Raw genomic sequence first — 57,671 nt, 5'->3', positions numbered from 1 at the left:
ACCGAAACTTATGATCACGTTTTTTGTGCCTGTGGTACGGGTACTACAGCTGCGGGGATTATCAATGGATTGAGCAAAAATCAGCTTAAAACCCACTTCCACGCAGTTCCTGTATTTAAAAATGGCTCTTTCATCCGGGATGAGATTAACCGGTTCCTGGTAACTCCTGTAGATTATGATCTGCATACTGATTATCACTTTGGCGGTTATGGCAAGGCCGATGCCGGATTGGTCGGTTTTATAAAAGAGTTTGTAGCTGCTACCGGCATCGTGATCGAGCCCGTATATACCGGTAAAATGATGTACGCGCTTTATGACCTCATTGGTAAAGGTCATTTTGAACCGGGCAGCAAGATCCTGGCCGTTCATAGCGGGGGTATCTGGGGCTTGCTGGGCATGAAAGATAAATTCTGATCACAAAAAAATGCCTGGCTCCGAAACCAGGCATTCAATTTAGAATTAATATGGGATGGTTTAGTTGCCTGCTGTAAAGGCTTCCCATCCCGAGGCTGTAGCACGGTTACAGGTCATGGCCTGGGTTCCGTTTTCGCTGCTGATAAATTTGCCGTTATTGCCGCGCAGGGTTACTTTACCATCGGCTGCAACTATCCAGTCGAATTTTTCCCAGTCGCTGGCAGTTGCACGGTTACAGGTAATGGCCTGGGTTCCGTTTTCTGACGATACATATTTGCCCATGCTGCGTAATGATATTTTGCCTCCACCTGCATCAATCACTGTAAAATGCTCCCAGTCACCAGCAGTGGTGCGGGTACAGGTCATGGCCTGGGCTCCGTTTTCGCCACTTACATAAGCATTATTAAACCCTTTAAGCGATATTACTGAGCCTATTGGCGGATTGCTGCCGGTTGGAGGCGTAGTACCACCCGAAAGCTGGGTATAAATAGCCGAAAGCAACGAATTGGCCCCGGTAGCATCCTGAGATAGCTCCCACATCATGATACCACCACCCTGGCTAAGAGCCAATGAGGTCTTGCTTTTAATAGTTGGAATACCGTTATAGCCAATGCCATTCCAGGTATCTGAATTGGGGCTGCCACCCCCTGCCAGGATATCGGCATAAGAGGTATAGGGCTCCCTGCCATAAAAAGGCACACCTAATATGGCTTTTGCTTTGGGTAAGCCACGGCCAATCCAGTAATTCAAAGAGGTTTGAGCCAACGAATATGGAGAGTGATTAGGTCCGTCGCCATCATAGGCCATCAGGTTCAGAAAATCAACATAACCAAAAACATTAGCGTTGATGGATGAACCATCGCTTGAAATTACAGCCGCGGTTAACAATTTTCCCTGAGCATGCAAAGCATTGCTAAGCGCCAGCATCAGGGCCGAATAATTATTGGCAGAAGCGCCGTCGTTAGGATATTCCCAGTCAATATCCGCCCCATCCAGGTTATACTGATTAACCATATTAACCAGGTTATTCACAAAAGTGGTACGGGAACCGGAGTTAGCGGCCAACGATTCAAAAGCGCTGTCGTCGCCATTATTCCATCCACCAATAGAGATCGATACTTTAACCCCGTTGGCATGAGCGGTGCTTACCAGGCTTTGTAGTTTTGAAACATTATCAATGGCGCCCAGACCACCCGAAGCGGTTGGTATCACAAACGCGTAATTAATATGGGTAAGTTTGGAATATTGAACCTGGTTAACAGCGCCGGCCCAGCTGGGCAAGTAACCCACCACCTTAAAGCCAGCAGGAATGGCCGATGTGCCCATTGGCCTGTTGGGCACATCAGGTGAGGGTGTTGGAGCAGAAGGTGATAGGTTGTTGTCTTTTCGACAAGAAGAAAGTGCGAGAAGCACCACCGCCACACAAAGCAGCAGGAACGAGTTAAACTTTGTTTTCATAAATGAATAGATTAGTGGTTAGTTAGATATAGTTAATTAATACCGGCGGCGAGTCGCCGGTATTAATTATGAGTAGTTTGATTAATTACCTACGGTAAAGGCTTCCCATCCTGAGGCTGTAGCACGGTTACAGGTCATGGCCTGGGTACCGTTTTCGCTGCTGATAAATTTGCCGTTATTGCCGCGCAGCGTTACTTTACCATCGGCCGCAACTACCCAATCAAATTTCTCCCAATCGCTGGCGGTGGTACGGTTACAGGTAATAGCCATAGTTCCATTCTCTGACGATACATATTTACCCATGCTGCGCAAGGAGATTTTGCCTCCACCGGCGTCAATCACGGTAAAGTGTTCCCAGTCGCCGGCTGTGGTGCGGGTGCAGGTCATGGCTTGTGTGCCATTTTCACCGCTTACAAACGCGTTGTTAAACCCTTTGAGGGATATTACGGAACCTATGGGCGGATTGCTGCCGGTTGGAGGCGTAGTACCACCATGAGCCACAATCACATTATGAATGGTTGACAGCAGGGAGTTTGATCCTGTTGCATCACCGGCCAGCTCCCATATCATCATACCGGCTATACCACGGTCAAATGACAGGTTGGTTTTATTGGTAATTGTTGGGATACCGTTATAACCATAGTTTTGAAAAGTATCTGAATTTGGACTGCCGCCAAGGGCCAATACATCATTATAGTTTTTGGTGATGTAATCGCCCCTGTTGTCGCGTGCGTAAAAAGGCACACCCAAAACAGTTTTTTCAAGCGCTAAACCTCTGCCGCTCCAATAGTTCAGGCAATCAACTGCCGATTGATAGGTAGAATGCTGAAAGTTATTATCATCATAATCCATAATATTCAGCCAGTCAACCGAAGTCATGGTGGTGCTGGTTACATAAGTGGCCCCGGTTGAAATAACAGCGGCACTGCATAATTTTCCGATGCCGTGCATAGCATTAGACAGCGACTGCATCATCAAAGCAAAGTTATTGGCTTCGGTGCCGGCAGAAGGGAATTCCCAGTCGATATCCACACCATCCAAATTATTCTGATTTACATAGTTAACCATGGTATTCACAAACGCGGTGCGTAAGCTGGAGCTTGCTACGATGGTATGAAAAGCATCGCCGCCGCCGCCACCGCCAACAGCGATAAGCGCCTTTATACCATTATTATGTGCCAGCGTAACCATACTGGCCAACTTGCCAGGGTTATCGATAGAGGTTAATCCCCCGCTTGTTGTTGGCGAAATAAAGGCGTAAATAATATGAGTTAATTTGGTATACTGAACAGCATTTACATCGCCTTCCCAGCTGGGTAAATAGGCTACTACCTTAAATGTGGCAGCAGTTACCGCGCTTGTATTTTGTTTATTATTTGCCGCCGCATTATTATTATTTGCAGGAGCAAAATCGGCCCGGTTATCCTTTTTACAAGATGATAAGGCAAATAATACCGAGCACACTACGAAAAGGAGAAAAGAGTTAAAATTTAATTTCATAAGTTAAATGTTAATTGGTTAATATGTATTTATGATTGATTTGTTAAGCTATTTCAACAAAAAGGCACCTGTCCCAACAGACATTTGCAGGCTTATAAATATCAAATCATGATATCAATAGTTATAGTAATAAGAAATTCAGGGTATGTTTTATAAAAGTAAAGCTAATGTAATATTTTGTCATAAATAGCTTAAAAACAGCACAATACGCTTTAATAGCAAGTATTGTAGTGCTTTTGTAGGGTATCATTATGATAAGTATATTATGAATATTAATGAAAAATATTTTTCCTGATACGCTTGGCTCACAGTTTACCTATTAGTTAAGTACGAGGATATTGGGAAGGCAATGGTTTCTAAGAGTAATAGCCTATCAAAAAGACATAGACAAAAACTTAGATAGGTAGTTGATTCACCCGACATCCCTTTTCTTCAAACGTCATTGCTGGCACGAAGCAATCTCTACACAGGCAGATCGGAGCTTTTATGGTTGCTCTGTACAGCATAGAGATTGCTTCGTGCCTCGCAATGACGCATTTTTATGATGTGCAAAGTCCCCTCTATGTGCGAAGCGGCGAGAGGGGTGACGTCTCCGCCAGCTGGCGGAGACGTCAGGTGAGTCGACTGTGCCACATGAAAAGCCTTTTCGTTCAGGAGACGAATTGGTTCGGCTAAATCCATAACAACAAAAAAGCCGCTCCCTTTTCAGAGAACGGCCCGCAAGTAAGATCAGTAATAGTTATTTGAATACTTTTACGGAAATTTAACTCCTCTATAACTGGAAACATTAGCCAGCGGTATAGACGCGTTATATTGCTTATTAATAGCTTTAATAAATTCATTGGCCACAACAGCATAACCACGTGGAGTGAGGTGTATCCCGTCCAATGAAAATATACCGCCGCTGATAAAGGCTGAGCTCAGATTCACGCCGTCAACTACCAGGCCATGGGCTTTTACATCGTTCAAAAAGGCATAGGCATCAAAAATGGCCAGGCCTTTTGATGAGGCCACAGACTTAATAGTTGCATTGTAGGCATTCACATAATCCTGGGTCATTGCTACTTCGCCCTGGTCAAGCACATATTTATCCTCAATAGGGGTAAGTGGCGTTAAACCATAAGGCAGGTTCCCGGCCGCGGCAACTGGCTGCCCCATCATACTGGTTGGAAAACTAAGAATGATAAGATCTGCCGCCGTAGCTATCCTTGCCGAATGAGAACCATCCGAATTAAGCGCATTAACATATAAAGCCTTCGCTGCAGGGTTTACCTTTTGTACTCCGGCCAAAATAGCGCCAACCGTTACGGTGTTAAAATAAGGCACTGCGACAACATCCGGAATAGTGGCTACCGCACCTTTTTGACCACTTTTGGTCAGTTGGGTAATAGACAGGTTGTACAGTTGCGAAAATTGTGCTTTATCAGTCAGTCTAAGGTTGGGATCAGCGCCGCCAGTAATGGCATACAGCAGGGCATCATTATTACCCAACCAGTCGGTAAAAAACGTGTAGGGCTTGGCCGTAACAAAATCCAGGTAGGTTGAATTTACATTTGTCGGAAAATCAGTAGGCAGCATTCTTTCAAAATATCCATTCAAGTTTCCCAGTTGCCCAAAAGTTATCTGCTGTAGCTTAATCAACGGTACACCATAGTTATTGATGTCGCCTTTGTATTTGGTATATAACGTTACGGTACCAAAACCTGGCACTGTAGCTTCGCCGCGCTTACCTGTAGCAGGCTGCATTTCGGTAGTGGGCACACCATTGGTGAGGGCTGTTAGTTTTAAATAACCTGATCCATTAGCCTGATCGGTGCTGAACAAGGGTTGGGTAAATGTACCGCCACCCACTTTTTGCATTTGGGCCGCTATAATGCTTGGATAGGAATTTAATTGACCTTCCCGGTATAAGCCGCCATCGGCATAACCTGCGGTAAGTGAATTACCTACTGCAATGTACCTGGTAAAATCGGCCGTTCCGCGCGAAGGCGCTGGTGTATTGATACTTGTTTTACAGGCGCCAAAGCCCAATAAACCCGTTACTAAAAATATATGTAAATATGATCTGTAAGTTTTCATTTGATTAGAATTTTAAATGTTACCAGTGATAAGCAAGCGATAAACCGGGGATATAAACATTGGTTTTAAACGTTCCAGATAACTGCGACTCGATATTTGTTTGCGTGCGCGCATCAAGATGTTCGTACTCAAATGAAACATCCAGGTCCAGATTTTTGGTCACTTTATAACCTAAGCCGGCTGTTAAATAATAACGGTTGGCATCTGGTGCTTCCGGGGTAACATAGCCATCCCTAACCGCGGTAGTTACGTAGCCGCCACCGCCGCGTACAAATATTTTATCAGTGGCTTTATATTCGGCGCCTGCTCTGTAACTCCACCCGTTTTTATAATTACGCGGCGAATAGGTATCCTGCAATGTCGGGGTGTTTTTGGCATAATCAAACCCAAGTGTTTTGTACACATCCCACTTGGTAAAGTTCACATCTACAGCCACTGTCCATTTGTTTGATGGCTTGTAGCCTAAACCAATAGATGATGTGGAAGGCAAAGGAAGCGTAGTGGTAAAGGTATTGGGTTGCGGAAAATTAGGTTGTATAGAGCTTGCCACTTTAAAAATAGCATCGCCATTTTTCACGGTAGTATTTACCTGCGAGCGGTAATCAAGCCCGATGGTTAAACCTACATTTGTTTTTATAAAAGCACCCGCGTTCCAGCCAAATCCGTGACCGTTGCCCTTCAATTGAGCCTGCCCATCCTGACCAGACGCATTCGTCACCGGAATGGCCCTTGTCAGATCGACTGTACCATGGTTGTAAACAAAACCGGCACCCAGGCTCAGGAAATCGGTTACTCTATAACTCAGCGTTGGTTGAAAATAAATGGCCTTGAGGTTAAGGCTTTCGAGCGAATACTTTCCTGCCCAGTCTTGTCCCCAGTCGGTTAAACCACCATACGGGGTATAAACGCCTAAACCAATCTTCCATCGGGCGCCTTTTGGCCCCCAAACACCATAAGCCGTAAATGGCGTAGCTATTTTGTTTTTGGTACGATACTGATCTGTGGAACCACTTGGGTTAAAGTCCGACTTAAACAACAGCGGACTCATGCCGGCCTGTACATAATTTTGCGGCAGCATAGCAACAGCGCCAGGGTTAAATAATACGGAGGCACCATCCTGCAGCAAGCCGGTTCCGGTATGGCCCATACCGATCTGTTTCTGTCCGTGAAGATTAACCTGGAAACCCTGGCCAAATGCAATAGCGGGCATTATTGCAAGTAGCAATAGTATAAGTTTTCTCATGAGTAAAATATAATTGGTTTATAATATGCCAGCTGCTTTGAGAGAGCAAGAAGACAGTATTTATTTAAAAAATAAAATTAGGAGGCTTTGAAAGGAAAAAAAGGGCTATAATGCGGAGGTATTGGTCAAAAAGTCGGAGAAAGCTTAATTGATAGTATAATTAATACCGATACTATTAAATATTATTACCGTTTAATTAACAGTTTTCATCAATTATTAGACAATAAAATTATATCTTTCCGTACATGAATAAGAATGCCAGATACGTGAGCAAGAAGATCGCTCAGCTTAGCCTTTCCAAATTTGCCGACCTCTATGCAGATAAACTGGTAAGCCCTGAATTTTTTATTGCCGACGAAAAGCAGTTACTCAGTTTAAGTGAATATCCCTACCGTTCCGACGGTTATATTATAGGCATCTGTACCCGCGGCCATGCCCTTGTTGAGGCCAATTTACAAGTTTATGAAGCCAAGCCTGATGCCATGCTACTGGCCACCCCATTTCATATCTTAAGGATCTATAACAGCAGCGACGATTTTTTATGCCGGTTCATCGTTTTTTCCAAAGCTTTTTTAACCGAAAACAATGTGAGCAGCCATTTCCTGGAGTCGTTCAGTTATTTTAAAAGCGCCTCGCTCCCGGTGATCTATCCAGACCATGAAGACGCTAAAATGTTGCTGGATATTTACCTGCTTATGCAGCAAAAGCTGGAACGGGAGCATCATCCTTACCGGATGGAAATATCCCGGAGCATGCTTACCACTATGCTGTATGAGGTGGAGTCGATCTACGAAAAACAGCACGTGATGATCAAGGGAAAGCAAACCCGCAAGCAGGAACTAAACATGCTGTTCCAGGACCTGGTTTTTCATCATTATAAAGAACACCGCAACGTTCAGTATTATGCCGATTCGCTGTATGTATCGCCCAAGCATCTTACGGAAACCATCAAAGAAGTAACCGGTCGTACCGCCGGCGAATGGATAGACGATGCCGTAGTACTCGAAGCCAAAGTACTGCTCCGCAATCACGATATCAGCATTGCCCGTGTAGCCGAAGACATCCATTTCCCCGATCAATCATCCTTTGGCAAATACTTTAAAAAACATACCGGGATGTCCCCTTCTGATTACAGGGTGGTTACAGGGCATTGATTTAATTAAGAGCGAGTGTGGAGTGTGAGTGCGGGAGTGTGTAGCCCAATTTCAAAGATCTGACACCGCTCTCACACCCGCCACCTACCCCGAACCTCGTCCAATACACCGCTTTTAGCGCAAGTCTTGTGCGGCTGCTGGTGGGTTGATGACTTGTGCTTGTGTACAATGCGTCGAGATCACAAGTCAGCCTTTACCCTCAACCGCTTTTAGCGCAAGTCTTGTGTGGCTGCTGGTGGGTTGATGACTTGTGCTTGTGTACAATGCGTCGAGATCACAAGTCAGCCTTTACCCTCAACCTATCACGCAAGACTTGCGCCAATAAAGGTAGCCCAATTCCAAAGATCTGACACCGGCTCTCACACCCGTCACCTATCCCGAACCCCGATCCCAACACCTTTCCGACTTTTTGACCAATACCTCCGCATTGCTGCCCTTTTTTTCGGCGGCTAACGCTTCTAATTTTACTCCTGATTATAAAACCAATAAAAACGAGTATCTATTATAGTATCAAGTAGCGAGTATCAAGTATCACGATTTTTAAAAGCAGCATAAACAAATGCAGCAGTCTTGATACTTGATACTAACTACTTGATACCAACACTGTAAAACTTCATAACTATGAGTGAGACCGAATCAATAAAAGCCTTAAAAGGAGGTGAATTCCTGATCAGGGAAACACAGGCTGATAGTGTTTTTATTCCGGAAGAATGGAACGAAGAGCAATTGATGATCGCGGAAACCTGCACCAATTTTCTGGCCCAAAACGTAGCACCCAATTTAACTCGTATTGACGATCAGGAAGAAGGTTTGATGCCACATCTGATGGAAGAAGCCGGCGCTTTAGGTTTGCTGAGCATTTCCATTCCCGAAGAATATGGCGGCTTTGGTAAAGACTTTAAAACATCTATGCTGGTTACCGAAAAACTGGGTGCGGGCAATTCATTTTCCGTAGCTTTTTCGGCCCATACCGGCATTGGTACCCTGCCCATTTTATATTACGGTACCGATGCCCAGAAAGAAAAATATATCCCCAAACTGGCCAGCGGCGAATGGAAAGGCGCCTATTGCCTTACCGAACCGGGCGCAGGCTCCGATGCCAACTCGGGCAAGGCACGTGCAAAACTTTCTGCCGATGGCAAATATTACCTGCTTACCGGTCAAAAAATGTGGATCACCAACGCTGGTTTTGCCGATATTTTTACCGTGTTCGCCAAGATCGATAATGACGAAAACCTGAGCGCTTTTATTGTAGAGAAAGGCTTTGAAGGGCTATCCCTCAATACCGAAGAACATAAAATGGGAATCAAAGGCAGCTCAACCCGCCAGGTGTTCTTTAATGATTGTAAGGTACCGGTTGAAAACCTGCTATCAGAAAGGCAGAATGGCTTTAAAATAGCGGTTAATATCCTCAACCTTGGTCGTATTAAACTGGGCGGCGCCACTGTAGGGGCCAGTAAAGAAGTAATTACCTCGGCTATCCGTTATGCCAATGAGCGTGAGCAATTTGGCCGGCCGATCTCTAAATATGGCGCTATTCGTTATAAACTGGCACAACAGGCCATCCGCACTTATGCTTCTGAATCGGCTATATATCGTGCCAGTCAGAATATGGAAGAGGCTACCGAAATGTACGAAGCATCGGGTATGGACGCCATCCAGGCTAAACTGAAGGGCACCGAGCAATTCGCCATTGAAGCAGCCATCATCAAAGTGCATGCTTCAGAAACACTGGATTATGTGGTTGACGAAGGTGTACAGATCTACGGCGGCATGGGTTACAGCGCCGAAGCACCAATGGACCGTGCTTACCGCGACTCGCGCATCAACCGCATATTTGAGGGCACCAACGAAATTAACCGGATGCTTACCGTGGATATGATGTTGAAACGCGCCATGAAAGGCGAGCTCGACCTGATGGGCCCTGCCCAGAAAGTAGCCGGCGAGTTGATGAGCGTGCCCGATTTTGGTGGCTCGGATGATGACGGTTTGTTCACCCATGAGAAAAAATATATTGCCAATTTCAAGAAAGCCATTTTAATGGTTGCCGGCGCGGCAGTACAAAAACTAATGACCCAACTGGGTAAAGAGCAGGAAGTGCTGATGTACCTGGCCGATATGCTGATTGAACTTTACGTAAGCGAATCACTACAGCTACGTGTTGAAAAACTGGTAAGCCTAAAAGGTGAAGATGCGGTTAAAGAGCAACTGGACATCATGCGGGTTTACATCAACGATGCAGCCGGTAACATAGCCAAAGCGGGTCGCGAAGCTATCAATTCATTTGCCGATGGCGACGAACGCCGTATGATGCTGATGGGGCTTAAACGCTTCACCAAAACCGAAGATATCAATACCACCCAGGCCCGCAGAAACATAGCGGCCAAACTGATCGAAGAAAATAAATATTGCTATTAACGAAAACCCCGACCTCTCCAGAGGAAAGGGAGTGCTCTGCACTCGACGCTTCCCGACAAGAGGGTTCAGGAGTCTCCCCCACCAGGCCGGTGGGGAGACTCGCAGGGGCTTTTTAAGAGAGACAGGAATATAAGAGTCAGGAATCAAGAAAAACTTTGAATAACTTTTGTGACCTTCTTGATTCTTGACTCTTATCTCTTGATTCCAAACCCACATAACCTAAAATAAAAACATGAAGATATTAGTGTGCATAAGCCAGGTGCCGGATACCAGCACCAAAATTGTACTGAAAGATAATAATACAGCTATCAATAACCAGGGTGTTACCTATGTAATAAATCCTTACGACGAATGGTATGCCCTGGTGCGTGCACTGGAACTGAAAGAAGCAGGAATAGCCAGCGACATACACCTGATAACCGTTGGCAAGGCCGATACCGAGCCGGTGATCCGCAAAGCATTGGCCTTAGGTGGTGACGAAGCTATCCGCATTGATGCCGACAGTCACGACCCTTACGAAACCGCCAATTACATAGCCGAATATGCCAAAACCGCAGGATACGACCTGATCCTTTGTGGTAAAGAATCCATAGATTATAACAACGGCGCCGTAGGCGCCATGCTGGCCGAACTGCTGGATACCGATTACATCGGCTTTGCTACCGATATCCAGGTAGATGGAAATACCGCTACTGTGAAACGTGAGATAGAAGGCGGCGAAGAAACAGACACCTGCAGCCTGCCGATAGTGATTGCCTGTCAGAAAGGTGTTGCAGAAGCCCGGATACCCAATATGCGTGGCATTATGGCCGCACGCACGCGTCCGCTTAAAGTGGTTGCACCAGCGGCTGTTGGTTCTGTAACCGAAATTTTATCCTACGAACTGCCACCCGCTAAAGCAGGTATAAAAATGGTTAGTCCGGATAATATGGATGAACTGGTAGAACTGCTTCATGCTGAGGCCAAGGTTATTTAATTAATTATTAATCGCCTCACCTAAATCCTCTCCAAAGGAGAGGACTTTAAAAACAAATTTCATAGAACCCTCTCCTTTGGAGAGGGCAGGGTGAGGCTTAAAACCTATAAAAATGTCTGTAATCGTATTGGTAGAACATACCGAAGGAAATATAAAAAAGAAAAGTCTGGAAGCCGTACAGTATGCTGCCGGCATCGCCCAAAAAACAGGCACAACGGTAAGTGCCGTGGTATTAGGCACTCTTGCTGATAGTGAGATGGAAAGTCTGGGTCAGTACGGCGCCCAAAAAGTGCTGCATGTTGCCGACGCCCGCCTGGATGAACTGCACGCCCGGGCATATACCAGCGCATTGCTGACTGCCGCACAAAAAGAGGGAAGCAAGATCATCATCGCTTTGCATGATATTAATGGTCGTGCTGTTGCACCACGTTTATCTGCCAAATTAAAGGCGGGCTTGGTCGCAGGCGCACTCTCCTATCCCGATCTGGACAAAGGCTTTGTGATCAAGAAGGCAGTATTCTCGGGCAAGGCGTTTGCCTTTGTGGATATCACCAGCGATTTAAAAGTGATCACCTTGATGCCCAACACTTTTCAGTTAAACAAAGGTGAAGGTAAAGCCACTATCGAAAAACTGGATGTAAACTTTGGCGATAAAGATTTCGGGGTAAAGGTTAAGGAAGTGAACAAGATCAAAGGCGAGATTCCGCTGGCCGACGCGCAGCTGGTAGTATCTGGTGGTCGTGGCATGAAAGGCCCTGAAAACTGGGGACTGATTGAGGATTTGGCTAAAGAACTGGGCGCGGGTACCGCTTGCTCCCGCCCTGTGGCCGACGCGCACTGGCGTCCGCATCATGAGCATGTTGGCCAAACCGGTGGCACCGTAAGGCCCAATCTGTATATAGCCGTAGGTATTTCTGGCGCGATACAGCATCTGGCGGGAGTAAACGGTTCCAAAACCATCGTGGTGATTAACAAAGATCCCGAAGCGCCATTTTTTAAGGCGGCTAACTATGGCGTAGTAGGCGACGCGCTGGAAATTTTACCGCGCCTTACCGAAGCGGTGAAAAAGCTGAAAGCTAAAAGCTGAAATAAGAGCTAAAAGCCGAAAGCTATTAGCTTTCAAAGGAGAAAAACGCTTTAAGCTTTGTGCTTTAAGCCTTAAGCTAAAAAACGATGAATGTTTATTATGAAGGTCAGGTAATATGGGCGCAGTTGGATGCTAATCAGCACATGCGACATTCGGCTTATGCCGATGTGGCGGCGCAAGCCAGGTTAAATTTATTGGAGAGTCTGGGATCGATGCCCACCAAACTTTTTGAACTTAAAATAGGTCCGGTACTGTTTAAGGAAGAGCTCAATTACCTGCGGGAGATCACTATCAATGATTATGTCAAGGTTACCTGCGAGGTGATCAGCTCCCGGGCTGATAGTTCGCGCTGGACGTTCAGACAGGAAGTGTATCGTGGTGACGGTGTTAAAGCCGCCGTGATCATTGTACAGGGTGCCTGGATCGATACGGTAAAACGCAAACTAACCCCATTACCTGCTGAATTAAGCGAACTGTTCATCAAAGCCCCCAAAAGCGACGATTATGTGGAAGAGCTTCCAAAATCACAAAATCAAAACAAATAAATATGGATCAGAAAGAAGTTTTTGAAAAAGCAGTAGCGGATAGTAAAACTTTGCCCACCAAACCCGATAATGAAACGCTGCTGCGTTTATACAGCCTATACAAACAAGCCACCGAAGGCGATATCAACACGGATAACCCACCGGGCATGTTCGACTTTGTGGCCAAGGCTAAATATGATGCCTGGTTAAATTTAAAAGGTGTTACGGCCGATGCTGCCCGCCAGCAATATATCGATCTGGTAAAGGAATTGTCAGGAAAGTAAAGGGGCGTAAAAAAATCGCAAAAAACATCTATCTTTAAATAAACCAATTTATAGCAAAACAAATAGAATTTCCGAAATTTTGACAAATGTTTCCGCCATTTGGCCCTTTGTTAAGCTTCGCTAAAAAGGATATTTGTTTACTGTAAATGAGAGCCAGGAATTAAGAACCAGGAATCAAGAGAAGGACATAATCAGCAAATTACTGTTTGTCTTAATTCTTGATTCTAATATCTTGATTCTTTAATAAACCAATACTAAATTATTTTTTTAACCCTGTCGCTTAATTCTGTTTGTCTCCTGCAAAAGAGATGCTGATTCATCGTTGTTTACATCGTGATTTGGCAGCTTTATAAAGACATATTTAATTAGTCGGCAATAGCATCAAAAAAAGCCATGTCATCACCTAAAAAGTATTTCGCCCGTTTTGTACTTATCCTGCTTACTGTAGTATCCGTGAATATTGCGGCCAAAGCCCAGACCGATAAAATTGAGGGACTTTGGTACAATGATATCAAAAGCGCCAAAATACAGATCAGTAAAGGTACCGACGGCAAATTTAATGGTAAAATAGTATGGCTTAAGGAGCCGCTTAAAAATGGCAAGCCTAAAGTAGACGAAGAAAACAAGGACGAGAAGCTGCGTACCAGGCCTATTATAGGCTTGCACATATTGGAAGGCTTTGTACCCGATGGTGACAACAAATATACCGATGGCAAGATCTATGATCCTAAAAACGGAAAAACCTACTCCTGCAATATCACTTACAAAGGCAAAACATTATCAATCCGCGGCTACATCGGCGTATCGCTGTTTGGCCGCACAACCGTTTGGGAACGAGCGGAATAAATTTTTCAGGGTATCAAGTAGCTAGTATCAAGTATCACGACTTCTAAAAAATGATGCTTATGACCTGCAAAAATCTTGATACTTGATACTAATTACTTGATACTAATCTTATGAAACGAACTATAAAAAAGGTAGCCGTTCTGGGCTCGGGTGTAATGGGCAGCCGTATTGCTTGTCATTTCGCCAATATCGGGGTACAGGTGCTGCTATTGGATATTGTACCAAAAGATGCCCCTGCAGGCGATAAAAAAGCCCGCAATAAAATTGTTAACGACGCGCTTGATTTTGCTTTAAAGTCAAACCCCTCGCCTATCTACCTCAAATCATTTGCCCGGCGCATCAGCACCGGTAATTTTGAGGATGATATGGCAAAAATTGCCGATTACGATTGGGTGATCGAAGTGGTGGTAGAACGACTGGATATCAAACAACAGGTATTTGAAACGGTCGAAAAACACCGCAAACTGGGTACGCTCATTACCTCCAATACTTCTGGTATCCCCATCCATTTGATGACCGAAGGCCGAAGCGATGATTTCAAGAAGCATTTCTGCGGTACTCACTTTTTTAATCCGCCGAGGTATTTAAAATTATTGGAGATCATCCCCACAAAAGATACTTCACCAGAAGTGGTCGATTTCCTGATGGAATACGGGGAAAAATTTCTGGGTAAAACAACCGTACTGGCTAAAGACACGCCAGCTTTCATCGGCAACCGTATTGGCGTGTTCGCCATCATGAGTATACTACATTATGTAGAAAAAACCGGCATGACGGTAGAAGAGATCGACAAGCTGACGGGCCCGGTGATCGGTCACCCCAAATCAGCTACCTTCCGTACCAACGATGTGGTAGGTTTGGATACCATGGTGCATGTAGCCAATGGCCTCAGCAAAAACGCCCCCGATGATGAAGCGAAGGAATTATTCGCTATTCCAGAGTTTGTGAACGGTATGCTCAAAAACAACTGGCTGGGCAGCAAAACCGGGCAGGGTTTTTATAAAAAGGAAAAGGTAGATGGAGCCAATCAGTTCTTCGCGCTCGATCTCAAGACCCTGGAATACAAACCATCGCAAAAAGTAAAATTCCCGGTTTTAGATATTACCAAAAATATAGATAGCTTAAAAGAACGTTTAAAGGTCCTGATTGCGGCAAAAGATAAGGCCGGCGATTTTTATCGCTCCACTTTTTATCAGCTTTTTGCCTACGCCAGCAACCGCATCCCAGAAATTGCCGACGAGTTTTACAAAATAGATGCGGCCGTTACCGCCGGTTTCGGCTGGGAAATAGGCCCCTTTGAAAAATGGGATGCTCTTGGCGTGGCCGATACCGTGAAAGCGATGGAAGCAGCGGGCAGCAAACCTGCCCAATGGGTATATGATATGCTGGCCTCTGGGGCCGATAGCTTCTATAAAATAGCCGATGGGAAACGTCAGTATTATGATATCGCCTCCAAAACTTATAAGGTAATTCCGGGTACCGAGAATTTTATACTGCTGAGCAATATCCGCGAAGCCAATACCATCTGGAAAAACACCGGTACTACCATTACCGATATTGGCGATGGCATCATCAACCTGGAGTTCCATACTAAAATGAACACCATTGGCGGCGATGTGATAGAAGGTATCAACAAAGCCATTACCCTGGCCGAAAAAAGCTATAAAGGTCTGGTGATCTCTAACGAAGGCGCCAATTTCAGCGCCGGTGCCAACGTAGGTATGATATTTATGATGGCCGTTGAGCAGGAGTTTGACGAACTGAATATGGTGATCAAAGCCTTCCAAACCGCTATGATGCGCATCCGCTATTCATCCATTCCGGTTGTAGCTGCACCTCACCAGATGGCATTGGGCGGCGGCTGTGAGCTTTGCCTGCATGCCGATAAAGTAGTTGCCCATGCCGAATTATATATGGGCCTGGTGGAATTTGGCGTTGGCCTGATCCCCGGCGGCGGCGGTACTAAAGAATTTGCCCTTCGCCTGTCTGACGAGCTGCAGGATGGTGATGTGGAACTCAACAATTTCCGTGACAGGTTCCTCACCATTGGCCAGGCTAAAGTATCTACTTCAGCATACGAGGCTTTTGAATTTGGATACCTGAAAAAAGGTCGCGACGTAGTGGTAGTATCACAAAACCGCCTGCTGGCTGAGGCTAAACAACATTGCCTGCAACTGGCTAACGAAGGTTATGTACAGCCCGTGCAGCGCACCGATATCCGGGTGCTGGGCAAACAGGCTTTGGGTTTGGGTTATGTAGGCGCCAACACTATGTACAGCGGCAATTATATAAGCGAGCACGATGTGAAAATTTCGCAAAAACTGGCCTACGTACTGGCTGGTGGCGATCTGTCGCAGCCCTCACTCGTAAGTGAAGAATATTTGCTGGGCTTAGAGCGGGAGGCCTTTGTTTCCCTCTGCACCGAGCGCAAAACGCTGGAACGCATCCAGTCGATTATAACAGGTGGTAAAGTGTTAAGGAATTAAATGGGGGCGGGGTTCGCGTTGCGTGGCTCCGGGTACGAGAGATTAAAATACCCGAAACCCGACCCTCGAAACCCGAACCATAACAAACTAAACAGAAAAGAAATGGACGCATACATAGTGGCTGCAAGCCGCAGCGCAGTTGGAAAAGCTACCCGGGGAGGCTTTAGGTTTACCCGGCCGGATACCCTTGCCGCAGATGTGATCAAACATCTCATGGCATCGGTACCCAATGTGGATAAGGATCAGATAGAAGATGTAATTGTGGGTAATGCTACCCCAGAAGCTGAGCAAGGCTTAAACGTGGGCAGACTGATATCGCTCATGGCTCTTGATACCGATAAAGTACCCGGCATGACCGTGAACCGTTATTGCGCCTCGGGCTTGGAAACCATCGCCATTGCATCGGCAAAAGTACACAGCGGCATTGCCGATTGTATTATTGCCGGCGGTGTAGAGAGCATGAGTCTGCTGCCTATGGGTGGCTGGCGTGTGGTACCCAATGCCGATATAGCCCTGGCCCATCCCGATTATTACTGGGGCATGGGTTTAACCGCCGAAGCCGTAGCCAAAGAATACAAAGTTGGTCGCGAAGAGCAAGACCAGTTTGCCTATAACTCGCACCAGAAAGCCATCAACGCTATCAAAGAAGGAAAATTTAAGGACGAGATAGTGGCCGTAAATGTTACCGAAACCTACGTTGACGAAACCGGCAAAAAGAAAAACCGCGACTTTAAAGTAGATACCGACGAAGGCCCGCGTGCGGATACCTCATTAGAGGCTTTAGCCAAATTGAAACCCGTATTTGATGCCAGGGGTGTAGTAACCGCGGGCAATTCATCCCAAACAAGCGATGGTGCGGCCTTTGTGATGGTAGTAAGTGAGCGCTTTTTAAAGGCCAATAACCTGAAGCCGATTGCCCGGCTGGTAAACTATGCCGTTGCCGGTGTGCCGCCGCGTATTATGGGTATCGGTCCGCTGGTGGCTATTCCCAAAGCTTTAAAACAGGCTGGGATGAAACAGCAGGACATTGATCTGATTGAGCTGAACGAAGCCTTTGCATCGCAATCACTGGCGGTTATCAAAGGTTTGGATCTTGATATCGATCGTATCAACGTTAATGGCGGCGCTATTGCATTGGGTCACCCACTGGGTTGTACCGGCGCAAAGCTATCTGTACAGTTGTTTAACGAGTTGAAACGCAGGGATAAAAAATACGGTATGGTTACCATGTGCGTAGGTACCGGACAAGGTGCCGCGGGCATTTTTGAATTATTATAATTTGGGTATCAAGTAGCTAGTATCAAGTATCACGACTTTTAAACGCGGTACTTACAAGCAAAGAAAAATCTTAATATCTGCATTAGCTACTTAATACTATAAAAATCTGATACTAAAAAGGCGAGTGTCTTGATACTTGATACTAGCTACTTGATACTAACTAAAAAAAGATGGAAAAAGTGGCAAGATTGTTTGATTGCATGGAGATTCAGGCCCGGGAACCCCGGCCCGATCTGTTAAATGCCAAGGAGAATGGTGTATGGCGGGCATATAGCACGCAGGAAACGCATACTCTCATCTACCAGTTAGCCATGGCCCTGTTGGATCTGGGTGTTTCTGGCGGCGACGGCACAACCGAGGGCCGCGACAAAATAGGGCTCATCAGCAATGGCCGGCCCGAATGGCTTATTACCGATCTGGCTGTACAGCAAACCGGCGCTATCCTGGTACCCCTGTATCCCAACAGCAACCCCAAAGAGCTGGAACAGATCCTGAACGAGGCCGAAGTAAAATACCTGTTTGTAAGCAGCCAGGACTTGTATGATAAGGTAAATGCCGTATATGCTAATATACCAACATTAAAAGCTATTTATACTTTTGACCACCTGGACAACTGCCCCCACTGGTCGGTATTGTTAAAACCCCTGCCAGATGGCTTTCGCGACAGGCTATCAGCCATTAGCAAAACCATTAACGAGGATGATGTAACCACCATTATTTACACATCGGGCACCACCGGCAGACCTAAAGGCGTAATGCTCACCCACAAAAATATCGTGAGCAATGTGGTTGCCTCCGGCGAAGTGCTCGGGCAGATCCCTATTGAACAAAAACGAGCCCTGAGCTTTTTGCCGCTTAATCACATTTTCGAAAAAATGTGTACTTATATTTATCTCTTCTATGGTTTCTCCATTTCCTATGCCGAAAGCATGGATACTATAGGCGCCAATATGAAAGAGGCCAAACCTTACATTTTTACCGCTGTGCCGCGCCTGCTGGAAAAAGTGTTCGAAAAGATCATGGCGGCCGGACAGCAGCTCACCGGTATTAAAAAGAAAATTTTTACCTGGTCTATCAAGGTGGCCGAAGAGTTCGAGATCGAAAATCAAAGCCTGTGGTATAAAATAAAACGGGCCATTGCCGATAAGCTGGTGTACAGCAAATGGCGTGAAGCGGTAGGCGGTAATGTAAAGGCCATCGTTATTGGCAGCTCCGCCTGCCCCATCAAGCTCGAAAAAATATTTACTGCCGCCGGCATGACGGTGATGGAAGGTTATGGCCTTACAGAAACATCACCGGTAATTGCGGTTAACTGTTATAATACCGGCCGTAAATTTGGCACCGTAGGCAAGCTGATCAGCGGTGTACAGGTTAAAATTGCCGAGGATGGCGAGATCCTTTGCAAAGGACCAAACATTACCGTGGGCTATTATAAAAACCCCGAAATGACTGCCGAAGTGATTAAAGACGGCTGGTTTTACACCGGTGATATAGGTGAGCTGGATAAGGATGGTTTCCTGAAAATAACCGACCGTAAAAAGGAGATCTTCAAAACATCAGGTGGTAAGTATGTAGCGCCGATGCCTATTGAAAATAAGATGAAGGAAAATCATTTTATTGAGCAGATGATGGTAGTTGGCCCCGAACGGAAATTCACAGCGGCGCTTATCGTTCCGTCATACACCAACTTAAAACCATGGTGCGAAAAAAACGATATCCCCTTTACCTCACATCGGGATGTAATCAGTAATCCCCGGGTTATTGAACTTTACCAATCCATCATTGATGGCTTTAACCCCGAGTTTAACCATGTGGAGCAGGTAAAAAAGCTAACTCTCCTGCCCGAAGAATGGTCGATAGACAGCGGCGAACTTACCCCCACCGGCAAAATGAAACGCAAAGTGATCATGGAAAAATATAAAACCGAAATTGATAAGATCTATTCAGGCGAAGAACATGAAAATCCTTCGTTAGTACACTAGAAAATAGTATCAAGTAGCTAGTATCAAGTATCACGACTTTTAGTACTTGGTATCTTATACAATAGGAGTGTCTTGCTACTTGATACTAGCTACTTGATACTAAAATCAAAAACATGACAACATTCCAATTAACCATAAACAACGGCCTGGCTATTTTAACACTGGATCGTGGCCGGTCAAATGCTATTAACCACCAGATGGTTAAGGAGCTGATCACCGCCGTACAAACGCTGGAAAATGATACCAGTGTAAGCGGACTCATTATCACCGGCAAACCTGGTTTCTTTTCATCTGGCATCGACCTGATTGAGGCTTACGAATATAATGAGGAGCAAAGTCGTGGTTTGTGGACCGATTTCCTGTCGCTGCAGCGATCATTAGTGGCTTTCAGAAAACCGATGGTAGCAGCTATCAGCGGTCATAGTCCAGCAGGTGGTTGCGTACTGGCCATTTGTGCCGACTATCGTGTCATGACCGAAGGCTCCTTTATTATCGGTTTAAATGAGATCCCCGTAGGCATTATTGTGCCCGATAGCGTGGCCACCCTGTATTCCTTTTGGCTGGGGCAACGCAGGGCTTATCAATACCTCATGGAAGGTAAGCTCCTGAAAGTTAATGAAGCGTTGGAAGTTGGTTTGATAGATGAGGTCAGTGCGCCCGAAAGCTTGCTCACCACTGCCGAAAAAAAGATCAAGACCTATATGCAGCTTAACCAGGTAACCTGGAGCCAAAGCAAACTAAACCTGCGCCATGAACTTATAACCAAGCTCAGCGCCGACCAAAGCACAGCCCTAAATCATATGCTGGCACAATGGTGGGCCCCCGAAGTACGCAAAGGCCTGCAAATGCTTATCCAGAATTTAAAATCAAAAACAACAACCGCTTAAAAAGAATCAAGAGATAAGAGTCAAGAATCAAGAGAATAATTAATCGCATATTTAAGTGTAGACGCTTAAACTGACATAAGAAAAAAGTAGTCGATGTGGTGGCTGGATTGTGCGATTCCCCTCTTGAGAGGGGCTGAGGGGTGTGTTTATTAAGCGTAATAACACACCCCTGCCGCTACTCAGCCAGACGCGCCCCCTCTCAAAAGGGGATTTAAAAAATAGAAGAATGCTTTATCTTACAAATAAAATTCAATCGCTAAACAAGTTATGGATATCAAGTATTTGATACAATTAAAGAACCATCCCACAATAAAAGAAAAGAGCACTGATTATGTAAACAAGCTTAAACCTTTAACCGAAGCAGAAATTGTTAGTCTGGAAGTCAGATACAATGATGAAAAAACCTTCCCTGCCGCGTTACGGGAGCTGTTGTATTTGGCTGGTAATGATTGTTACGTATTAGACTATGGACTAAGCGATTCCCAAGAAGAAATGCAGGAAGATGGTAGAAAATGGTTAGTAAAGCATAATAAAACTATTAACAGACCATTTTTTGTAATAGATGTTTATAATGGAAGTAACCAGTTTCTTTTTGTTTATCTGGATGAAGGAGATGATCCCTTAGTGTATGAAGCGGTTTTGTATGATAAAACAACAGGATGGATTCACTGCTTGAATAATAATGTACAATTATCCGAATTTATAGATAACCAATTATTACGACTCTTAAGTGACCAAAACCCATTTTAAATAATACTCTCAAAAAAACATCATGAGTAATAGCACAGCAGTAACCACAGGTATGTTAAGGGATGATGCCCTGAAAGGAAAAACCATTATTGTAACCGGTGGCGGTACCGGTTTGGGGAAAGCCATGGGCACCTACTTTTTAAAACTGGGCGCTAATCTGGTAATTACCAGTCGTAAGTTGGATGTGCTGCAAAAAACCGCCGCCGAAATGGAAGCAGAAACCGGCGGCAAAGTTTTAGCCATTTCCTGCGATGTACGCAATTATGATGATGTACAAAAAATGCTGGAGCAATCCATTGCCACATTTGGCCGGGTTGATGCCCTGCTAAACAACGCGGCGGGTAATTTTATTTCTCCAACAGAACGGCTCTCTGCAAACGCGTTTTCGGCGGTTATTGATATTGTGCTGAAAGGCTCGGTCAACTGCTCGCTCGCCCTGGGCAAATACTGGATAGCCGAAAAAATGCCCGGCAGTATCCTTAATATTATTACCACGTATGCCTTTACGGGCTCGGCCTATGTAGTACCGTCGGCTTGTGCCAAAGGCGGCGTACTGGCCATGACCCGCTCATTGGCGGTGGAATGGGGGCGTCACGGTATCCGTACCAATGCCATAGCCCCGGGCCCCTTCCCTACCAAAGGTGCTTGGGAACGTTTACTACCCGGCGACATGGCGCAAAAGTTTGATTTCAAAAACCGAGTGCCCCTGAAACGGGTAGGCGAACACCAGGAACTGGCTAACCTGGCCGCGTTCCTGGTATCCGACTTCTCGGGCTACATCAACGGCGAAGTGATTACCATAGATGGCGGCGAATGGCTGCAGGGCGCAGGCCAATTCAGCGGACTTGAAATGGTTCCCGATCAAATGTGGGATAGTATCGAACAGGCAACCCGCAAAGCGCAGTAGGTTATTTAAACTCTAAAAACTAAATTCTAAACTCTAAAAAAACTAAGCTGTCCTTTCTAAGGAGGTGCGAGAAGAAATCCCCTCCTCTCCTTCCCGCAATGTCATTATTTAATCGATAACGAATGCGCCGTAGGTGCAAAATGTCGGTAGAAAAGATAGGTACAAGAATTATAGCGTGCCGTCAGGTACGCAATTCGACAAGTTTCGTACCTGATGGCACGAATTTTTGGTTTATTTTTCTGCTACCGACCTTTAACACCTACGGCGTTTACTTAAATAATGACATTGCCCTTCCCGCAATGTCATTTAAGGATACTCCGTAGGAGTAAAAGCTTTGTAGAAAGCAAAAATAAGTGTTCAGCATGCCGTAGGTATGCAACCTGAGTGCAGTACCTACGGCACTGAATTGGAAATTGCCTTTTTTCTACAAAGCTTTACCCCCCTGAGGTTTGCAAAATTCCTTAACTTAATGACATTGGCCCTTCCCGAGGGAAGGAATCACATTGTCTCTGGCTTTTTTTTAAATTTGGTTCAAGATCAATTAAATTTCAATTCCCTCCCCACGGGATGGGTGCGGCCGGCTGTGCGCAAAAGCAGGGAGGAGTTTATACGACAGGTATCACGAATGAACCCCTATCTGCCAAATGATAACCAGGTCTTCATTCCAAACCATCAATTCCCATCTGCGGCCGATAACCAGAACGAAACGCGTTAACAACCGATCTTGGCGTGAGCACCGTAACCTTTGCCGATGCGGTCAGCGGAGCGCCCTGCTCATACCCAAAGGGTGTCCAATGCCTGATCATATTGTTGGCTAAAAGATAGGGCTCACCACTCACCTGTATAAATACACCATCCGGCAGTTCTTCAATAGCAGCTTCAGACGTTACCTTGTTACCCTTTTTATCTATCCGTTCCTCGTGTATGATCTCATCTATTTTTCCGATGAGTACTTTATGGTCAAAGCCATATTCGGGGTTGCCTTTAAGCCAGGCTGCTTTAAAACGGTTGGCATCGTCCCGGCGGCATTCAAAACAGGGCCGGTGCCCTGCCGAAAACGCGGTGGCTTCATCATAAAAAAATAATTCGGTATATAAATTGGGCGCCATCACTTGCCTGTGCCTGTCTTTAAATTGCAGCACACAAATTAACCAGGCTTTCAGCTTAAAAGGGCGCAATATGGTTTGGGTATCACCATGCAATTGCCCCCGGTTACCCAGCCAGGCGCCGCGGGCACTCGTTTTGATGATGTTTCCTTGCGGGTCTACACGGTTTTGCAGCATAGCGTATTTTTAATCGCAATTGGTATTCAATTTTCATACCATAGCGTTTACGCTAATTTACGATATATCTTATCATCCAAAAACACATCATGTGTTGTTTCGTCCCCTCAGGGTCTCCTGAAAAGCCCCTCAGAGGTTGCCTGGAATCAATATATAACGCAGGGTCCTCTACGAGAGACCCTGCGTGGACAAAATTTGAAAATATATTTATAATTTATAGCCATAATCTAATTTCAAAAATATTATGGCAAAGATTAAAGCACCTACCAAAGACAAGGGTAAAAACATTTTGTATAGTGTTCGTCCCCTCAGGGTCTCCTGGAAGGGACCCTGAGGTTGCCTGGAGTCAATAATATAACGCAGGGTCCTCTACGAGAGACCCTGCGTGGACAAATTATTACTATCCATAAGAGGATGTACGGTCGCTATCTCATCAAGCGCAAATGCACGTCCAATAATCTACTTGCCCATACGCTTAACGTGTTCCCTATTCGCTCCTCAAACTTTTCACCGGGTTGGCCAGCGCTGCTTTGACAGATTGGAAGCTGATGGTAACAAATGCGATAACGATAGCTATACCTGCGGCCAGTACAAAAACCGTCCAGTGGATGGATATGCGGTAAGCAAAGGCACCCAACCAGCTGGTCATGGCGTACCATGCTATAGGGGTGGCTACAATAATGCCCATGAGTACCAGTTTAATAAAATCCTTAGCCAACAGACCAATAACGCCTGTAACCGATGCCCCCAATACCTTGCGCACACCAATTTCGCGGGTGCGTACCTGGGCGGTGTAGGTTGCCAGGCCTAACAGCCCCAGGCATGAGATGAGTATGGCCATGCCTGCAAAATAGTTAAACAAGGTACTTTCGCGCTGTTCGCCCTGGTAAAGGTTGTTGAATATCTCGTCAAGGAAGTTATAAGAAAAAGGGAACTCCCCGTTGTATTGTTTAAACTGCCTACCCGCCGCGGCTATCACTGCGGCCGCATTATTAGTGCTGGTTTTAACATATAAAGTTTGGTAAACAGCCGGGCGATAAAAGTAAATAGCAGGTGCAATTTTTTCGCGCAGACTGTTATAATGAAAGTCTTTAACCACACCTATGATGGTGCCATTTGTTTTTTGGAAACGGAAATGCTTACCAATGGGATTTTTCATCCCGATCTCCCTTACGGCGGCTTCGTTAAGTATAAAATGGGTCGAATCGGCTACGGCGCCGCTAAAGCTGCTGCCTTGCTGCATTTTGAGTTTAAAAAACCGGATGAAATCCTTATCTATCCCCATTGGATGCAGGATAAAGGTTTGGCCCGGCGCTTTGCCATCCCATGAATTATCGCCCGAGATCATGCCGCTTCTAATGATGTTGCCGGTTGCCCGGGTTACGCCCTCTACACCAGGTTGCTTCAAAAGTTCGGCCCTTACGGCATCATAATGTTTAGCGGCATCGCGCATCCAGACACCGAAAACGCGGCTTTTATCGTACCCTAAATTTTTTGATTGGATATATTTGAGTTGCTGGGTAATAACCAAAGTGCTCACAATAAGCACTACCGAAAAGGTAAACTGTACCACCACCAGTATTTTACGGAAAAGGGCATCGCCAATGCTGCTGTTTATTTTACCCTTCAGTGCTTTTAAAGGCTCGAAAGATGATAGCAGCATGGCCGGATAAATGCTGGATAAAGCCAGTGTAGCTGTTACCGTGATGGCTATAATGAGCCAGATGTGCGGATTAAGCAGGCTAAACACCAGTTGCTTGCCGGCCAGCTGGTTAAATACCGGCATCAGCAGGTAAATGGCGAACAATGCCAATATCGTGGCGAAAAAGAACAGTAAGGCTGTCTCCACCAGGAACTGCATAAACAGCTGCATTTTGGCCGCCCCTATAATTTTACGCATGCTGATCTCTTTGGCGCGCAGCAACGCGCGTGCTGTTGAAAGGTTTACATAATTGATACAGGCTATTAATAAAATAACCAGGGCTATAATGATAAAAATGCGCACCGTTTGGATACCGCGATCGGTACCATCGGCATTGTACAGGTGCATTTTATGGATGGGCAGCAGCAGGTAATCGGCATCGGTGTCTTCGGCTTTGTGCTTAATGTGGATCTTAAACAAATCGGCCGAGAGCTTTTTTAACGATGTGCCCGGTTTTACTTTAAAATAGGTTTGATAATTGTAGCTACCGAAATCGGTATTCGCATCCACCTTGCTATTTACCAGCATTGATTTAACCTGGTAACTCATGGGCATGATCATATCAAAGTTGATGCTGGAGTTAAGCGGAAAATCATTGATAACCCCGCTTACCGTAAAGTTTTCCTTACCGTCGGCTACAAGCACTTTACCAATGGCATTATCGGTGCCAAAATATTTTCGCGCCGTTTTTTTGGTGATAACAACAGAGTTATCATTTGTAAAAGGCTTTGCAGTATTGCCTTCCACCAGGGGAAAATCAAAGATTTTGAACAGGGATGGATCGGCAAAGGCTACGTTTTGCTCGCCAAAAACTTTTTCCTTGTATTTATATAACGAGAAATACCAGTTGCCAGTTATGCGTACCTGGTCCTGCACCTCAGGGAGCTCCTGCTTAGCCAGCGGACCGATGGGGGCCACCGTACTTTCCCAGATCTGTTTACTGGCACCTGTGCCGCCAAAAAGTTCTACGCGGTAAATGTTATCGCCGTTTTTATGGAAGCTATCAAAACTTAATTCATCCTGTACCCAAAGCAAAATCAATATACCAATGGCCAGCCCGGCAGTAAGCCCGGCAATATTAATAAATGAATAGAATTTGTTGCGAAATAAATTTCGCCAGGCGGTTTTAAAGTAGTTTTTAAGCATGGCAACAGTATGTTATTGAATTGATCATAGTATAAAATCATGCCATTTTTATAATTAATTGATTAACAATATCTTACTAACTTTATTGTTTCGCTGGCCGTTCATAAGCGGACAGTTGCGTGCGGTTGTATTACAAAGATAATCTGGCTGGCAAAATAAGCGTAACCTAACTTTCATTGCAAACACAACTCCGGAGGAATAACATATTTATAGGCAGAACACATTAGTTCAAAGGCTCCGGGGTACGCCTCCTATCGGTTGTTTAAAAGCGATTTCCCTGTTAGCTGCAGATGCTCATTTGATTGTTCCAATAAATTTTCGTATATTGTAAGGTAAGCGGCCCGGCTATCTTTTAAAAGATAGCCGGGCTGTTTGGTTAAGGAGAATTAAATTCCAAAAACCCAACCGTTTGGTATGTTGCTATTTGATAGTCAATTACCTAATACTTTTTAAAGTTTTAAAAACTGTTTAAAACCGGGTTAAAATTTGTTAAAAAGTGTTAAAACGAGACTTTTTTGAACATTTTTCACGTGTTTTTTCCTCGGTTCGGAACGAAAAGTGTTAAAATTTAAGGTTTAAAAAGTTTTTGGGAGCGGATAATGAATAAGACAGGGCGTGATCAAGGCTTATCATATTGTTCATTTTGTCATAAATTATTTTGCGCTTACCTCCCCCAATTATGTCGGTTTTAGGAATAATTCGGAGGTGCCGATAACAAAATCGGCGGAGCATTCCGGTATACTACTTTTGGCTTTGGTACAAAAAGTAACTTTAAACAATTTAAAGTTACTTTTTTGCCAATCGGTTCAAAAACCGCCTAATTTTTATTTTTAGGCACATTTTAGTAAATTTGTTTAAACCAAATTTATATGTACAACCTACTTGTTTCTCCCGAAAATGTCCAGGCTTCCCTACAGAAGCATGTGCTTGCCGATGGCTTTGATCTTACGTTTGATATGGAAAAAAGTAAGGGTGTTTATATTTACGATGCTAAATATAACCGGACACTGCTTGATTTTTTTACCTGCTTCGCTTCCGTTCCTTTGGGCTATAACCACCCTAAAATGATCAACGACGAAGAGTTCAAAAAAAACCTGATGCTGGCCGCGTTAACTAACCCCTCAAATTCCGATATCTATACCACGCAGTACGCGCAGTTTGTTGAAACATTTTCCCGGGTGGGCATACCTGATTATCTCCCTCATGCATTTTTTATTGCCGGGGGCTCACTGGCTATCGAGAACGCGCTTAAGGTTGCCATGGACTGGAAAGTACAAAAAAACTTCGCGAAGGGCTACACGAAAGAAAAAGGGCACAAAATACTGCATTTTGAGCAGGCCTTTCACGGTCGCTCCGGCTATACTTTAAGCTTAACCAATACTCAGCCCAACAAAACAAAATGGTTTGCCAAATTCGATTGGCCGCGGGTATCAGTACCACAAATAAATTTTCCGTACAGCGATGCCAATCATGATGACCTGGTACAAAGAGAGCAATTCAGCATTTCCCAGATCCGGACCGCCTTTGCCGAGAATAAGGATGATATATGCGCCATTATTATTGAGCCCATACAATCAGAAGGCGGCGACAACCATGTGCGCAGGGAGTTTCTGGAAAAACTAAGGGAACTGGCTGATGAATACGAAGCCATGCTGATATATGACGAAGTGCAAACAGGTGTTGGCCTTACCGGCAAATTCTGGTGTCATGAGCATTTTGGCGAAAAGGCGCGTCCGGATATTTTAGCCTTTGGCAAAAAGATGCAGGTATGCGGCATACTGGCCAGTACCCGGGTTGATGAGGTGGAAAATAATGTTTTCCGGGTATCGTCCCGCATCAACTCCACCTGGGGCGGCAGCCTGGTTGATATGGTACGGTCATCAAAGATCATGGAGATCATGGAAGAAGATAACCTTTGCGATAATGCCGCCAAAATGGGTGAGTATTTACAGGAGCAGTTGAGTGATATCGCCTCACGTACTTCAATTATCAGTAACGTACGCGGCAAAGGATTATTAACCGCTTTTGATTTTCCAGATAAAAACAAGCGGGATACTTTTATACAGCAAGGACTGCAAAATAATATCATGTACCTGGGATGCGGTGAAAAAAGTATACGTTTCAGGCCGGCGCTGATCATTGAAAAAGAACACATTGACCTTGGATTGGATATGCTCGAAAAAATATCGCGTACCTTATAATACTGCAATAATATCGTTACAGGCAAATTAGTTATTCTATAGAATAAAGGCTTTTTGTATTTAATATGTGGTCAACCATGCACCTAAAAGGGTGAAATGATACTTTTGGAGGGTAAAGAAGAGTGATATATTAATATATACTATTTTTTAGACAAAATACGCTATATTTTTAATTATTATTTCCGTTACTTTTGTAATATCCCCCTATTAAAAGAGTACAGATCAATCCTTTTTACGTCATGAGCAAACACATAGAGAAATTAAAAAAACAACTTGTTGAAGTAGCGGAAGTTGTTAATTCATTCCAATCAGAATCTGTACAGGTTCGGATTATCGATCGGTTATTAGATGTAATGATTGAATCTGACAGAGTGGATACGGACGGAGCCGAACTATTCCTTAAAAAAGGGCGCAGAATACGTTCAGATGATGAAAATTTTGGTATACCAGGCCGTAAAAAGCCAGGAGCCACCAAAATACTCAACCAGTTATTGGGTACTGACTTTTTTGATGTTTCGCGTTCTATATCAGCTATCGCGAGCTATTGCAAAGAACAGTTTGACTCTGATTTTAAAACATCCGAACTTTCGGGCATCTTGTTAAAACTGGCTAATGAAAATAAGCTGAGAAGAGAAAGAAGCCATGAGAACAATCGCTTCGAATACATAAAAGCCTAATAATTAAACTACTTACATATTATTAGTAAGCCGCGGTGTTATATAACCCGCGGCTTATTTATTATAGATTAATAAAGATATTATTTCAACGAAAATAAATTATCTACACCTAAAATTTTTCTACTGGTAAAGCCTTCAGCATATTTAACAGAGATGCTTTTGCCAAATTCCATAGCCCGGGCCGCCACAACGTTAATAAACTCAGGCGAAGATATATAGGTTTGGGGTTCACCTTCCCATTCGGGGTTAAAGAATTGCGACCCGAAAGCATGAATACTTTCAATCTTTTTATCCCAGTAATCGGTTACATCAATCAAAATATCGGGTTTTATATAATTGTCCTGTATAAAATGCAAAACAAGCTTAGGCCTCCAGGCTTCCTGCAAAACTCCATCTGCTGTAGTTTCAATCTTTCGTAAGCCCGATAAAAAAGCGGCTGTTTCCACCAGTTCACCAGCGCGCTTATGATCAGGGTGACGGTCATGATAAGCATTGGTTATTACTATAGAAGGCTGATATTTACGTATGGCTGATATTACCTGTAACTGGTATTCCTTTGTGTTTTCAAAAAACCCATCGGGTAAACCCAGGTTTTCTCTTACAGCTAAACCCAATATTTTTGCCGATGCTGCTGCTTCCTGGTCTCGGATCTCGGCTGAACCACGGGTACCTAATTCGCCACGCGTAAGGTCAACAATGCCTACCTTTTTACCCAGGGCAATGTGTTTTAAAATAGTACCGGAACATCCAAGTTCGGCATCGTCGGGATGAACCGATAAAACTAATATATCTAATTTAAGCATAAATATGTATTGAATTATAAAGAGGCCTGTAAAAGGCGTTCGATCTTTTTCCTGATCTTTGAAGATGTGGGCTTGGTAAACGGATAATAAAAATCGGTTACATGACCAGTACGATCTACCAAAAATTTATGAAAGTTCCACCGCGGAACAGATTTCAGGTTACCGTTATCTTTTTTATTAGCAAAAAACTGGTATAGAGGATGAGCGTAGGGGCCCCGTACTCTTATCTTTTCAAATACGGGATAATTGGCTCCTGCATTTTCGCAAAAAGTGGCTATCGCCTCGCCTTCCAATGGTTCTTGTCCGCCAAAGTCGTTTGAGGGGAAAGCAAGTATTTCGAAATCCGTATTCTTAAACTGGTCCTTTAGGTTGGCCAGGTCCTTAAGCTGAGGGGTAAAACCACATTGAGAGGCGGTGTTAACTACTAAAAGAACTTTATTTTTATAAGCCGACAGGCTAATCTCTTCCCCGTTTAATGTTTGCACATTAAACTTGTAGATACTATTGTTATCCATTATTAATTGTTAGTGGAATTATATCCGGCCTGTTTCAATATAGCCTCGATATCTTTCTGCTCCTCCGGGTCGTAGGTTTCCTTTAGGTTATGGCCGAATATGCTGGCTACTGATTGAAACATAAAGGCCTTAAAACCACCCTTAAGCTCTTTAACCATCGTATAGCTGGTGGTTCCGGTTTCACGGTCAATCAGTTTAATCAATACCTCACCCTGACTAATTGTCAGATTTTTTATTTCCTTGTTAAACAATGTTTTTATTTCGGTTTCACAAGCGGCTACCAATTCTTTCTGTTTGTGCTTATCGCCTGTAAGTGCCAGGTCGCGTTGCAACTGGCGGTACCGCTGCCCCGCAAAACGCGCGTAAGGCAACACTTTGAACACATTATACCGTAACCTGTTATAAGCCATACGGTCGGCTTCACTGGCAAATATACGTGTATCAACAATTTTCACTTCGGGCGTAACTATCCAGGGTACCAGTTCTCCGTCAAGATCGGTCATGGCCGTTTTGATGGTATCATTTTTGCCTAAAGTTACGGGTGCTGGTTTATCTGTCTGGGCTTTTAGCGCGCCCACGATGCCGAAACAAAACAAGAACAGAAAACCAATAAATTTCATAATTTTACTTAAAACAAAATTAAAGCAATTTTTTGTGGTATTTCAATATAATCTGTAATAATAATTTATAATTACAAGTTTATCAAGTAATGCCATCAATATCAGCATATGAAAGAGTTAGTGATTGACCTGGAAGCGGAAAAAAATGAGATATTAAAAAGATATCGGGCTTTGCTGCGCGCCTGTAAGTCGACCCTGCAAAAGGGCGATAAGCGCATGATCCGTAAAGCATTTGATATGGCCCTGGAAAGCCATAAAGACATGCGCCGTAAAAGCGGCGAACCCTATATATACCATCCTATTGCCGTAGCACAAATAGCGGCCGAAGAAATAGGCCTGGGTACCACCTCCATTGTGTGTGCCCTGCTGCATGATGTGGTTGAAGATACCAACATGACGCTGGATGATATCGAAATGGAGTTTGGCAAAAAGGTAGCCAAAATCATTGATGGGCTTACCAAAATATCGGGCGTATTTGACACCAACAGCTCATTACAGGCCGAGAATTTTCGCAAGATGCTGCTTACCCTGGCCGATGATGTGCGGGTGATTTTGATCAAACTGGCCGATCGCTTGCACAACATGCGGACTATGGAGTTTATGCCGCGCGATAAGCAGCTTAAACTATCGTCAGAAACCGTTTATTTATATGCCCCATTGGCACACAGGCTGGGTTTATACACCATAAAATCTGAGCTGGAAGACCTCTCTATGAAATACATGGAGCGGGAAACCTATCAGTTTTTAAAAGTTAAGCTCAACGAGAAAAAGACAGAACGTGAAAAGTTTATCCGCGATTTTATTGAGCCGGTAAAAAAGGTGTTGCTGGGCCAGGGCCTGGAGGCTGATATTTTTGGCCGCCCCAAATCCATCCACTCCATATGGAACAAGATGAAGAAAAAATCGATACCTTTTGAAGAGGTATATGATCTTTTTGCCATCAGGGTGATATTGGATAGTACGCCTGAAAATGAAAAGGCTGATTGCTGGAAAGCCTATTCGATAGTTACCGATCTCTACCGTCCTAATCCCGACAGGCTGCGTGATTGGATCTCATCGCCCAAGGCCAATGGTTACGAATCATTACATACCACGGTAATGGGGCCCCGCGGTCAATGGGTTGAAGTGCAAATTCGTACCAAACGGATGAATGAGATAGCTGAAAAAGGTTTTGCCGCGCACTGGAAGTACAAAGAATCGACTACCGACAGCGGCCTTGATCAATGGGTACAAAAGGTGAGGGATATGCTTAAAAATCCCGACTCCAACGCGCTCGATTTTCTGGATGATTTTAAAATGAACCTTTTCAGCGATGAGATCTTCATTTTTACACCTAAAGGCGCCTTGATCCAATTGCCTTTAAACGCTACAGCGCTCGATTTTGCCTTCGAGATACATACCGATGTGGGCGCCAGTTGTATTGGCGCCAAAGTAAATCACAAACTGGTACCGCTGAGCTATAAACTGCAAAATGGCGACCAGGTAGAGATCATTACTTCGGGCAAACAAACGCCTAAGGAAGACTGGCTGAACTTTGTGGTTACCGCTAAGGCAAAAGCCAAAATAAAATCGGCATTAAAAGAAGAAAAACGGAAAATTGCCGAAGATGGCAAGGAGATACTGGAGCGCAAGTTAAAATCGCTCAAGATCACTTACAACTCTGAAAACATACATAAGCTGAGTTACTTTTTTAAACTGCAAACAACCCAGGACCTGTTTTACAATATTGCCAAAGGCATCATTGACATGAAGGATCTGAAGGAGTACCAGGCCTCAGAAAAAGTAATTGAAAATAAACCACAGGATAAAATTGAGCAGGAGCAGGTACATAGCCTGCTGCGCAACATCAAAGCTAAAGATAGCGACATATTGCTCATTGGCGAGGATATGCAAAAGATTGACTATAAACTGGCCAATTGCTGCAACCCTATCCCTGGTGATGATGTGTTTGGTTTTGTTACCGTAAGCGATGGCATCAAGATACACCGTACCAACTGCCCTAATGCTGCCAAACTGATGGCCAACTATGGCTACCGGATTGTAAAGGCCCGCTGGACAAACCAACAGGAATTGGCATTTTTAACCGGTTTGCGCATTACCGGTATCGACGACGTGGGATTGATCAATAAACTGACTACGGTAATATCACAGGATTTTAAGGTAAATATCCGCTCTATTACGGTTGATAGCGACAATGGCATTTTTGAAGGTTCGCTCATGGTATATGTAAATGATACCGAGCATCTGGATAACCTGATCAAAAACCTGAAAATGGTTAAGGGTATCACCGCCGTAAACCGTTTCGATTCGGCAATTGAAAAAGCATCTTAGTACAGAGGCAAGAATCAAGAGACAAGAATCAAGAAAAACTGGATGCATCTTCTTTCTTGATTCTTGACTCTCCCTTCTTGATTCTTATCCTCTTGATTCTTATTTCCTGATTCTATCTTTTATTAATAACTTTGACTCTTTAATAGATAATTATGCCTCAGCAGGATACAATAGCGTTGGTTAAAAAAATTTTTGAGGCTTACCTCGAAAACAAAAACCTGCGTAAAACGCCCGAGCGTTTTGCTATACTTGAAGAAATTTATTCGCGTACCGATCACTTTGATGTGGAGTCATTATACATCCACATGAAAAATAAAAAATACCGTGTAAGCCGCGCCACCGTTTATAATACCCTGGAATTACTGGTATCATGTGATCTGGTTACCAAACATCAGTTTGGTAAAAACATGGCCCAATTTGAAAAATCATACGGCTATAAGCAGCATGATCATATTATTTGCATTGACTGCGGCAAAGTGGTTGAGTTTTGCGACCCGCGCATACAGCAGATACAAAGCATGATGGGCGACATCCTGAAATTTGATATCAAACACCACTCCCTTAATCTTTATGGTAATTGCACCAAATTAAGAGACGGTAATTGTGACAGAAAAGCATAACTTTGCCCCCCTTAATATCATACTCTGAATTTACATAAATGGCTGTTGACGTATTATTAGGCCTCCAATGGGGCGATGAAGGTAAAGGAAAAATTGTTGATGTGCTTAGTGCAGGTTATGACCTGATAGCACGTTTCCAGGGCGGCCCCAATGCCGGGCATACTTTGGAATTTGACGGTAAAAAATTCGTTTTAAATACCATTCCTTCAGGTATATTTTTTGAGAACACCATGAACCTGATCGGTAATGGTGTAGTGATCGATCCGATCACACTGAAAAAAGAATTAGAAAAACTAAAAGATGCCGGGCATGACCTGTTAGCGAAAAAGAATTTGCTGATAGCTAAAAAAGCCCACCTCATATTACCGACGCACCAGTTGCTTGATGCCGCTAACGAAAAAAAGATGGGCGATGGCAAAATTGGTTCAACCTTAAAAGGTATCGGTCCAACTTATATGGATAAAACCGGTCGTAACGGCTTACGTATAGGTGATATCACCCTGCCCGATTTTAAAGAACGTTACCAGAAACTGGTTGATAAGCATGTATCCATGCTACAATCATTATACGGCGAAGTAGCTGATTTTTCTGAGCGTGAAACCGCGTTTTTTGAAGCGCTTGAATTGTTGCGCCAGTTTCCATTGGTTGACTCTGAGCATTTAGTTAACAATTATATAAAACAAGGTAAAAAAGTACTGGCAGAAGGCGCACAAGGCGCTATGCTGGATATTGATTTTGGCTCATACCCTTTTGTTACTTCCTCAAACACCACTGCTGCCGGAGCCTGTACAGGTTTAGGTATAGCACCGCAACAAATTGGCGAGGTAATAGGCATTTTTAAAGCTTATTGTACCCGTGTTGGCGGAGGACCATTCCCAACCGAACTCGAGAACGAAACAGGCGAGGAATTACGCCAAACGGGCCATGAATTTGGCGCGACCACCGGAAGGCCACGCCGTACCGGATGGATCGACCTGCCTGCTTTAAAATACGCTATAATGCTTAACGGCGTTACCCAACTGGTAATGACCAAAGCCGATGTATTAAGCGGCTTTGATAAAATATATGCCTGTACCCACTACAACTACCTGGGCGAAAAGATCGATTACATGCCTTACGATATTTGCTCGGTAAGCCCTGAGCCCATTTTGAAAGAAATTGATGGATGGAAAGAAGATCTTACCGGTATTACCGAATTAAACCAGATCCCTGCCAGATTACAATCATACATTGATTATTTAGAGGCAGAGCTTGGCGTTCCTGTTAAATACCTATCCGTAGGGCCAGACAGGAAACAAACGCTGGTAATGCACTAAATGCATCGGCTATTCAAAAGCCCTGCATCTTATAGATGCAGGGCTTTTTTTGTTATTTATGGTTAAAGATATCTGGCTAAAACAGCATAAAGGTTATATAAGGCGTGCAACAACACAACATATAAAAATGCCTGACGGCCGTTCTTTATCCGCTTGCAATAAATGTAAAGAAAACTCATGATCACTCCGCTAAAAAACATAGCGATCATGTAAAGCGGATTATAATAATGGTTTGCTCCAAATAATAATGCGGGGATAATGATCAGCAGATATAAATTTTTTATCCCGAATTTATTCATCAATTGATTGGGCAAACTGATAAACAACCAGGTTTCCAATAGTGGCGCAAAAATGCAGGTTACCAACAACTGTTCTGGAACTGACTCTTTATCGATAGGGTTATTGAGCAAGTCAGACTCGGGAAAATAATGGTCTGCAATAAAGGCAAAGAAAAGACTATTCAGAAAAGATAAAATCAAACAACCCAAAAAAACATAGTAAAATTTAATCCTACCTGAGATCAGCCCTTCTTTAAAATGATATGCCAGTAATTGCATTGAATAAGCTTTGCATTTATTCACCCAATATAGGATAACAAAAAGACACTTCATGCAGCCTTTTTACTTTACTTGCTTATTTTTGCCGGGTGATTATTCCCGTTCAAGATCTTCCCCTGTTTAAACAAAAAGCGCTGCAATGGGCCTCATCATTTGATGCCGTCTGCTACCTGGAATCCAACGGATTTAATGACCCCTATGGTACATTCGATACACTAATAGCTATTGGGGTAAAAGATGAAGTGACAGCACAGGTTGGGAGCGCCTTTGATCAACTGGAAGCTTTTCGTCAAAATAATCCAGGGTGGATAACCGGTTTTTTAGGATACGATTTGAAGAACGAAACAGAACAGCTATCATCTGTCAATCCGGATGGCTTACAATTCCCGGATCTTTATTTTTTTGCGCCTCTACACTTAATTATCATTAAGGGTGGTAAAGTGGAGATCATCAGCGATGAGCCTGAACATGTTTTCGATCTGATTGCTCAACAGGAATTAATTATCCCCAGGGAACAGCCAGCTATCGTGTTAAAATCCCGCTTTAGCCGGAAAGAATATATTGATGCTGTAAAGGGCATTCAGGAGCACATCAACCGCGGCGATATTTACGTGACCAATTTTTGCCAGGAGTTTTTTGCGGAGCAAGCCGCGATAGATCCGCTGGCCATATTTACACAGTTAAATACAATCTCACCTAATCCTTTCAGCACTTTTTTTAAATGGAAGGACAATTATATACTGGGAGCATCGCCCGAACGTTTCCTGGCCAAACGTGGCACTAAGCTGATATCGCAGCCCATAAAAGGTACTGCTAAAAGGGGTACAGATGAAAAGACCGATGAGTTGATCAAACAACAATTACGCAATCACCCCAAAGAGCTCCAGGAAAACGTAATGATAGTTGACCTGGTGCGGAATGACCTGACCCGCTCTGCCAGACAAGGCACTGTTAAAACCGAAGAGCTATTTGGCATACACAGTTTCCAGTATGTACACCAAATGATATCAACCGTGGTATGTGAGCTTCAGGAAGGCTTGTCGGCCATACAGGCCATCAAAAACACCTTTCCTATGGGCAGCATGACCGGTGCACCCAAGATCAGCGCTATGCGACTGATGGAGCAATATGAGCGCAATAGGCGGGGGGTATATTCTGGTGCAATCGGCTATTTAAGTCCGGATAATGATTTTGATCTGAATGTGGTTATCCGTACCCTCCTGTACAACTCAGCAAAACAATACCTCTCGTTCCACGCAGGGAGCGCGATCACTTACCATGCTGATCCGGAAAAAGAGTATGAAGAATGCCTGCTCAAAGCACAAGCGGTTATGGAAGTTCTGGGGAAAATTGGCAGTCGTAAGTCGTAAGTCGACAGTCTCACGTCATTATTTTCTTTACTTAGAACTAAAGACTTTAGACTTCGGACTTACTTTTCACCACTATCTTATCCCCCATCCTCACCTTAATATCAGAACTGGCAGCAAAAAATACCGATACCGGCTCTTTTTTCAGATAAGGTTCAAAAGCTTCTCCATAAAGCCCGGCGACGTCAGCTTCAAAAACATAATCTTTAACTGTACCCGTTTGCCAGGAAATATGCTCAACCTGATACTCCATCGTACTAAAATGAGATAGCTTATTATAGCCCCAGTAATGTTCAAGGATAAATTCTTCGGCACTGCCAGGTTCAATATTCATTAATTGGTTATTCGCCGTGGCGCCCAATTTGTTCCATTTGCCTTTGAATTTCCATTCATATAAAAATTGGGTATGCCCGTCTCCGGTCAAAGTAACAGAACTGCGCATAGGCATTGCGCTGTAATGTTCTTTATATAGGTTGTTGGCGATAAGTGCTATCATGCTTTTGGGCACTATCTCACTTACAAAAACAGCACCGCGTTTCCATTCCTTACCTTCAAAATATTTTACATAAAAGCGCAGGTTTACTTCCTCAAAGTTTACATGCCCGGGCCATTTGATGCCCAGCATACGGGTATTGGCAAATACAAAACCAACCATGCTTACCAGAGCTTTTCCTTGCCATAAGTCAAGTACCGTTCCGGGCGGCAAATAAGCATCCAGTATTTGCGGATCAACCTCGTAATTCAGCATCACAAGGTTTTTCCACTGTGCCCGTAAAAATTGACGCTTAGCCATGGTGAGGTGGGGAGTAGTGAAGGGTGAATGGGGAATAGTGAGTTATGAGTAAAAATGAATATTAGCCTATTTCCTAAGCGGATTTGCCCACGCTAAAAAAACTCACTATTCACCACTCACTATTCACTACTTTATTTCTTGTAATACTTCATAGCCTCGGGTATAAGGCGTTGGATATTCGCAATACGGGTGGCATCAGAAGGGTGAGTACTGAGCAGTTCAGGCGGAGCCCCGCCTTTATTTTGAGCCGCCATACGCTGCCAAAAACCTACAGCCTCATGCGGATCATAACCTGCCATGGCCATAAAAGTAAGCCCTAAACGATCAGCTTCCGATTCCTGGTCACGGGAGTATTTTAGTAAAACTACTTGAGTACCCACGCCGTATGCCTGGCTAAAAAGCCCCTGCATTACCTGCGATTGCTTGGATACAGCAATACCGGCCAGTGAGCCGCCAAATTGCGCTAATGTTTGCTGAGATATGCGCTCGGCAGAGTGTCTGGCTATAGCATGACCAATCTCATGCCCCATTACAACGGCCAAATAAGCATCGGTATTAGCAACCGGTAACAGGCCGCTGTATACAGCCACCTTTCCTCCCGGCATACACCAGGCATTTACTTCGCTGCTTTGTATCAGGTTAAATTCCCATTGAAAATTATACTGATTGGCATAACCATTCTGTTGCAGATATTGCTCAATGGCTGCAGCCAGTTTACTGCCTATCCTCTTAACCCGTTGCGCATCGGTTCCATTGCTAACAACTTTGGTTTTAGGGTCTGTTAATAATTGTTTGTAGCTGGCAGCGGCCGATTGGTTTACTTCGGCATCGCCTACCAGGCTTAATTGACGGCGACCTGTTAACGGTACTGTTGAACAGGAATACAATGCAATGATAAAGATCAGAGCAAGGGCAGGTCTGAATTTTTTCATGATGATCAGGTAGTTTTCTTCTTTAAAAAATTAACTTTTGACTCCGTACCTTTTAGTAAGCGTTCGATGTTTTTTTGGTGCGTTACCAGTATGAGCAAGCAGATGCACATACCATATATAACTACCGACCGGATAGACGTTGGAAAAATAAACGAAACTCCGATAGGATATGTAAATGCTGCAGCGATAGAGCTAAGCGATACATAACGTGTAGTTAAAAGCACTATTACAAATACCAGGACACATAATAAAGCGGCATGTAAATGAATAGCCAAAATCATTCCAAATAAGGTAGCTACACCTTTCCCTCCACGAAAACCCGCAAAAATTGGGAACAGGTGACCCATTACCGCAGCAATACCCAAAGCAAGCGCGTAATTAGTATAAGCTATAGAGTTAGACGGCCCGGTGGTTGATACACCAATAAAATAAGCCAGATTGGTGGCTGTCCATCCTTTTAAAATATCCAGCAGCATTACTGGGATGCCTGCCTTTTTACCCAACACCCTGAAAGTATTGGTTGCGCCTGCATTTCCGCTGCCGTACTCACGAACATCAATATCATAAAAAGCCAGCCCTATCCAAACGGCCGTAGGTATAGACCCGCAGAGATAAGCCAGAATGAGCGCTGAAACTGAATAAACGGTTATCATTTCCCTGCAATATTACGAAATTGATATGGTACTAAGGGTTAAATTCTAAACTCTAAATCCGAAACTTTAAACTCTAAATCCGAAATCGAAAACGGCGAAGCTCTCAACGAAGTTAATCCCAATTCCAAATCAGATAGCTTTAAGACTCAGGTCAAGACTTTTAACAGAGTGAGTTAATGCACCAACCGATATGTAATCAACCCCGCACTCGGCATAACCGCGTATATTATCAATGGTTATCCCTCCCGATGCCTCGGTAATAAAGCGGCCCTGAATAATATCAACAGCCTGTTTTAGGTCGGCAAAGTTAAAGTTATCTAATAATATACGGTTCACATGGCCGGTTTGCAAAACTTGGTCAAGCTCTTCCAGGTTACGCACCTCTATTTCGATGGCCAGTTTTTTGTTGTTATCAATAAGATATTGATTGGCCCTCTCAATGGCTTGTCTTATACCCCCTGCGTAATCAACATGATTATCTTTGATCAGAATCATATCATACAAACCAAAACGATGGTTAACACCACCTCCGATCCTTACTGCCCATTTTTCAAGATATCGCAAACCCGGGGTGGTTTTACGGGTATCCAAAACTTTGGTATTGGTATCCTTTAACAGATCAACTATCTGCCTTGTTTTAGTAGCAATGCCAGACATGCGCTGCATACAATTCAATACCAAACGTTCGGCTTTTAAAATACTTTGCGAATTGCCTTCTACCTCAAAGGCCACGTCTTTAGGTTTTATAACAGCGCCATCGGTTAAAAACACATTTACCTTCAGGTTGGCATCAACAATTTTAAAAATCTCCAATGACAGCTCAACTCCGGCCAATATGCCTTCGTCTTTTACCAATAGTTTTGCTTTACCGGTGCTATCGGCAGGAATAGTTGATAAAGAGGTATGGTCGCCATCACCAACATCTTCCTTTAAAGCCTCAATTATAAAATGGTGTATTAGTTCCTTATCCAAGAGTATTCAATTTAAACCTCAAAAGTAATGAAAAAAAGATGTGCAGATGAAAATTGATGTGCAGATTTCAAATGTGCAGATATGCAAATGAAAATTGTTTAACGATGGGTATCGATAAAGCTTGGAAAGCAGTTTCTCATTTGCACATTTGAAATCTGCATATTTGCACATCAATGTTCATTCGCACATCTACTATTTCACTTTCTCGTTTTCAATCCGGAGTTCAATAACTGACATTTTACCACCGGCATCCTTCAGGGTAAGGGCAACCCGGTATAATCCGGTGTCGGTAGTTAAAATAAATACACCAAAACGGTAATTGGCGCTGGAGTTTACCTTATGTAATAATTTGATGCTTTTGGGCTTATTCTTTGAGAAAAATTTATCCAGTATTAATGTAGCCTGTGCCCGGGAGTAAATATTTTCCTCATTCATCAACGTGATCTCAACACTGGAGGCAAATGATTTAGCCAATTCCTTGGTATTGCCCTGTTTGATGAGATTGGCTGCATCATCTATCGGGTCGGCCGGTGTAAAACCTGGCAAAAGAAATAGCATAATAAAAGACGACAGACACACCAGTTTCATATATTTATTTAATAAACAGAATTTTTAATAACACGGATTATTAATAAAATCAACGGGGCTATTGATCTTCAAATAAGATATAACTGTTTTTATCCGCAATTATTATCAAATCATGATATAGTATATTCCGCAAATCGAAATTAAAAAAATAATCATATAAAGTACAGCGTTGCCGTTATATTTGCGATGTGGAAAATCAAAAAAAACTCGCATTAATTATTCTTGATGGCTGGGGTTATGGCCGTAACGACCAGTCGAACGCTATACTTGCTGCAAATACACCCTTTGTTGATAGTTTGCTGCAACAATATCCAAATTCCAAACTCGAAGCATCCGGAACCGCGGTAGGTTTACCTGCCGGGCAAATGGGCAACTCAGAAGTAGGGCACATAAACCTGGGCGCAGGCCGTATAGTTTACCAGGAATTGGGGCGCATTCATAAAGCTGTTGACGATAATGAACTGCCAACCATCCCGGTGTTGAAAGATGCTTTTGAATATGCCAAACAAAATAACCGCGATGTACATTTCATCGGCCTGGTATCTGATGGCGGGGTTCACTCCCACATCAGGCATGTAAAAGGTTTGTGCGATGCTGCAAAGCAATTGGAGGTTAAAAATGTATACATCCATGCTTTTTTAGACGGACGCGACACCGATCCTAAATCGGGATTAGGTTTTGTTACCGATCTGGAACAATATATCGAAGGATCTGATGCAAAAATCGCCTCGGCTATCGGCAGGTATTATGCCATGGATCGTGATAATCGTTGGGAGCGTGTAAAACTGGCTTACGACCTTTTGGTTAACGGCGAAGGAGAAGCAACCCAGCACATTACAGATGCGATTAAAAAATCATATGACGAAGGTGTAACCGACGAATTCATAAAACCAGTTGTTCGGGTTGATGTTGATGGCAAACCATTAGCCGTTATTAAAGATGGCGATGTGGTGATCTGCTTCAATTTCCGTACAGACAGGGGCCGTGAGATCAGTATAGCTTTAACACAGAAATCATTCCCTGAATATAATTTGCATCCACTGGCTATCCGCTATATCACCATGACCCCGTACGACGAAACGTTTAAAAACGTACAGGTGGTGTTTAACAAAGAGGACCTGACCAAAACTTTGGGCGAAATTTTGCAGAATGCGGGCAAAACACAGATCAGGATTGCTGAAACCGAGAAATACCCACACGTAACCTTCTTCTTTTCGGGTGGCCGCGAAAAAGAGTTTGATAATGAGAAACGCTTATTGGCGCCATCGCCCAAAGTAGCTACTTATGATCTGCAGCCCGAAATGAACGCGGCAGGTATCCGTGATGCTATCATTCCGGAACTGGAAAGCGGCTGGCCTGATTTTGTTTGCCTTAACTTTGCTAATACCGACATGGTGGGCCATACAGGTGTTTTTAGCGCGGTGGTTAAGGCTGCTGAAACTGCCGATGCCTGTACCAAAGCGGTGGTTGAAGCTGGTTTGGCCAATGGCTATTCCTTCATCATCCTGGCCGACCACGGCAATGCCGATTATATGATCAACGAAGACGGTTCGCCTAATACAGCGCATACCACCAACCTGGTGCCTTGTATTATTATTGATAAAGATGTAAAACAGGTAAAAGATGGTAAACTGGGCGACATAGCGCCTACCATTTTAAGTATACTGGGCGTAGCTATCCCTGCGGAAATGACCGGGAATGTATTGGTATAAATTGAAATTATTACCCATAATCGCTTTTTTAGGCGGCATCATGCTCATATCCGGCTTGCCATCATGCAGGCCGGATATCAAGCAAAGCGGCGCTGTACTTAAATATGCCGATATCAGCGGCTTTTTCAAGACAGATACTGCAAAACTCACCAAACTTAATCCGTTGGTTAATAAAACCGTAACCCATAACGGTGTAACAGAAAATAAAACCTTACATATCACCAACTGGGGGCAGGAATTAAACCTGTTCATACAATCAGATATTAACCGGCCCGCCTGGAAAAACAGCTATAAGGTTCAAACTACTGATAGTTTAATAGTGTACCAGGCCAAATACCCCGACTTGCGCACCACCCGCATCGTGATCAAAAAGAACGGCGATAAAATAAAGTGGGTACTTATTTTTAACCACACCAAAAACCTGCTGTATGAAACCAGGGAGAAGCTAAGTTACTTTCCGGATTCGGCTTATCTTATCGAGAAATGGCAGCACGTTAGGTTAATGGGCCAAAATAATTACAGGATCGAAGGGGTTTTGGTCAAGGGTATCAAGTAGTTAGTATCAAGTATCACGACTAATGAACATCACATATTTAAGCGTCGACGCTTACCTAAAGTAAAGTTCAAATGCAGGCCCTTAAACTGCATAATAAGAATCAAAAAATAAAGAGTCAAGGAATCGGGCTACATCAAAAAACGCGGAATCATCAAGGTGCTTTTGGTCTTGATACTTGATACTAACTACTTGATACTAAAATTATTAATGGCGGGCTACTGCAGGGCCGATAGCCTGTGTGAGTTTATCTTTTGACTGATCGATCAGATTAGCAATATCCATTCTTCCGGGATTATCGTTCAGTACCTTTTCAAGATCGGTTATAGATGCTTTCAGAGAATTGATCCCCCTTGCACGATCATAAAAGTGTGAATTGTTCTGTAGTTTAAACAAGCCGTAATCGCGGTAAGCAATCCCCCTGTTCTGATAAAATTTACTGTCGTTAGGATCACTGTTGATAGATATGGCCTTGGTCAAGTCGACAATCGCGCCTAACAGGTACAATTCTTTATCCGCCGGCGACGTCTGGTTATCCTTCCCCAGGTAGCTTTTTGCCCGGGCCCGGTAATAATAGGCAGAAGCATCTGCCGGTTTTATGGCGATAACACGGGTATAAGCAGCAATTGATTTTTTATAATTATCGCTATGGTAATAAGAGTAGCCCAGCATCCACAGCGCGTTGGCATTGGTTGAATCTGTGATACAAGCCTTCTCCAGGTGTGATACCGCCGATCTGAAATCGCCATCCATCAAGGCCTGCTGCCCCATTTTTACATAGGCGCTTTGTGCCACAGCCGATTCAAGCGAGGACATAATCAGAAAAGATACAATGACCGATAACTTCATTAGTGATTAATAGTGAAACAGAAACGGTATTATAATAACTACCATTATATCGAATTATTATGCCAAACGGCACTTTTCTTCAAAAAGATATCGTTTTCAAAAAAATTCCAAAAGGCTATAGTATGACTTTTTTTCATATTTATCAATTAATTCTTATTTAATTGTTAAGCTTATAAGTGGCTTCTAATAAACAAATAACCAAACCATTGTACTGCCATATTGCTTGTTAAGCATTATAACCATAACTTGGCACAGCTCTTGAAACATAGGTTGCAACAAGTAACAACCGCGGTTTTACCTGTAATTAAAGGCCTTGGAGACTATGCAGGCTGACAACATGACGGTTTTATCTATATATAAAATATAATTAATGACTTTTGATCCATTCGATTTTAAAAATACACTACCGGTTATAAACGAAGACTCAGAGTTTTTTCCCTTAATGTCTACCGAAGACGAGGAAGAAATGAACAATGAAGAAATGCCGGAGGTATTATCCATATTGCCTTTGCGTAACACCGTTCTATTTCCGGGTGTGGTAATACCGATAACGGTTGGCAGAGACAAATCAATTAAACTGATACGCGATGCCAACAAGGGCAATCGTATGATTGGGGTAGTTGCGCAACAGGATGTGGGGATAGAAGACCCTAATTTTAACCAGTTGAACAAAATTGGCACCATTGCTCTTATCATAAAAATGCTGCAAATGCCCGATGGCAACACCACCGTTATTATTCAGGGTAAAAAGCGTTTTGTTTTAAAAGATGAGGTACAAAGCGAGCCCTATATAAAAGCTACTGTTGAACCTTTCAAAGAAATAAAGGCTAAAGAGGATAAAGAATTTAAAGCCATGGTATCGTCTATTAAAGACATGGCCATGAACATTATCCAATTATCGCCCAATATTCCGAGTGAGGCCGGCATAGCTATCCGTAATATTGAGAGCACTTCGTTTTTGATCAATTTTATATCATCAAATATGAATGCTGATATGGCGGCTAAACAACGCCTGCTGGAGGTTGCTAACCTGCGCGAACGGGCCAACATGGTATTAGAACACCTGACGCTTGATCTGCAGATGCTGGAGCTTAAAAACCAGATCCAAACCAAGGTACGTGTTGATCTGGATAAACAGCAGCGCGATTATTTTTTAAATCAGCAGCTAAAAACCATCCAGGAAGAATTAGGTGGTAACTCACCCGACCTGGAGATCGACGACCTGCGTCAGCGTGCCCTTAAAAAGAAATGGGCCAAAGAAGTAAAAGATCATTTTGCTAAGGAGCTTGAAAAGCTGGCCAGAACCAATCCGGCAGCGGCTGATTACTCCGTACAGATCAATTATCTTGAATTACTGCTTGATCTGCCCTGGAACGAGTTCACCAAAGATAATTTTGACCTTAAACGGGCTCAAAAAGTTCTGGATAAAGATCATTTTGGCCTGGATAAAGTAAAACAGCGCATTATTGAATACCTGGCCGTGCTTAAATTAAAGCACGATATGAAAGCCCCCATCCTTTGCCTGGTGGGCCCTCCGGGGGTTGGTAAAACATCCTTAGGGAAATCAATTGCTAAAGCACTTGGCCGTAAATATGTACGTATGGCCTTAGGCGGTATCCGTGACGAGGCCGAAATAAGGGGGCATCGTAAAACCTATATTGGCGCCATGCCGGGTCGTATCATACAATCGGTTAAAAAAGCTGGTGCGGCTAACCCTGTATTCATCTTAGATGAAATTGATAAAGTAGGAAACGATTTCCGCGGAGATCCGTCATCTGCTTTATTGGAAGTACTCGACCCTGAACAGAACAGTACTTTTTATGACCATTATGTAGAAATGGATTTTGATCTGTCAAACGTGATGTTCATAGCAACAGCTAATTCACTAAGTACTATTCAACCTGCCCTTTTAGACAGGATGGAGATCATCGAAGTGAATGGTTATACCATTGAAGAAAAGATAGAGATAGCCAAGCAGCACCTGTTACCTAAACAGCGTGAAGCCCACGGCTTAAAATTGAAAGATGTAAGTCTTAAAACCGACGTATTGGAGAAACTCATCGTTGATTACACCCGTGAATCGGGCGTGCGCGCACTGGAGAAAAAAATAGGCTCAGTAGTGCGTGGGGTAGCCAAAAATATTGCCATGGAAGAGGAATACAATCCTGTGGTGAATAAAAAAGATATCGAAAAAATACTGGGCGCCCCCATTTATGATAAGGACCTTTATGAAGGTAACGATGTTGCCGGCGTAGTTACAGGCCTGGCCTGGACATCGGTTGGCGGCGATATTCTGTTTATTGAAGCCAGTTTAAGTCCGGGTAAAGGACGTTTAACCCTAACCGGTAGCCTGGGTGATGTGATGAAGGAATCGGTAACTATTGCATTGGCCTATCTGCGGGCACACGCCGATTACTTTAACATCAACCCAAAATTGTTTGATCAATGGGATGTGCATGTGCATGTACCCGCAGGCGCTACTCCAAAGGACGGCCCTTCAGCTGGTATAACCATGCTTACTGCCTTAGTTTCTGCATTTACACAACGTAAGGTAAAACCAAACCTGGCCATGACCGGCGAGATTACCCTTCGTGGACGGGTATTGGCAGTAGGCGGTATCAAAGAAAAAATACTGGCCGCCAAACGTGCCAACATCAAAGAGATCATCTTATGCAAATCCAACCAGAAAGATATACTGGAGATCAAAGAAGATTATATCAAGGATCTGAAGTTCCATTATGTGGCGGATATGCGCGATGTAATTGCGCTTGCTCTTTTGGATGAAAAGGTAAGTAACCCGATCGACCTTACCGTTAAGGAGGACGAGAAAGCGATAGCAAATTAAAAAAGAGGGGCTAAATTATTTTTAGCCCCTCTTTTTTTGTACATATATAAATCAGCTCAATTTTTCTATATTAGACGCTGATATATTTTACAACCTAATGCTTAATAAACTATTCCTCACACTGTTGTGCCTGTTTGGTTCCATCAATCTATTTGCGCAAACCCGCGGTCACGAAATCGCCATACAAACTGATAATGATGGGTACCTGGGTCAGGGCTCAGACAGGTATTACACCAATGGTATCTTCTTTTATTACCGTAAAGCTTTAAAAGCCGACGGTGATCTCCAGAATAAGGTTTTAGGTTTTGAGTTTGGCCAGAAAATGTACAATCCGCAATCGGGCTACGTACCTAATGCCTCATATATCGACAGGCCTTTTGCAGCCTACTCCTACATTGGTTCAACACTCAACTTTTTATATAAAAACGAAAGCAACATTAAGCTGAGCGCACAGTTAGGCATAGTGGGCCCGGCCGCACAAGGCGAACCCATACAGAAATTTATTCATAACACTTTCGGGTTTTATTCTTTAAATGGCTGGCAATACCAGATAAAAAACAATGTAGAACTCAATTTAGGCGCCGAGTATAATAAACTATTGGCAAGAGCTTCGTGGATAGATGTGAGTTTGACCTCGTACGCCAACCTGGGTAATGGGTTCACCGGCGCAGGCGTAGGGCCTTTGATCCGTCTGGGTAATTTTAACCAGCTTTTCAATTCAGTAAGTACACAAAGTACCGTATCCGCTGCTGATCAAACCGGCTTATTGCATGCCCACGAGATCTTTTTTTACTATAAACCGCAGATCAATGGTGTACTTTATGACGCCACTATACAAGGCCCCCTGTTTAACAAAAACAATGATCCTAACAATCTGGAGATTACCTTAAACAAAAAGCCTTTTATATTGAGCAACCAGGTGGGAGTAGCCTTTACAACCAGTCGTTTCACTTTTGATATAGCAGCCATTTTCCACACCAAAGATGTGGAGCAGATGCTAAGGTCGCATCAATGGGCCAGTATTACTGGAGTTTACCGGTTTAAATAATTTGTCAGAATCAGAATTTACAGAATTTATAAATTTTCAGAATTAATTTTCATTCTGTTAATTCTTGAATTCTGAGAATTCTGATTCAGACAAACTAATCAAAATCAATCTTCCGGTTTTCCTTTTTGGCGGAGTGTTTCTTTTTGTCATCCAGGCGGGCGGCTTTCGCTGCCTTACTTACTTTGGTGGGTTTCCGTGCTTTAGGTTTCTGCAATGCACGGGTTAGTAATAATATCAATCGTTCAATAGCCTTCTCCTTGTTAAGGTATTGGCTACGCTCTTCATCACAGATCACTTGTACTAAACCATCCTTATTTAAGCGGTTTTGCAGTTTATCGTTCAGTAATAGTTTCTCCTCTTCGGTAAACAGTTCAGAGCTATCTACATTAAATAAAAGTTCCACCTTGCTCGATACTTTATTTACATTCTGGCCGCCCTTACCCCCACTACGCGAGGTTTTATAAGTAATTTCTTTTTGCAGTGCTGATTTAGTAAGGTTCATTGGGCAAAGGTAATTGATTGGTTCATTAGTTCAATTGTTCATTAGTTCATTTGTAAACAATGTACAAATCAATTAGCGAGATAAACATCCGATCCCAATAAACCAGTGAACTAATGAACAATTGAACCAACGAACTAATGAACATATTTTGTACTTTAGCTACGCTTATGAGTAAAAACATAGTAGTGGCCATTGACGGCTATTCATCATGCGGTAAAAGCACACTGGCCAAAGCTTTAGCTAAAAAACTTCATTTTATTTATGTGGATAGCGGCGCAATGTATCGTGCCGTTGCCTTGTATTTTTTGCGCAACAATATCGACGTGACCAATCACGATCAAATTGACGAGGCCTTAAAAAACATCCATCTTAATTTTCACTCGCGCGATTATCAGACACATATTACCCTAAACGGAGAAGAGGTATCTGACGAGATCCGCCTGATGCCTGTATCTGATAAAGTAAGTGAAGTATCGGCCATTCGCGAAGTACGTAAAGAAATGGTTAAGCAGCAACAGCGCATGGGACATTCTAAAAATATTGTGATGGACGGGCGCGACATAGGTACTACCGTTTTCCCGGATGCCGATATAAAGATCTTTATGACCGCTGATCCTAAAGTACGCGCCGAAAGGCGCTATAAGGAGATCAAGGATAAGAACCCTGAAATTACCTTAGAAGAAGTATTTGAGAATATAGCTCATCGCGATTACCAGGACACCACTCGTGAGGAAAGTCCGCTTGTAAGGGCCGATGATGCCATTATATTGGATAATACCAACCTCACTCCACAACAACAGCTGGACTTTGCTTTGGAAAGGGTAAAACCACTTATTGTTTAGGTTTTCGAGTCAGGTCTGTTCAGGGTTTTAAAAAGTCTCCATCTATAATTAACAGCTTTACACCATCGGTGGATACCGACCGGTGCGAGCTCAGATCGTCCGATACGATATAGGTCATGCCTTTGGCTAAGGTAAAGGCTTCGCCGTTCTGTAATTCACTGACGAACTCACCTTCCAAACAATGTACGATATGGCCCTTCTGACACCAATGATCGGCCAGGTAACCAGCAGAATATTCCACCAAGCGCAGCCTAAGACCATCAAGCAGTAATGTTTGCCAGAATGCGGTGCCGGTTTCGCCCCGATGTTCTGTTTTCTCTACTGATGACCAATCAATAGTTTGAAAAGGTATATTGTACATGTTTGAGAATTGAGCGATTTAGCCTGCAAACTTTTCTGCCTTAACGCCAAAGTGGTTTAAAAAATCAACCCCTTCATCGCTGGCTAAACCTTTGTATTCGGCGTATGATTTATCAAAATATACGTGCTTAATACCGGCCGAAAATATAAGGCGGGCACATGGCAGACAGGGCGACAAGGTGGTATACAATGTAGCTCCTTCAAGTTTAGCGCCATTTTTTACAGCATATAATATAGCGTTTTCTTCGGCGTGCAGTGCCAGAGAACAGCTCCCTTTTGAATCACGGGGGCAGCCCTCGCCGGGCCATTCCTCGTCGCAATTATGGGTATGTGCAGGCGGCCCGTTATAGCCAATGGATATAATACGGGTATCACGGGTTAAAACAGCGCCTACCTGGGCTTTAACGCAGTGTGAACGCTTGGCCAGATCAGTGGCCAGGTTCATAAAAATATGATCGAAACTTGGTTTCATGTAGTTTATTGGTTCACTCGTTCATTGGTTCATTAGGATTGGCAAATTTGGCACCAATAAACTAATGAACCATTGAACTAATGAACTAAATATTAATGTCCGCCCGAAACTTCCACATGGTCAAGGTCGATACCCTGGCTGCGAAGTTCACGGCTCACTTTCCAGGCAAAATATGCCAGGTAGGCAAAACCTATTACCGGTACAATGTACGAGAAATGGATACCGCTCATGCCTGGTACAACGTTACCTGCACCATCAGCAATTTTACCTTGCAGTGGCGGAATGATCGAACCACCCAGGATCATCATGATTAAAAATGCCGAACCCTGACTGGTGTATTTACCCAAACCGGTAATGGCCAGCGAGAATATGGATGGCCACATGATAGAGCAGCATAAACCACCGCTGATGAAAGCGAAAGTGGCTACCCTGCCGGTAGTGAACAAACCTATCAGCATAAATATAACGCCCAGTATACCCAATACAGATAAGGTACGTGTTGGCTTTTGCCGACCAATAAAGAAAGCCACAATAAGTACGGCCACACAAACCGCGTAAACATACAGGTTACTTACGTTTACACCGGTAACCGCATTTACCAGTAATACCAGGCCAAACGCTACAAACGGAACAAGAACGTATAAAACGTATTTGGTTGATGTTGAAAGATTGAACGCCCCAATTGAACCTGCAAAACGACCAATCATTAAGCTACCCCAGTATAAAGATATATATGGCGCAATGTCCGACTCGTTAAACGATCCAAACTCAGGCGTTTTCAATAAAGAACCCATGTTACTTTGAATAGTAACCTCGGTACCTACATAGGTAAAAATAGCCAGCATACCCAAAATCAATTGCGGATATTGCATAGCGCCCCAGCCTTCTTTACTTTGTTTAGCGGCAAAAATAGTCCCTACAAGGGTGAATACGATAATAGCTAATGAAGCGTAAACAAAATACTGGCTTTTAATTATGTCGACTACGTGTTCTGGATTAGATGACAATAGTTTATTAATAGCAGCACTTAACGGATCGGCAGCAAGTATCAATAAAAACGCTAAAAACATTACGAAAAGCGGAGTATTCGCTTTTTTACTTGACTCAATTTTCTCATCGCTGGTAACCTTTGGCAGGTTTGAAAACCAAAAGAATACAGCTACAGCTATAAATAAAGCCGCCAGCATATAGTAAAGGTTATTAATAGACGATATTTTAACTTCTGGCTTAACCTCAGAATTTGCAGTACCAAACAAAACAACGCTCACTACAATCGGGCCTAATAAGGCGCCTATATTATTGATACTGCCGGCAAAATTCAAACGGTTGGAACCTGTTTCGGCAGGGCCTAAGGCTACCACAAAAGGGTTCGCGGCAGTTTGCTGCAAGGAGAAACCAACAGCAATGATAAAAAACACGGCTAATATAAACCCAAATGCACCGCTGGCAACAGCGGGTATCATACCTAATGCACCTACTGCCGATATAACTAAACCTAAGATAATACCATTTTTATAACCCAACTTATTCATGATATCAACCTTACTGGCTTGCGAAGCAAAATAAAGTATCAATGAGCCTATAAAGTATCCGCCATAAAAAGTAAAATCGATCAACTGTGATTCGAATTGAGTGAGATGAAAATGCGTTTTACAAAATGGTATAAAGATACCGTTAGATGCGGCTAAAAAGCCCCAGAAGAAAAACACAGTAATCAGCGTATATAATGCCGAACTGTAATTTTTATTGTCTTTTTGTTCCATTTTTAAGTTTAGTTATACAGAATGTATTTTGAATCGCTAAACATAATTCAATTTTTGTAAATGTTATTATTCTTTTTCAAATTAAATAAATCACAATTTTAAGTTTCGTTGTTTAAGAGATAAAATTGCATATTCGCATGGTTCAAAATTTTGGAACATAAGCCTAAATAATGATAGAAGCTGTTATTTCGGGATTGGGGATAGGATTAGTGTTAACGTTTTTGACTGGCCCGGTCTTTTTTGCTCTTATTAAAACCAGCATCGAAAAAGGTTTTCATGCCGGTGTGGCATTAGCACTCGGCGTAGTTAGCAGTGATGTGGTTTTCGTGGGAGCAATTTTATTTGGCTCTCAATATTTTGATATATCTAACCATACCAAAACCGTAGCGGGTGTTGTAGGCAGCATCATATTATTTAGTGTGGGTATACGCTACCTGTTTAAAAAAGGCGAGGTAAACTATGAAAACAAAGTCCCCTCGGGTATTAACCGCGCAGGCTACTTTTTGAAAGGGTTTTTGATGTGCATTTTTAACCCTACCCTCCTATTCCACTGGATCACGGTGATCGGCACCGCGAGTACTGTTTTTCATGAAGGTGTAGCACATCGCTCCTTTAAAATCGCGGTAATGTTTGCTACCGTACTCATCGTACAGTTCGGGATGGATGTTACCAAAGCTTTTTATGCCAATAAACTGCGCGACAAGATCTCCGTTAAGCTGGTTCACCGCCTTAATGAAGTAGCAGGTATCGCACTGATCATAGCTTCATTAATATTGGTGGATAAACTGGTAACCCACTTTGTATTTTCTGCTCCGGCGGGGAGTTAACCCCCTTCTTTAATTATTGAATTAGTGATTTAGTGAATTATTGAGTTTGTTATTTTTCTTCTCAGTTAGCAGTTAAGTTTCAGCTGAAATCGGGTATAAACAAAAAAGGCGATAAGTTTTTCAACTCACCGCCTTGAATATCGTATTCCCGCTTCAGAGGGATAGGGGTTACATATAAGCCCTTTGGTTTTTACCTTCCATCCAGTTTACAAAGGCGCGATTAACTACTTTGTTACCGCCTGGGGTTGGATAATCACCGCTGAAATACCAGTCGCCGGTATGATCCGGACAGGCTATGTGCAGGTTATCTAAGGTTTGGTATAAGACCTCAACCTTACATTTAATATCTTTTGGCGTGATGATCTGTGCTATCCGATCGGAGATCTGCTGATCGGTAAATAAAGAATAGATATCTTTCACGTAGTTCTTAACCTCTTCTTTTGGCAATTTGGCGCTATCCTTACATTTCTGATATACATCCAGAATGATGTCTTCACGATCCATTTCTTTCAGCAGGCTGATCGCTGCTTCGAAAGCCACGAACTCACCCATTCTTGACATATCGATACCATAACAGTCAGGGTAACGGATCTGCGGAGCAGATGAAACTACCACCACTTTCTTAGGACCTAATCTGTCTAATATTTTCAGGATACTTTGCTTGAGCGTAGTACCGCGTACAATCGAATCATCCAGTACTACCAGTGTATCGGTATTCTTTTTGATCAAGCCGTAAGTGGTATCATATACGTGAGCAACCATCTCGCTGCGGTCGGCATCCTGGGTAATAAAGGTTCGAAGCTTTACGTCCTTAATGGCTATTTTCTCCACCCTTGGCGCAATCTTCAATACTTCGGTTAGCTCCTCTTCACTTATCTTGTCGTCACGGTTCAGTAACCTATCGCGCTGGTATTTCTTTACATATTTATGTATCCCCTCAACCATGCCATAAAAAGCAACCTCAGCGGTATTTGGTATATAGGAGAATACGGTATTCTGGATATCGTTATCAACCGCGTCCAATATCTGCGGACAAAGTAATCTGCCCAATTGTTTACGCTCGCGGTAGATAGATGAATCGCTGCCGCGTGAAAAATAGATCCGCTCAAAGGAACAGGCTTTCTTTTCCAATGGTTCGCTGAACATATCCTCGGTTATTTTGCCGTTCTTTTTAACGATAAGCGCATGACCAGGACGGATCTCTTTAATTTCTTCAACAGGGATGTTAAAGGCTGTCTGGATAGCAGGGCGCTCTGAAGCGGCAACAACTATTTCATCATTATAATAGTAATATGCCGGACGAATACCTACCGGGTCGCGCATCACAAAGGCATCACCATGGCCGATGATACCGGCAATGGTATAACCACCATCCCAGTTTTTAGCCGACTTACGAAGGATCTTGGCTACGTCCATATCATTGGCTATCAGCTTACTGATCTCCATGTTATCGTCCAAACCTTCGCGTTTGTACTGATCAAACAGGCCCTGGTTCTCAGTATCCAGGAAATGGCCTATTTTTTCAAGAACGGTAATGGTATCGGCTTTTTCTTTAGGATGCTGGCCCAGGTCATACAACTGCTGCAATAACTCATCAACATTGGTCATGTTAAAGTTACCGGCGATAACCAGGTTACGAGTCATCCAGTTGTTTTGCCTTAAAAACGGGTGGCAGCTTTCAATGCTGTTTTTACCGTGGGTACCATATCGCAGGTGCCCCAGTAAAACTTCGCCCGTAAAGCTTACATTTTCTTTCAGCCATTCGGTATCAGCCAGTTTTTCAGGACTTTCTTTCTGAATATCAGCGAATTTCTTCTGGATGTATTCAAAAATATCAGCAACAGCATTTGATGCCATTGACCGGTGCCTGCTGATGTACCGCTTGCCAGGCTCTATGTCAAGTTTAATGGTAGCAACTCCCGCACCATCCTGGCCGCGGTTATGTTGTTTCTCCATTAAAAGGTAAAGCTTGTTCAGGCCGTACAGAGCTGTTCCGTACTTTTTCTGATAATAAGACAGTGGCTTTAAGAGGCGGATAAATGCCACACCGCATTCATGTTTAATCTGATCGCTCATGATTTGGAATGAGGCTGCAAAGGTATCATTTTATAATGAACTATCCCCATATCAATTGTCATTAAACAGTAGTTTGTGGATAAGTTACCAAAACGTTAATTTCTTTGTCGGAATTTGTCTGAACCATGATTTATCAGATTAAAAGATTACCATGATGTTAAATAAGAATCCATTAATCCCAAAATCAGGTAAATCATGGTTCAGACAAAATTTAACTTTATTCTCCTCTATTTTGCAAAGCCGACCATCTGGTGCAATTTTACCGGATCATAAACCCGGCCGCCTTTTATAACAACCGAAACATTACGTATATCCCTGATATTTTTTACCGGGTCGCCATCAATAATGATCAGATCGGCTTGTTTGCCTGCTTCAACAGATCCGGTTTGCTTATCCATCTTCATCACGGTGGCCGGCACAATAGTAGCCGTTTTTATAGCCTGCGCTGGTGTAAGTCCGGCTTCCACATAAAGCTCTAACTCCCTATCAAGACTATAACCTGGGAAACCCATATCCGTACCGGCTACAATAGGTACACCTGCATCATACAGTTTCTTTACCGCCTGCTTCATACTTGCCATTAATGGCTTGGCTTTAATGGCTTGCTCCGGCTCCTCACCCATATTTTTAAATAACGACTGCAACGGTAAAGGCAAATTATAAAATGCAGGCTCCAATTGAGTTATATCATCTTTTAAGTTACGGAAGAAAAGCTCATAAACGCCTACTGTGGGGTCGATAGCCACATGGTGCTGTTTGATAAAATCAATACCGGCTATGCTCTTAGGGTCATCAAAATCAGCAGAGCGATCTGCATTTCGTTTCATAATCGAATAAACATACTGAATGTGATTCACCATGTTCATCCCCGAATCAACGCCCTGCTGCAGGGTCATCCCATTGGGTATGTGCCCGGTTACCGTCAATCCAAGACGGTGGGCCTCATCACAAATTACCTTCACTATTTCCGGTTTTACCGAACTGTATATTTTTATCTGGACAAAACCATTCTCTTTATAGCGGTCGACTGCCTTTATGGCTTCTTCTTTGGTATCGGCCTGTATAATTCCCAAAGCCATTGGACCTTTACCGTCAATAATACCGGCTTTTAATATGTTAGGGCCAATACCTTTCTCGTTATCAATGGCATCCTTAATCGCGTTGATATATTCAAACTCATTACCGCAATCCCTAACGGTTGTAACCCCGGCGGCCAGGTAAGCCGGCCCCCACTCAGCCTGTTCAAAATGGGAGTGCATATCCCACAAACCAGGTAAAATAGTTTTGCCCTTAGCATCTATCACTTTTGCACCTGCCGGAATGGTTACCGATCCGGCTTTTCCTGTTCGTACAATAATGCCTTTACTGATCAGTATAACCGCGTCCGGGATACTTGTACCGGTTACCACATCATATAAGTTGCCACCCGTTACTACAATTGTTTCATCGGCTGTGCCGGCTTGCCCGGTGGCTTTTGCAAACAATTGCATACCATAAGTAGCCGCCTTGCTGATCAGCTGAGGCAGTAATTCTTCATACTGGGCACGCATCATTTCCAGCTTATCACCTTCCGCGTCATTAGTGATCAGGCAGATCAGGTTTCCTTTATTATCGGCCCACAACAACTCATTACCCCAAACCAAACCGCTGATGGTGAACCGGTCGAGGGTTAATGAGCTACCATTAAAGCCCAGTTCATCCGTCCCTTCTTTTTTTATTTGAACCGAACCAAACGGCAGGGTGTTGATAGTTTCGGGTTCATGTTGTTTTTTCCAGTACTGAAGCAGCACCTGCTGTACCGTTCCGGGCGAATATCCGGCTACAGTAAAACTGGAGGGTAATACCTTTTGTGTATAGGATGAGTCATTAACCCTGATAGAGGCTTCGCCGCCATGTATGGTGATCTTGTCATCCACCTTCGAGAACCGGGAAGTACTGCCTTTTATAGTAAGCTCCAGTGGATCATTGACTGGGTTTACTTTCAATTCTGCCGTTAAAGACACCGGCGAACCCCGGTCAACAAATTTAAAGTCGATGCTGTATTGGATGGCATCTTTATATTTATGCACCACATACGTTTCTTTACCTATTTTTTGCGCAAACTTGTGCAAAAAGAAAGTGCCGCTATCCGCGGGAATATTAGTTTGAGCCTGTGCATGTACAAAAAACAGCGAAATAACAATAAACAGGATGGGCTTTTTCATAGATGGAAAGGTATAGTAACAGGTATAATAAATGTACGACGAAATTTAAAGGTAACTAAAAAATAACTTTATACTGGCGAATTTGCAGAGCGTATGACATCAAGAAAATCCGGAGGGTGCTGACGCCGCAAAACTTTTTAAACCTTAAATTTTAACAAATTTCCGGTCTAAAACAGCGTAAAAACAGTTAAAAATTCATTCAAAACCATCGATTTTAACACTTTTTAACAAATTTCAGTGCGATTTTGATGCGTTTTGAAAAGTTTAAA

Annotated in this window: 48 protein-coding genes (1 of these 48 only partly in view); 26 read left to right on the top strand and 22 right to left on the bottom strand. The window is 43.4% G+C overall.

Going from position 1 to position 57,671, the window contains the following annotated elements:
• A protein-coding gene (locus tag AB6735_RS19580) for a 1-aminocyclopropane-1-carboxylate deaminase/D-cysteine desulfhydrase (RefSeq protein ID WP_370997673.1) crosses the window boundary here: on the top strand, positions 1–414 show its end. It extends 474 nt beyond the left edge of the window; only the last 414 of its 888 coding nucleotides appear in the window; its start codon lies off the left edge, out of view; its stop codon occupies positions 412–414.
• A 60-nt stretch (positions 415–474) separates the two neighbouring features.
• Here AB6735_RS19580 and AB6735_RS19575 read toward each other — a convergent pair whose 3' ends face one another.
• From AB6735_RS19575 to AB6735_RS19560, 4 genes are all read right to left on the bottom strand, one after another.
• Positions 475–1,872 carry a glycosyl hydrolase family 18 protein gene (locus tag AB6735_RS19575; RefSeq protein ID WP_370997672.1) on the bottom strand — a complete coding sequence of 466 codons (1,398 nt, stop codon included), beginning with the start codon at positions 1,870–1,872 and terminating at the stop codon, positions 475–477.
• An 81-nt stretch (positions 1,873–1,953) separates the two neighbouring features.
• The gene (locus tag AB6735_RS19570; RefSeq protein WP_370997671.1) at positions 1,954–3,372 is read right to left on the bottom strand and encodes a glycosyl hydrolase family 18 protein; all 1,419 of its coding nucleotides are present in this window, start codon (positions 3,370–3,372) and stop codon (positions 1,954–1,956) included.
• Positions 3,373–4,125: 753 nt separating this feature from the next.
• Entirely contained in the window at positions 4,126–5,451 is a 1,326-nt protein-coding gene (locus tag AB6735_RS19565; protein ID WP_370997669.1) for a G-D-S-L family lipolytic protein, read from the bottom strand.
• A gap of 19 nt (positions 5,452–5,470) precedes the next feature.
• Entirely contained in the window at positions 5,471–6,694 is a 1,224-nt protein-coding gene (locus tag AB6735_RS19560) for an OmpP1/FadL family transporter (protein ID WP_370997667.1), read from the bottom strand.
• Positions 6,695–6,939: 245 nt separating this feature from the next.
• On the opposite strand from AB6735_RS19560, the gene AB6735_RS19555 reads away from it, so the two are divergent.
• The 13 genes from AB6735_RS19555 to AB6735_RS19495 all read left to right on the top strand — a co-directional run bounded on the left by AB6735_RS19555 (position 6,940) and on the right by AB6735_RS19495 (position 22,273).
• Positions 6,940–7,848, top strand: a complete 909-nt coding sequence (locus tag AB6735_RS19555) for a helix-turn-helix domain-containing protein (protein WP_370997665.1) — start codon at positions 6,940–6,942, stop codon at positions 7,846–7,848.
• Positions 7,849–8,469: 621 nt separating this feature from the next.
• Entirely contained in the window at positions 8,470–10,266 is a 1,797-nt protein-coding gene (locus tag AB6735_RS19550; protein WP_370997663.1) for an acyl-CoA dehydrogenase family protein, read from the top strand.
• Between the two features lie 232 nt (positions 10,267–10,498).
• On the top strand, positions 10,499–11,242 hold the full coding sequence (locus AB6735_RS19545) for an electron transfer flavoprotein beta subunit/FixA family protein (RefSeq protein WP_370997661.1): 744 nt from the start codon (positions 10,499–10,501) through the stop codon (positions 11,240–11,242).
• A gap of 112 nt (positions 11,243–11,354) precedes the next feature.
• A complete protein-coding gene (locus AB6735_RS19540; protein WP_370997660.1) occupies positions 11,355–12,329 on the top strand; it encodes an electron transfer flavoprotein subunit alpha/FixB family protein in 975 nt (324 codons plus the stop codon).
• Positions 12,330–12,415: 86 nt separating this feature from the next.
• Positions 12,416–12,874: an acyl-CoA thioesterase gene (locus tag AB6735_RS19535; protein WP_370997658.1), complete on the top strand. Its 459-nt coding sequence runs from the start codon at positions 12,416–12,418 to the stop codon at positions 12,872–12,874.
• A 2-nt stretch (positions 12,875–12,876) separates the two neighbouring features.
• The gene (locus AB6735_RS19530) at positions 12,877–13,137 is read left to right on the top strand and encodes an acyl-CoA-binding protein (RefSeq protein WP_370997657.1); all 261 of its coding nucleotides are present in this window, start codon (positions 12,877–12,879) and stop codon (positions 13,135–13,137) included.
• 393 nt (positions 13,138–13,530) lie between these two features.
• Positions 13,531–13,983, top strand: a complete 453-nt coding sequence (locus tag AB6735_RS19525; RefSeq protein WP_370997655.1) for a DUF2147 domain-containing protein — start codon at positions 13,531–13,533, stop codon at positions 13,981–13,983.
• 110 nt (positions 13,984–14,093) lie between these two features.
• Positions 14,094–16,469: a 3-hydroxyacyl-CoA dehydrogenase/enoyl-CoA hydratase family protein gene (locus tag AB6735_RS19520; protein WP_370997654.1), complete on the top strand. Its 2,376-nt coding sequence runs from the start codon at positions 14,094–14,096 to the stop codon at positions 16,467–16,469.
• A 102-nt stretch (positions 16,470–16,571) separates the two neighbouring features.
• A complete protein-coding gene (locus tag AB6735_RS19515; RefSeq protein WP_370997653.1) occupies positions 16,572–17,747 on the top strand; it encodes an acetyl-CoA C-acyltransferase in 1,176 nt (391 codons plus the stop codon).
• A 170-nt stretch (positions 17,748–17,917) separates the two neighbouring features.
• Positions 17,918–19,729 (top strand): long-chain fatty acid--CoA ligase, encoded by a 1,812-nt coding sequence (locus tag AB6735_RS19510; RefSeq protein ID WP_370997652.1) that lies wholly within the window; start codon positions 17,918–17,920, stop codon positions 19,727–19,729.
• Between the two features lie 113 nt (positions 19,730–19,842).
• Positions 19,843–20,616 (top strand): enoyl-CoA hydratase/isomerase family protein, encoded by a 774-nt coding sequence (locus AB6735_RS19505; RefSeq protein WP_370997650.1) that lies wholly within the window; start codon positions 19,843–19,845, stop codon positions 20,614–20,616.
• Between the two features lie 267 nt (positions 20,617–20,883).
• Complete coding sequence (locus tag AB6735_RS19500; RefSeq protein WP_370997647.1) at positions 20,884–21,366, top strand: hypothetical protein; 483 nt, start codon at positions 20,884–20,886, stop codon at positions 21,364–21,366.
• Between the two features lie 22 nt (positions 21,367–21,388).
• Positions 21,389–22,273, top strand: coding sequence for an SDR family oxidoreductase (locus AB6735_RS19495; protein ID WP_370997646.1), 885 nt, complete (start codon positions 21,389–21,391; stop codon positions 22,271–22,273).
• A 659-nt stretch (positions 22,274–22,932) separates the two neighbouring features.
• On the opposite strand, the gene AB6735_RS19490 is transcribed toward AB6735_RS19495, so the two are convergent.
• Together AB6735_RS19490 and AB6735_RS19485 are read right to left on the bottom strand one after the other, a co-directional pair.
• Positions 22,933–23,556, bottom strand: a complete 624-nt coding sequence (locus tag AB6735_RS19490) for a hypothetical protein (protein ID WP_370997644.1) — start codon at positions 23,554–23,556, stop codon at positions 22,933–22,935.
• A gap of 487 nt (positions 23,557–24,043) precedes the next feature.
• The gene (locus AB6735_RS19485; RefSeq protein ID WP_370997643.1) at positions 24,044–26,404 is read right to left on the bottom strand and encodes an ABC transporter permease; all 2,361 of its coding nucleotides are present in this window, start codon (positions 26,402–26,404) and stop codon (positions 24,044–24,046) included.
• Between the two features lie 869 nt (positions 26,405–27,273).
• Here AB6735_RS19485 and lat point away from each other — a divergent pair.
• Together lat and AB6735_RS19475 are read left to right on the top strand one after the other, a co-directional pair.
• Positions 27,274–28,605, top strand: a complete 1,332-nt coding sequence (lat, locus tag AB6735_RS19480) for an L-lysine 6-transaminase (RefSeq protein WP_370997641.1) — start codon at positions 27,274–27,276, stop codon at positions 28,603–28,605.
• A gap of 239 nt (positions 28,606–28,844) precedes the next feature.
• On the top strand, positions 28,845–29,282 hold the full coding sequence (locus tag AB6735_RS19475) for a hypothetical protein (RefSeq protein WP_370997640.1): 438 nt from the start codon (positions 28,845–28,847) through the stop codon (positions 29,280–29,282).
• Positions 29,283–29,362: 80 nt separating this feature from the next.
• Here the strand turns inward: AB6735_RS19475 and bshB1 are convergent, their stop codons facing one another.
• The 3 genes from bshB1 to AB6735_RS19460 are packed head-to-tail and all read right to left on the bottom strand — an operon-like array spanning position 29,363 to position 31,220.
• Positions 29,363–30,085, bottom strand: a complete 723-nt coding sequence (gene bshB1, locus AB6735_RS19470) for a bacillithiol biosynthesis deacetylase BshB1 (protein ID WP_370997638.1) — start codon at positions 30,083–30,085, stop codon at positions 29,363–29,365.
• A 14-nt stretch (positions 30,086–30,099) separates the two neighbouring features.
• Entirely contained in the window at positions 30,100–30,600 is a 501-nt protein-coding gene (locus tag AB6735_RS19465) for a glutathione peroxidase (RefSeq protein ID WP_370997637.1), read from the bottom strand.
• A gap of 2 nt (positions 30,601–30,602) precedes the next feature.
• Entirely contained in the window at positions 30,603–31,220 is a 618-nt protein-coding gene (locus tag AB6735_RS19460) for a DUF4294 domain-containing protein (protein ID WP_370997636.1), read from the bottom strand.
• A gap of 108 nt (positions 31,221–31,328) precedes the next feature.
• Between AB6735_RS19460 and AB6735_RS19455 the strand changes: the two genes are divergently transcribed.
• From AB6735_RS19455 to AB6735_RS19445, 3 genes are all read left to right on the top strand, one after another.
• A complete protein-coding gene (locus tag AB6735_RS19455; RefSeq protein WP_370997634.1) occupies positions 31,329–33,551 on the top strand; it encodes a bifunctional (p)ppGpp synthetase/guanosine-3',5'-bis(diphosphate) 3'-pyrophosphohydrolase in 2,223 nt (740 codons plus the stop codon).
• A gap of 152 nt (positions 33,552–33,703) precedes the next feature.
• Positions 33,704–34,171 carry a Fur family transcriptional regulator gene (locus AB6735_RS19450; protein ID WP_166089835.1) on the top strand — a complete coding sequence of 156 codons (468 nt, stop codon included), beginning with the start codon at positions 33,704–33,706 and terminating at the stop codon, positions 34,169–34,171.
• Between the two features lie 38 nt (positions 34,172–34,209).
• Positions 34,210–35,487 carry an adenylosuccinate synthase gene (locus AB6735_RS19445; protein ID WP_370997632.1) on the top strand — a complete coding sequence of 426 codons (1,278 nt, stop codon included), beginning with the start codon at positions 34,210–34,212 and terminating at the stop codon, positions 35,485–35,487.
• A 62-nt stretch (positions 35,488–35,549) separates the two neighbouring features.
• On the opposite strand, the gene AB6735_RS19440 is transcribed toward AB6735_RS19445, so the two are convergent.
• The gene (locus tag AB6735_RS19440; protein ID WP_370997630.1) at positions 35,550–35,966 is read right to left on the bottom strand and encodes a lysostaphin resistance A-like protein; all 417 of its coding nucleotides are present in this window, start codon (positions 35,964–35,966) and stop codon (positions 35,550–35,552) included.
• Positions 35,967–36,133: 167 nt separating this feature from the next.
• Between AB6735_RS19440 and AB6735_RS19435 the strand changes: the two genes are divergently transcribed.
• Complete coding sequence (locus AB6735_RS19435; protein ID WP_370997628.1) at positions 36,134–37,414, top strand: anthranilate synthase component I family protein; 1,281 nt, start codon at positions 36,134–36,136, stop codon at positions 37,412–37,414.
• Between the two features lie 46 nt (positions 37,415–37,460).
• On the opposite strand, the gene AB6735_RS19430 is transcribed toward AB6735_RS19435, so the two are convergent.
• The 5 genes from AB6735_RS19430 to AB6735_RS19410 form a co-directional block, all read right to left on the bottom strand.
• The gene (locus AB6735_RS19430; RefSeq protein WP_370997626.1) at positions 37,461–38,204 is read right to left on the bottom strand and encodes a YqjF family protein; all 744 of its coding nucleotides are present in this window, start codon (positions 38,202–38,204) and stop codon (positions 37,461–37,463) included.
• A gap of 131 nt (positions 38,205–38,335) precedes the next feature.
• Positions 38,336–39,136, bottom strand: coding sequence for a M48 family metallopeptidase (locus AB6735_RS19425; RefSeq protein ID WP_370997625.1), 801 nt, complete (start codon positions 39,134–39,136; stop codon positions 38,336–38,338).
• A 5-nt stretch (positions 39,137–39,141) separates the two neighbouring features.
• Positions 39,142–39,789: a glycerol-3-phosphate 1-O-acyltransferase PlsY gene (gene plsY, locus AB6735_RS19420; protein WP_076374174.1), complete on the bottom strand. Its 648-nt coding sequence runs from the start codon at positions 39,787–39,789 to the stop codon at positions 39,142–39,144.
• 129 nt (positions 39,790–39,918) lie between these two features.
• Positions 39,919–40,761: a carboxylating nicotinate-nucleotide diphosphorylase gene (nadC, locus tag AB6735_RS19415; RefSeq protein WP_370997623.1), complete on the bottom strand. Its 843-nt coding sequence runs from the start codon at positions 40,759–40,761 to the stop codon at positions 39,919–39,921.
• A gap of 192 nt (positions 40,762–40,953) precedes the next feature.
• Entirely contained in the window at positions 40,954–41,349 is a 396-nt protein-coding gene (locus AB6735_RS19410; RefSeq protein WP_370997622.1) for a DUF4783 domain-containing protein, read from the bottom strand.
• A 188-nt stretch (positions 41,350–41,537) separates the two neighbouring features.
• Between AB6735_RS19410 and gpmI the strand changes: the two genes are divergently transcribed.
• Together gpmI and AB6735_RS19400 are read left to right on the top strand one after the other, a co-directional pair.
• Complete coding sequence (gene gpmI, locus AB6735_RS19405) at positions 41,538–43,061, top strand: 2,3-bisphosphoglycerate-independent phosphoglycerate mutase (protein ID WP_370997620.1); 1,524 nt, start codon at positions 41,538–41,540, stop codon at positions 43,059–43,061.
• A gap of 1 nt (position 43,062) precedes the next feature.
• Positions 43,063–43,617 (top strand): hypothetical protein, encoded by a 555-nt coding sequence (locus AB6735_RS19400; protein WP_370997618.1) that lies wholly within the window; start codon positions 43,063–43,065, stop codon positions 43,615–43,617.
• 204 nt (positions 43,618–43,821) lie between these two features.
• Here the strand turns inward: AB6735_RS19400 and AB6735_RS19395 are convergent, their stop codons facing one another.
• Positions 43,822–44,430 (bottom strand): tetratricopeptide repeat protein, encoded by a 609-nt coding sequence (locus AB6735_RS19395; protein WP_370997617.1) that lies wholly within the window; start codon positions 44,428–44,430, stop codon positions 43,822–43,824.
• A 403-nt stretch (positions 44,431–44,833) separates the two neighbouring features.
• On the opposite strand from AB6735_RS19395, the gene lon reads away from it, so the two are divergent.
• Together lon and AB6735_RS19385 are read left to right on the top strand one after the other, a co-directional pair.
• Positions 44,834–47,308 carry an endopeptidase La gene (lon, locus tag AB6735_RS19390; protein ID WP_370997616.1) on the top strand — a complete coding sequence of 825 codons (2,475 nt, stop codon included), beginning with the start codon at positions 44,834–44,836 and terminating at the stop codon, positions 47,306–47,308.
• 97 nt (positions 47,309–47,405) lie between these two features.
• A complete protein-coding gene (locus tag AB6735_RS19385) occupies positions 47,406–48,356 on the top strand; it encodes a lipid A deacylase LpxR family protein (RefSeq protein WP_370997614.1) in 951 nt (316 codons plus the stop codon).
• Between the two features lie 94 nt (positions 48,357–48,450).
• On the opposite strand, the gene arfB is transcribed toward AB6735_RS19385, so the two are convergent.
• Positions 48,451–48,858, bottom strand: coding sequence for an alternative ribosome rescue aminoacyl-tRNA hydrolase ArfB (gene arfB, locus AB6735_RS19380; RefSeq protein WP_370997613.1), 408 nt, complete (start codon positions 48,856–48,858; stop codon positions 48,451–48,453).
• Between the two features lie 167 nt (positions 48,859–49,025).
• Here arfB and cmk point away from each other — a divergent pair, with 167 nt between their 5' ends.
• Positions 49,026–49,700 (top strand): (d)CMP kinase, encoded by a 675-nt coding sequence (gene cmk / locus AB6735_RS19375; RefSeq protein WP_370997612.1) that lies wholly within the window; start codon positions 49,026–49,028, stop codon positions 49,698–49,700.
• Between the two features lie 19 nt (positions 49,701–49,719).
• On the opposite strand, the gene AB6735_RS19370 is transcribed toward cmk, so the two are convergent.
• From AB6735_RS19370 to AB6735_RS19360, 3 genes are all read right to left on the bottom strand, one after another.
• Positions 49,720–50,061, bottom strand: coding sequence for a DHCW motif cupin fold protein (locus AB6735_RS19370; RefSeq protein WP_370997610.1), 342 nt, complete (start codon positions 50,059–50,061; stop codon positions 49,720–49,722).
• A gap of 18 nt (positions 50,062–50,079) precedes the next feature.
• Positions 50,080–50,532, bottom strand: coding sequence for a cytidine/deoxycytidylate deaminase family protein (locus AB6735_RS19365; RefSeq protein WP_370997609.1), 453 nt, complete (start codon positions 50,530–50,532; stop codon positions 50,080–50,082).
• Positions 50,533–50,624: 92 nt separating this feature from the next.
• Complete coding sequence (locus tag AB6735_RS19360) at positions 50,625–52,295, bottom strand: MFS transporter (RefSeq protein ID WP_370997608.1); 1,671 nt, start codon at positions 52,293–52,295, stop codon at positions 50,625–50,627.
• 170 nt (positions 52,296–52,465) lie between these two features.
• Here AB6735_RS19360 and AB6735_RS19355 point away from each other — a divergent pair, with 170 nt between their 5' ends.
• A complete protein-coding gene (locus AB6735_RS19355; RefSeq protein ID WP_370997607.1) occupies positions 52,466–53,122 on the top strand; it encodes a LysE family translocator in 657 nt (218 codons plus the stop codon).
• A gap of 168 nt (positions 53,123–53,290) precedes the next feature.
• Here AB6735_RS19355 and AB6735_RS19350 read toward each other — a convergent pair whose 3' ends face one another.
• Positions 53,291–55,198, bottom strand: coding sequence for an amidophosphoribosyltransferase (locus AB6735_RS19350; RefSeq protein ID WP_370997606.1), 1,908 nt, complete (start codon positions 55,196–55,198; stop codon positions 53,291–53,293).
• A 227-nt stretch (positions 55,199–55,425) separates the two neighbouring features.
• On the bottom strand, positions 55,426–57,402 hold the full coding sequence (locus AB6735_RS19345; RefSeq protein ID WP_370997605.1) for an amidohydrolase family protein: 1,977 nt from the start codon (positions 57,400–57,402) through the stop codon (positions 55,426–55,428).
• Positions 57,403–57,671: the final 269 nt, after the last annotated feature.

The sequence above is a fragment of the Mucilaginibacter sp. RCC_168 genome, from assembly GCF_041355315.1.
Lineage (GTDB): Bacteria > Bacteroidota > Bacteroidia > Sphingobacteriales > Sphingobacteriaceae > Mucilaginibacter.
The sequence above is the reverse complement of the archived record's forward strand: the minus strand, read 5'-3'. Positions and strand labels throughout refer to the sequence as shown.

Coding starts and splice junctions, on each gene's coding strand:
- AB6735_RS19530 (WP_370997657.1), top strand. CDS start 12,877: ATGGATCAGAAAGAAGTTTTTGAAAAAGCAGTAGCGGATAGTAAAACT.
- AB6735_RS19525 (WP_370997655.1), top strand. CDS start 13,531: ATGTCATCACCTAAAAAGTATTTCGCCCGTTTTGTACTTATCCTGCTT.
- AB6735_RS19445 (WP_370997632.1), top strand. CDS start 34,210: ATGGCTGTTGACGTATTATTAGGCCTCCAATGGGGCGATGAAGGTAAA.
- cmk (WP_370997612.1), top strand. CDS start 49,026: ATGAGTAAAAACATAGTAGTGGCCATTGACGGCTATTCATCATGCGGT.
- AB6735_RS19545 (WP_370997661.1), top strand. CDS start 10,499: ATGAAGATATTAGTGTGCATAAGCCAGGTGCCGGATACCAGCACCAAA.
- AB6735_RS19370 (WP_370997610.1), bottom strand. CDS start 50,061: ATGTACAATATACCTTTTCAAACTATTGATTGGTCATCAGTAGAGAAA.
- AB6735_RS19395 (WP_370997617.1), bottom strand. CDS start 44,430: ATGTCCTCGCTTGAATCGGCTGTGGCACAAAGCGCCTATGTAAAAATG.
- AB6735_RS19495 (WP_370997646.1), top strand. CDS start 21,389: ATGAGTAATAGCACAGCAGTAACCACAGGTATGTTAAGGGATGATGCC.
- AB6735_RS19560 (WP_370997667.1), bottom strand. CDS start 6,694: ATGAGAAAACTTATACTATTGCTACTTGCAATAATGCCCGCTATTGCA.
- AB6735_RS19360 (WP_370997608.1), bottom strand. CDS start 52,295: ATGGAACAAAAAGACAATAAAAATTACAGTTCGGCATTATATACGCTG.
- AB6735_RS19575 (WP_370997672.1), bottom strand. CDS start 1,872: ATGAAAACAAAGTTTAACTCGTTCCTGCTGCTTTGTGTGGCGGTGGTG.
- AB6735_RS19535 (WP_370997658.1), top strand. CDS start 12,416: ATGAATGTTTATTATGAAGGTCAGGTAATATGGGCGCAGTTGGATGCT.
- bshB1 (WP_370997638.1), bottom strand. CDS start 30,085: ATGCTTAAATTAGATATATTAGTTTTATCGGTTCATCCCGACGATGCC.
- AB6735_RS19350 (WP_370997606.1), bottom strand. CDS start 55,198: ATGAGCGATCAGATTAAACATGAATGCGGTGTGGCATTTATCCGCCTC.
- lon (WP_370997616.1), top strand. CDS start 44,834: ATGACTTTTGATCCATTCGATTTTAAAAATACACTACCGGTTATAAAC.
- AB6735_RS19570 (WP_370997671.1), bottom strand. CDS start 3,372: ATGAAATTAAATTTTAACTCTTTTCTCCTTTTCGTAGTGTGCTCGGTA.
- lat (WP_370997641.1), top strand. CDS start 27,274: ATGTACAACCTACTTGTTTCTCCCGAAAATGTCCAGGCTTCCCTACAG.
- plsY (WP_076374174.1), bottom strand. CDS start 39,789: ATGATAACCGTTTATTCAGTTTCAGCGCTCATTCTGGCTTATCTCTGC.
- AB6735_RS19500 (WP_370997647.1), top strand. CDS start 20,884: ATGGATATCAAGTATTTGATACAATTAAAGAACCATCCCACAATAAAA.
- AB6735_RS19485 (WP_370997643.1), bottom strand. CDS start 26,404: ATGCTTAAAAACTACTTTAAAACCGCCTGGCGAAATTTATTTCGCAAC.
- AB6735_RS19460 (WP_370997636.1), bottom strand. CDS start 31,220: ATGAAATTTATTGGTTTTCTGTTCTTGTTTTGTTTCGGCATCGTGGGC.
- AB6735_RS19425 (WP_370997625.1), bottom strand. CDS start 39,136: ATGAAAAAATTCAGACCTGCCCTTGCTCTGATCTTTATCATTGCATTG.
- AB6735_RS19365 (WP_370997609.1), bottom strand. CDS start 50,532: ATGAAACCAAGTTTCGATCATATTTTTATGAACCTGGCCACTGATCTG.
- AB6735_RS19540 (WP_370997660.1), top strand. CDS start 11,355: ATGTCTGTAATCGTATTGGTAGAACATACCGAAGGAAATATAAAAAAG.
- AB6735_RS19455 (WP_370997634.1), top strand. CDS start 31,329: ATGAAAGAGTTAGTGATTGACCTGGAAGCGGAAAAAAATGAGATATTA.
- AB6735_RS19450 (WP_166089835.1), top strand. CDS start 33,704: ATGCCTCAGCAGGATACAATAGCGTTGGTTAAAAAAATTTTTGAGGCT.
- arfB (WP_370997613.1), bottom strand. CDS start 48,858: ATGAACCTTACTAAATCAGCACTGCAAAAAGAAATTACTTATAAAACC.
- AB6735_RS19490 (WP_370997644.1), bottom strand. CDS start 23,556: ATGCTGCAAAACCGTGTAGACCCGCAAGGAAACATCATCAAAACGAGT.
- AB6735_RS19385 (WP_370997614.1), top strand. CDS start 47,406: ATGCTTAATAAACTATTCCTCACACTGTTGTGCCTGTTTGGTTCCATC.
- AB6735_RS19345 (WP_370997605.1), bottom strand. CDS start 57,402: ATGAAAAAGCCCATCCTGTTTATTGTTATTTCGCTGTTTTTTGTACAT.
- AB6735_RS19465 (WP_370997637.1), bottom strand. CDS start 30,600: ATGGATAACAATAGTATCTACAAGTTTAATGTGCAAACATTAAACGGG.
- AB6735_RS19430 (WP_370997626.1), bottom strand. CDS start 38,204: ATGGCTAAGCGTCAATTTTTACGGGCACAGTGGAAAAACCTTGTGATG.
- AB6735_RS19475 (WP_370997640.1), top strand. CDS start 28,845: ATGAGCAAACACATAGAGAAATTAAAAAAACAACTTGTTGAAGTAGCG.
- AB6735_RS19555 (WP_370997665.1), top strand. CDS start 6,940: ATGAATAAGAATGCCAGATACGTGAGCAAGAAGATCGCTCAGCTTAGC.
- AB6735_RS19515 (WP_370997653.1), top strand. CDS start 16,572: ATGGACGCATACATAGTGGCTGCAAGCCGCAGCGCAGTTGGAAAAGCT.
- AB6735_RS19505 (WP_370997650.1), top strand. CDS start 19,843: ATGACAACATTCCAATTAACCATAAACAACGGCCTGGCTATTTTAACA.
- AB6735_RS19510 (WP_370997652.1), top strand. CDS start 17,918: ATGGAAAAAGTGGCAAGATTGTTTGATTGCATGGAGATTCAGGCCCGG.
- AB6735_RS19565 (WP_370997669.1), bottom strand. CDS start 5,451: ATGAAAACTTACAGATCATATTTACATATATTTTTAGTAACGGGTTTA.
- AB6735_RS19410 (WP_370997622.1), bottom strand. CDS start 41,349: ATGAAACTGGTGTGTCTGTCGTCTTTTATTATGCTATTTCTTTTGCCA.
- AB6735_RS19520 (WP_370997654.1), top strand. CDS start 14,094: ATGAAACGAACTATAAAAAAGGTAGCCGTTCTGGGCTCGGGTGTAATG.
- AB6735_RS19550 (WP_370997663.1), top strand. CDS start 8,470: ATGAGTGAGACCGAATCAATAAAAGCCTTAAAAGGAGGTGAATTCCTG.
- AB6735_RS19355 (WP_370997607.1), top strand. CDS start 52,466: ATGATAGAAGCTGTTATTTCGGGATTGGGGATAGGATTAGTGTTAACG.